58 protein-coding genes, 1 tRNA gene and 3 pseudogenes (1 of these 62 running past the window's edge) are annotated in these 57,086 nt (G+C 49.4%); 43 read left to right on the top strand and 19 right to left on the bottom strand.

Annotated elements, in window-relative coordinates; translation table 11 throughout:
- The 6 genes from CV944_RS05005 to CV944_RS04980 all read left to right on the top strand — a co-directional run.
- Positions 1-1,281: the 3' portion of an AMP-binding protein gene (locus CV944_RS05005; RefSeq protein ID WP_100663922.1), read on the top strand. 375 nt of this gene lie to the left of the window's left edge; the window shows 1,281 of its 1,656 coding nt (coding positions 376-1,656); its start codon lies beyond the left edge, outside the window; its stop codon occupies positions 1,279-1,281.
- A 59-nt stretch (positions 1,282-1,340) separates the two neighbouring features.
- The gene (locus tag CV944_RS05000) at positions 1,341-2,888 is read left to right on the top strand and encodes an acyl-CoA carboxylase subunit beta (RefSeq protein ID WP_033009713.1); all 1,548 of its coding nucleotides are present in this window, start codon (positions 1,341-1,343) and stop codon (positions 2,886-2,888) included.
- 332 nt (positions 2,889-3,220) lie between these two features.
- Positions 3,221-3,505 (top strand): autorepressor SdpR family transcription factor, encoded by a 285-nt coding sequence (locus CV944_RS04995; protein ID WP_015375228.1) that lies wholly within the window; start codon positions 3,221-3,223, stop codon positions 3,503-3,505.
- On the top strand, positions 3,492-4,139 hold the full coding sequence (locus CV944_RS04990; RefSeq protein ID WP_015375227.1) for an SdpI family protein: 648 nt from the start codon (positions 3,492-3,494) through the stop codon (positions 4,137-4,139). The genes CV944_RS04995 and CV944_RS04990 overlap by 14 nt, the downstream gene beginning before the upstream one ends.
- A gap of 24 nt (positions 4,140-4,163) precedes the next feature.
- Positions 4,164-4,946, top strand: a complete 783-nt coding sequence (locus tag CV944_RS04985) for a YhfC family intramembrane metalloprotease (protein ID WP_100663919.1) — start codon at positions 4,164-4,166, stop codon at positions 4,944-4,946.
- Complete coding sequence (locus CV944_RS04980; protein WP_100663918.1) at positions 4,943-5,311, top strand: VOC family protein; 369 nt, start codon at positions 4,943-4,945, stop codon at positions 5,309-5,311. The genes CV944_RS04985 and CV944_RS04980 overlap by 4 nt, the downstream gene beginning before the upstream one ends.
- 276 nt (positions 5,312-5,587) lie before the next feature.
- Here CV944_RS04980 and CV944_RS04975 read toward each other — a convergent pair whose 3' ends face one another.
- Entirely contained in the window at positions 5,588-5,770 is a 183-nt protein-coding gene (locus tag CV944_RS04975) for a small acid-soluble spore protein H (RefSeq protein ID WP_011231614.1), read from the bottom strand.
- A gap of 206 nt (positions 5,771-5,976) precedes the next feature.
- Here CV944_RS04975 and bioF point away from each other — a divergent pair, with 206 nt between their 5' ends.
- Entirely contained in the window at positions 5,977-7,149 is a 1,173-nt protein-coding gene (bioF, locus tag CV944_RS04970) for an 8-amino-7-oxononanoate synthase (protein WP_100663917.1), read from the top strand.
- Positions 7,150-7,228: 79 nt separating this feature from the next.
- Here bioF and CV944_RS04965 read toward each other — a convergent pair.
- From CV944_RS04965 to CV944_RS04955, 3 genes are all read right to left on the bottom strand, one after another.
- A tRNA-Pro gene (locus CV944_RS04965) sits at positions 7,229-7,302 on the bottom strand.
- Between the two features lie 155 nt (positions 7,303-7,457).
- Positions 7,458-7,679, bottom strand: coding sequence for an MBL fold metallo-hydrolase (locus CV944_RS04960; protein WP_100663916.1), 222 nt, complete (start codon positions 7,677-7,679; stop codon positions 7,458-7,460).
- Positions 7,680-8,141, bottom strand: a complete 462-nt coding sequence (locus tag CV944_RS04955) for a Uma2 family endonuclease (protein WP_100663915.1) — start codon at positions 8,139-8,141, stop codon at positions 7,680-7,682.
- Positions 8,142-8,287: 146 nt separating this feature from the next.
- Between CV944_RS04955 and CV944_RS04950 the strand changes: the two genes are divergently transcribed.
- The 5 genes from CV944_RS04950 (at position 8,288) to CV944_RS04930 (ending at position 12,689) form a co-directional block, all read left to right on the top strand.
- A complete protein-coding gene (locus CV944_RS04950) occupies positions 8,288-8,863 on the top strand; it encodes a Uma2 family endonuclease (RefSeq protein WP_100663914.1) in 576 nt (191 codons plus the stop codon).
- Between the two features lie 160 nt (positions 8,864-9,023).
- Positions 9,024-9,950, top strand: coding sequence for a glutaminase A (gene glsA, locus CV944_RS04945; RefSeq protein ID WP_100663913.1), 927 nt, complete (start codon positions 9,024-9,026; stop codon positions 9,948-9,950).
- Positions 9,951-9,963: 13 nt separating this feature from the next.
- On the top strand, positions 9,964-10,368 hold the full coding sequence (locus CV944_RS04940) for a hypothetical protein (protein WP_015375219.1): 405 nt from the start codon (positions 9,964-9,966) through the stop codon (positions 10,366-10,368).
- Between the two features lie 435 nt (positions 10,369-10,803).
- Positions 10,804-11,259: a MaoC/PaaZ C-terminal domain-containing protein gene (locus CV944_RS04935; protein WP_100663912.1), complete on the top strand. Its 456-nt coding sequence runs from the start codon at positions 10,804-10,806 to the stop codon at positions 11,257-11,259.
- A gap of 134 nt (positions 11,260-11,393) precedes the next feature.
- A complete protein-coding gene (locus CV944_RS04930; protein WP_100663911.1) occupies positions 11,394-12,689 on the top strand; it encodes an MFS transporter in 1,296 nt (431 codons plus the stop codon).
- 100 nt (positions 12,690-12,789) lie between these two features.
- Here the strand turns inward: CV944_RS04930 and CV944_RS04925 are convergent, their stop codons facing one another.
- Together CV944_RS04925 and CV944_RS04920 are read right to left on the bottom strand one after the other, a co-directional pair.
- Positions 12,790-13,227: a GNAT family N-acetyltransferase gene (locus tag CV944_RS04925; RefSeq protein WP_033009702.1), complete on the bottom strand. Its 438-nt coding sequence runs from the start codon at positions 13,225-13,227 to the stop codon at positions 12,790-12,792.
- A 204-nt stretch (positions 13,228-13,431) separates the two neighbouring features.
- On the bottom strand, positions 13,432-14,340 hold the full coding sequence (locus tag CV944_RS04920; protein ID WP_033009701.1) for an Rpn family recombination-promoting nuclease/putative transposase: 909 nt from the start codon (positions 14,338-14,340) through the stop codon (positions 13,432-13,434).
- Between the two features lie 232 nt (positions 14,341-14,572).
- On the opposite strand from CV944_RS04920, the gene CV944_RS04915 reads away from it, so the two are divergent.
- The 5 genes from CV944_RS04915 to CV944_RS04895 all read left to right on the top strand — a co-directional run bounded on the left by CV944_RS04915 (position 14,573) and on the right by CV944_RS04895 (position 19,866).
- Positions 14,573-15,586 carry a LacI family DNA-binding transcriptional regulator gene (locus tag CV944_RS04915; RefSeq protein ID WP_100663910.1) on the top strand — a complete coding sequence of 338 codons (1,014 nt, stop codon included), beginning with the start codon at positions 14,573-14,575 and terminating at the stop codon, positions 15,584-15,586.
- Positions 15,587-15,718: 132 nt separating this feature from the next.
- A complete protein-coding gene (locus tag CV944_RS04910; RefSeq protein ID WP_100663921.1) occupies positions 15,719-16,798 on the top strand; it encodes a Gfo/Idh/MocA family protein in 1,080 nt (359 codons plus the stop codon).
- 93 nt (positions 16,799-16,891) lie between these two features.
- Positions 16,892-17,641 carry a ThuA domain-containing protein gene (locus tag CV944_RS04905; RefSeq protein ID WP_061580958.1) on the top strand — a complete coding sequence of 250 codons (750 nt, stop codon included), beginning with the start codon at positions 16,892-16,894 and terminating at the stop codon, positions 17,639-17,641.
- Positions 17,638-18,792 (top strand): Gfo/Idh/MocA family protein, encoded by a 1,155-nt coding sequence (locus CV944_RS04900; protein ID WP_100663909.1) that lies wholly within the window; start codon positions 17,638-17,640, stop codon positions 18,790-18,792. The genes CV944_RS04905 and CV944_RS04900 overlap by 4 nt, the downstream gene beginning before the upstream one ends.
- A 102-nt stretch (positions 18,793-18,894) precedes the next feature.
- Positions 18,895-19,866, top strand: a complete 972-nt coding sequence (locus CV944_RS04895; protein ID WP_100663908.1) for a sugar phosphate isomerase/epimerase family protein — start codon at positions 18,895-18,897, stop codon at positions 19,864-19,866.
- 96 nt (positions 19,867-19,962) lie between these two features.
- Here CV944_RS04895 and CV944_RS04890 read toward each other — a convergent pair.
- Positions 19,963-20,296, bottom strand: a pseudogene (locus tag CV944_RS04890) (hypothetical protein).
- Positions 20,297-20,365: 69 nt separating this feature from the next.
- The gene (locus CV944_RS04885; RefSeq protein WP_198518503.1) at positions 20,366-20,824 is read right to left on the bottom strand and encodes a CBO0543 family protein; all 459 of its coding nucleotides are present in this window, start codon (positions 20,822-20,824) and stop codon (positions 20,366-20,368) included.
- 228 nt (positions 20,825-21,052) lie between these two features.
- On the opposite strand from CV944_RS04885, the gene CV944_RS04880 reads away from it, so the two are divergent.
- Positions 21,053-22,156, top strand: coding sequence for a nuclease-related domain-containing protein (locus CV944_RS04880; protein ID WP_100663907.1), 1,104 nt, complete (start codon positions 21,053-21,055; stop codon positions 22,154-22,156).
- Here CV944_RS04880 and CV944_RS04875 read toward each other — a convergent pair.
- A complete protein-coding gene (locus tag CV944_RS04875) occupies positions 22,153-24,213 on the bottom strand; it encodes a UvrD-helicase domain-containing protein (RefSeq protein ID WP_100663906.1) in 2,061 nt (686 codons plus the stop codon). The genes CV944_RS04880 and CV944_RS04875 overlap by 4 nt on opposite strands.
- A gap of 3 nt (positions 24,214-24,216) precedes the next feature.
- The gene (locus CV944_RS04870; protein ID WP_233204969.1) at positions 24,217-27,054 is read right to left on the bottom strand and encodes a PD-(D/E)XK nuclease family protein; all 2,838 of its coding nucleotides are present in this window, start codon (positions 27,052-27,054) and stop codon (positions 24,217-24,219) included.
- Between the two features lie 163 nt (positions 27,055-27,217).
- Between CV944_RS04870 and CV944_RS17415 the strand changes: the two genes are divergently transcribed.
- From CV944_RS17415 to CV944_RS04860, 3 genes are read left to right on the top strand one after another with little or no spacing between them, the layout of a single operon-like run.
- Positions 27,218-27,391, top strand: coding sequence for a DNA modification system-associated small protein (locus tag CV944_RS17415; protein WP_167337621.1), 174 nt, complete (start codon positions 27,218-27,220; stop codon positions 27,389-27,391).
- Between the two features lie 17 nt (positions 27,392-27,408).
- Entirely contained in the window at positions 27,409-29,424 is a 2,016-nt protein-coding gene (gene dndD / locus CV944_RS04865; RefSeq protein WP_100663904.1) for a DNA sulfur modification protein DndD, read from the top strand.
- Positions 29,421-29,792: a DndE family protein gene (locus CV944_RS04860; RefSeq protein WP_233204970.1), complete on the top strand. Its 372-nt coding sequence runs from the start codon at positions 29,421-29,423 to the stop codon at positions 29,790-29,792. Before dndD (CV944_RS04865) ends, CV944_RS04860 begins: the two co-directional genes overlap by 4 nt.
- Positions 29,793-29,857: 65 nt before the next feature.
- Here CV944_RS04860 and CV944_RS04855 read toward each other — a convergent pair whose 3' ends face one another.
- The 4 genes from CV944_RS04855 to dndC are packed head-to-tail and all read right to left on the bottom strand — an operon-like array spanning position 29,858 to position 34,786.
- Positions 29,858-31,006 carry a cysteine desulfurase family protein gene (locus CV944_RS04855; RefSeq protein ID WP_100663902.1) on the bottom strand — a complete coding sequence of 383 codons (1,149 nt, stop codon included), beginning with the start codon at positions 31,004-31,006 and terminating at the stop codon, positions 29,858-29,860.
- Positions 31,003-31,389 (bottom strand): DNA sulfur modification protein DndE, encoded by a 387-nt coding sequence (gene dndE / locus CV944_RS04850; RefSeq protein WP_044736683.1) that lies wholly within the window; start codon positions 31,387-31,389, stop codon positions 31,003-31,005. Before dndE ends, CV944_RS04855 begins: the two co-directional genes overlap by 4 nt.
- A gap of 3 nt (positions 31,390-31,392) precedes the next feature.
- Positions 31,393-33,414 carry a DNA sulfur modification protein DndD gene (dndD, locus tag CV944_RS04845; protein WP_100663901.1) on the bottom strand — a complete coding sequence of 674 codons (2,022 nt, stop codon included), beginning with the start codon at positions 33,412-33,414 and terminating at the stop codon, positions 31,393-31,395.
- The gene (gene dndC, locus CV944_RS04840) at positions 33,404-34,786 is read right to left on the bottom strand and encodes a DNA phosphorothioation system sulfurtransferase DndC (protein WP_015375162.1); all 1,383 of its coding nucleotides are present in this window, start codon (positions 34,784-34,786) and stop codon (positions 33,404-33,406) included. Before dndC ends, dndD (CV944_RS04845) begins: the two co-directional genes overlap by 11 nt.
- 403 nt (positions 34,787-35,189) lie before the next feature.
- Between dndC and trpB the strand changes: the two genes are divergently transcribed.
- A complete protein-coding gene (trpB, locus tag CV944_RS04835; RefSeq protein WP_100663900.1) occupies positions 35,190-36,353 on the top strand; it encodes a tryptophan synthase subunit beta in 1,164 nt (387 codons plus the stop codon).
- A gap of 109 nt (positions 36,354-36,462) precedes the next feature.
- Here the strand turns inward: trpB and CV944_RS17570 are convergent, their stop codons facing one another.
- From CV944_RS17570 to ade, 3 genes are all read right to left on the bottom strand, one after another.
- Positions 36,463-36,927, bottom strand: coding sequence for an exosporium glycoprotein BclB-related protein (locus CV944_RS17570; RefSeq protein WP_231293743.1), 465 nt, complete (start codon positions 36,925-36,927; stop codon positions 36,463-36,465).
- Positions 36,928-37,207: 280 nt separating this feature from the next.
- Positions 37,208-38,362: a glycosyltransferase gene (locus tag CV944_RS04825; protein ID WP_047818525.1), complete on the bottom strand. Its 1,155-nt coding sequence runs from the start codon at positions 38,360-38,362 to the stop codon at positions 37,208-37,210.
- Between the two features lie 212 nt (positions 38,363-38,574).
- Positions 38,575-40,308 (bottom strand): adenine deaminase, encoded by a 1,734-nt coding sequence (gene ade / locus CV944_RS04820; protein WP_100663898.1) that lies wholly within the window; start codon positions 40,306-40,308, stop codon positions 38,575-38,577.
- 169 nt (positions 40,309-40,477) lie between these two features.
- Here ade and CV944_RS04815 point away from each other — a divergent pair, with 169 nt between their 5' ends.
- The 20 genes and pseudogenes from CV944_RS04815 to CV944_RS04720 all read left to right on the top strand — a co-directional run bounded on the left by CV944_RS04815 (position 40,478) and on the right by CV944_RS04720 (position 53,959).
- Positions 40,478-41,107, top strand: coding sequence for a YhbD family protein (locus CV944_RS04815; protein WP_100663897.1), 630 nt, complete (start codon positions 40,478-40,480; stop codon positions 41,105-41,107).
- Between the two features lie 4 nt (positions 41,108-41,111).
- Entirely contained in the window at positions 41,112-41,816 is a 705-nt protein-coding gene (locus tag CV944_RS04810) for a polymer-forming cytoskeletal protein (protein ID WP_100663896.1), read from the top strand.
- A 5-nt stretch (positions 41,817-41,821) separates the two neighbouring features.
- Positions 41,822-42,544, top strand: a complete 723-nt coding sequence (locus CV944_RS04805; RefSeq protein WP_199170441.1) for a polymer-forming cytoskeletal protein — start codon at positions 41,822-41,824, stop codon at positions 42,542-42,544.
- A 15-nt stretch (positions 42,545-42,559) separates the two neighbouring features.
- Positions 42,560-43,474: pseudogene (locus CV944_RS04800) on the top strand (MFS transporter).
- Positions 43,475-43,916: 442 nt separating this feature from the next.
- On the top strand, positions 43,917-44,285 hold the full coding sequence (locus CV944_RS04795) for a YidH family protein (RefSeq protein ID WP_100659860.1): 369 nt from the start codon (positions 43,917-43,919) through the stop codon (positions 44,283-44,285).
- A 216-nt stretch (positions 44,286-44,501) separates the two neighbouring features.
- Positions 44,502-45,763: pseudogene (locus CV944_RS04790) on the top strand (glycosyl hydrolase family 18 protein).
- 274 nt (positions 45,764-46,037) lie between these two features.
- Positions 46,038-46,427 carry a DsrE/DsrF/DrsH-like family protein gene (locus CV944_RS04785; RefSeq protein WP_011231562.1) on the top strand — a complete coding sequence of 130 codons (390 nt, stop codon included), beginning with the start codon at positions 46,038-46,040 and terminating at the stop codon, positions 46,425-46,427.
- A 24-nt stretch (positions 46,428-46,451) separates the two neighbouring features.
- Positions 46,452-46,697 (top strand): glutaredoxin family protein, encoded by a 246-nt coding sequence (locus CV944_RS04780; RefSeq protein WP_013145011.1) that lies wholly within the window; start codon positions 46,452-46,454, stop codon positions 46,695-46,697.
- A gap of 46 nt (positions 46,698-46,743) precedes the next feature.
- Entirely contained in the window at positions 46,744-47,871 is a 1,128-nt protein-coding gene (locus CV944_RS04775; protein ID WP_100659859.1) for an MBL fold metallo-hydrolase, read from the top strand.
- A gap of 85 nt (positions 47,872-47,956) precedes the next feature.
- Positions 47,957-48,526, top strand: a complete 570-nt coding sequence (locus CV944_RS04770) for a class I SAM-dependent methyltransferase (protein WP_100659858.1) — start codon at positions 47,957-47,959, stop codon at positions 48,524-48,526.
- A gap of 89 nt (positions 48,527-48,615) precedes the next feature.
- Complete coding sequence (locus tag CV944_RS04765) at positions 48,616-49,008, top strand: hypothetical protein (RefSeq protein ID WP_014196118.1); 393 nt, start codon at positions 48,616-48,618, stop codon at positions 49,006-49,008.
- Complete coding sequence (locus CV944_RS04760; RefSeq protein ID WP_047818516.1) at positions 48,975-49,235, top strand: metal-sensitive transcriptional regulator; 261 nt, start codon at positions 48,975-48,977, stop codon at positions 49,233-49,235. The genes CV944_RS04765 and CV944_RS04760 overlap by 34 nt, the downstream gene beginning before the upstream one ends.
- 102 nt (positions 49,236-49,337) lie before the next feature.
- Positions 49,338-49,565 (top strand): sulfurtransferase TusA family protein, encoded by a 228-nt coding sequence (locus tag CV944_RS04755; protein WP_011231556.1) that lies wholly within the window; start codon positions 49,338-49,340, stop codon positions 49,563-49,565.
- 51 nt (positions 49,566-49,616) lie between these two features.
- Positions 49,617-50,099, top strand: a complete 483-nt coding sequence (locus CV944_RS04750) for a DsrE/DsrF/DrsH-like family protein (RefSeq protein ID WP_015375138.1) — start codon at positions 49,617-49,619, stop codon at positions 50,097-50,099.
- Between the two features lie 17 nt (positions 50,100-50,116).
- The gene (locus CV944_RS04745) at positions 50,117-50,482 is read left to right on the top strand and encodes a rhodanese-like domain-containing protein (protein ID WP_063329984.1); all 366 of its coding nucleotides are present in this window, start codon (positions 50,117-50,119) and stop codon (positions 50,480-50,482) included.
- A gap of 12 nt (positions 50,483-50,494) precedes the next feature.
- Positions 50,495-50,791: a rhodanese-like domain-containing protein gene (locus tag CV944_RS04740; RefSeq protein WP_015375136.1), complete on the top strand. Its 297-nt coding sequence runs from the start codon at positions 50,495-50,497 to the stop codon at positions 50,789-50,791.
- 21 nt (positions 50,792-50,812) lie between these two features.
- Complete coding sequence (locus CV944_RS04735) at positions 50,813-51,382, top strand: sulfurtransferase TusA family protein (RefSeq protein WP_063329983.1); 570 nt, start codon at positions 50,813-50,815, stop codon at positions 51,380-51,382.
- A gap of 50 nt (positions 51,383-51,432) precedes the next feature.
- Entirely contained in the window at positions 51,433-52,569 is a 1,137-nt protein-coding gene (locus CV944_RS04730) for an MBL fold metallo-hydrolase (RefSeq protein ID WP_100659857.1), read from the top strand.
- Between the two features lie 71 nt (positions 52,570-52,640).
- Positions 52,641-53,423, top strand: coding sequence for a sulfite exporter TauE/SafE family protein (locus CV944_RS04725; protein ID WP_020278582.1), 783 nt, complete (start codon positions 52,641-52,643; stop codon positions 53,421-53,423).
- Positions 53,424-53,572: 149 nt separating this feature from the next.
- Positions 53,573-53,959 carry a DUF302 domain-containing protein gene (locus tag CV944_RS04720; protein ID WP_033011997.1) on the top strand — a complete coding sequence of 129 codons (387 nt, stop codon included), beginning with the start codon at positions 53,573-53,575 and terminating at the stop codon, positions 53,957-53,959.
- A gap of 150 nt (positions 53,960-54,109) precedes the next feature.
- Here CV944_RS04720 and desB read toward each other — a convergent pair whose 3' ends face one another.
- Positions 54,110-55,228, bottom strand: a complete 1,119-nt coding sequence (gene desB / locus CV944_RS04715) for a Delta(10) desaturase DesB (protein WP_100659856.1) — start codon at positions 55,226-55,228, stop codon at positions 54,110-54,112.
- 280 nt (positions 55,229-55,508) lie between these two features.
- Positions 55,509-55,922, bottom strand: a complete 414-nt coding sequence (locus CV944_RS04710; protein ID WP_100659855.1) for an EamA family transporter — start codon at positions 55,920-55,922, stop codon at positions 55,509-55,511.
- A 185-nt stretch (positions 55,923-56,107) separates the two neighbouring features.
- Between CV944_RS04710 and CV944_RS04705 the strand changes: the two genes are divergently transcribed.
- Positions 56,108-56,959, top strand: a complete 852-nt coding sequence (locus CV944_RS04705) for a Cof-type HAD-IIB family hydrolase (RefSeq protein ID WP_100663895.1) — start codon at positions 56,108-56,110, stop codon at positions 56,957-56,959.
- Positions 56,960-57,086 lie beyond the last annotated feature (127 nt).

Genomic DNA, 57,086 nt, shown 5'->3' with positions numbered 1-57,086 from the left:
GCCGGAGAGGAAGGAGTGCCGCGCGTTCGACAAGCCGAACAACAAACAGCGCCTCTGTCGTTTATCGTAACGTGCCACTACGGCGATTACGCCGATCCGGCAGGGGGCATCCCGCTTTGCGCCGAGCTTGTGCAACCGAAAGAGGCGATGAGCGCCGCGGACGATTTTGCGGCCATCATCGCCGCCTATCCGCCGCTTGATGAGACCGCTTCTATTGACTTATGGAACGATGTCGGGTTGATCATTTTTACATCGGGTACGACCGGTCGGCCGAAAGGAGCGATGCTCACCTATGGCAATGCGCTATTTAAGACGGCCGCATCCGCCCAGGCGAACCGGCTGACGGAAAAACGCGAACAGCTTATGGCCCATTCCCCGCTTTGCCATATTGCCGGCATGGTGATGGGACTGAATACGCCGGTGTACACGGGACATCCATGCGTGCTGTTTACCCGCTTTGATCCGATGGCGACGATCAAAGCCATCGAAACGTACAAAGTCACGGCATGGTACAGCATCGCGCCGATGAATGCGGCCATTTTGCAAGTGCTGTCAACCACCTCTGCCGACTTGTCGAGTTTAAAACGCAACTTGGCGACGAGCTTCGGACTGCCGGTGACGAAAGACCTTGCCGAGCGGTGGGCGGAAGCGACCGGCGGCTGCCTGTTGTACGAAGCCGCCTACGGGCTGAGCGAGACGCATACGTGTGACACGTTTATGCCGGATGACCGTGTGAAATTTGGCTCGTGCGGCATCCCGACGTATGAGACGGACATTCGCATCATCGATCCGGAAACGAAACGGGAGCTTGGGCCCGGACAGTCGGGGGAAATTGTCGTGAAAAATCCAGGTGTCTTTAAAGGCTACTTTCGCCGTGATGACGCGACGAGCGAGACGCTGAAAGATGGGTGGGTGTACACTGGCGATATCGGGTATGTCGATGAAGACGGCTATTTGTATTTCCAAGGGCGGTTGAAAGAAATGATTAAAGTGTCCGGCTACAGCGTCTTTCCGGAAGACGTCGAGGCACTGTTGAACGAACATCCGGCCGTCAAGCAATGTGCGGTCATCGGCGTGCCTGACCCGATGAAAGGGGAAGTGCCGAAAGCGTTTGTCGTTCTCCATGATTCGTACAAAGGAAGGGTGGCGCCGTCTGACTTGATCGAATGGGCGAAAACGCATATGGCGGCGTTCAAATATCCGCGCTATATCGAGTTCATCGATGAACTGCCGGCGACGCCGTCAGGCAAAGTATTGCGAAAGCTGCTTCCGAGGGAATAACATCGCGGCGGGGTTTTGGCGCGGGCCGCCCCGCCTTTTTCTGGAAAAGGGGGATCACGATGAAACATTTGCGGCAATTAACAGACGAATTGATGGCGAAAAAGGCGCGCGCTGCGCTGGGCGGCGGCGAGGAAAAGATCGCCAAGCAGCACGAGAAAGGGCTGCTGACGGCTAGAGAGCGGATCGACCTGCTTGTCGATGCCGAAACGTTTATCGAGTTCGGACAGCTGAACACATCCGACCAGCCCGGCTTGGAAGAAACGACGTACGGAGACGGGCTTGTCGCCGGCATCGGCAAAGTGAATGGCCGCTCGGCGGTCATCATCGCCGGGGATAAAACGGTGCTCGCGGGAACGGAGGGGAGCGTTCATTTGCGCAAGTCGCGGCAGATGCATGCACTGGCTGTGCGCAATGGCTTGCCGATGTTTTTCCTCCATGAAGGCGGCGGGCTGCGCATGCCGGATGGAATGGGGGCGGACGGGATCAGCGACAAATTGTTTCCGCGCGAGCTGCTCACCCACCACCGGCAAGTGCCGACGATGGCGGCGATTTTGGGGGACAGCTACGGCGGTCCGACATGGACGGCGGTCAGCTGCGACTTTGTCACGCAGCTGAAGGGGACATGCATGGCGATCGCCGGGCCGCGCATGCTCGAGCTGGCAAACGGGCAGCGCGTTTCTCCAGAAGAGCTTGGGGGCGTAGACATTCATTACCAGTATACAGGGCAAATTGACGCCGATGGCGAGACAGAGGCAGAATGCATCGAGCAACTGAAACGATTTTTTTCATACATGCCGCAAAATGCGAACGAGCGGCCGCCGATGCGGAAGACGGACGATGACCCATACCGGATGGTTGAGGAAGTGTTTTCAATTTTGCCGGACAAACGTAGCCGCGTCTATGATATGCGAAACATCATCGCCTGCCTTGTTGATGAAGGGGACTATTTTGAGTACCAGAAACAATTCGGCAAGGCGCTGATCGCCGCTTTGGCGCATTTAAACGGCCATGTCGTCGGCATCATCGCCAATCAGCCCAACCAATATGCAGGAGCGCCCGGGCCGCAGGAATGCCAAAAGGCGACGGAATTCATTTGCTTGTGCGACTCGTATCATATTCCACTCATCTTTTTGCATGACACGCCGGGGTTTCGCATCAGCGTGGAGGCGGAAAAAGCGAAAATGGCGACGAAAATTATGGTGTGGAATCAGGCGCTTGCTCTATCAACCGTCCCGAAAATTTCGGTTGTCATCCGCAAAAGCATTGGCGCGGCGTACGGCAATATGTGCGGACCGGGGATGGGGGCGGATGTTGTTGTCGCCTGGCCGAGCGCGGAAATCAATTTCACCGGTCCGGAAGTCGGCGTCAACGTCGTATACGGCCGCGAGCTTGAACGCGCCGACAACCCGCATGAGCGGCGTCAGGAGCTGCTCAAGCAGTGGTCGTTTGACAGCTCGCCGTATGGGGCGGCGCGCAAACATTTGATCGACGATGTCATCCATCCGGCGGAGACGAGAAAATTCCTTTGCCAGACACTTGAATATTTGCTTACATCCAAGCGCGAAAAAAGCGAGCGGCTGCTCGCCGCTTGGCCGACGGGGTTTTAATGGAAGTTAATGGGGAATCCCCCTCTGCCAGTGGTGGAGGGGGCTGTGCTTGGCTATTTCTCTTCCATGGAGGGGGAGCAGCCGCCCATCGCATGTGAGATATGAAAAGTCGGAACATACATTGACAATTCAATGGAAATGGAATATTCTTTAATTAGAAAGATGTCTAAATATCGAATGTTTTTGTCTGTATTTAGATAATTTTCTAAATGCCTAACTATAGACCGGCATGAAAAGTCGGTTGCATGCGCCGCACGCGAAGCTGTGATAAACGAAAGATGCCCCTTTAGAGGTTTATCCAACGAAAACTCGTTTGCAAGGTGGGATCGCTATTGTCATTCAACGAAGCGTTTAAAGCGATCGCCGATCCGACGCGGCGGAAAATTTTATCCTTGTTGCGGAACGGGGAGTTGACAGCAGGGGAGATCGCTTCGCATTTTGATATGCAAAAACCGAGCGTCTCGCATCACTTGAAAATTCTCAAACAGGCTGATTTGGTGCAAGACCGGCGTGAGGGACAGCATATCTACTACTCTCTGAACACGACGGTGTTTCAAGATTTGCTGCGCTGGTTTTACGATTTTGTCGAAAGGGGAGAGAAACATGTGGAAGAGTAATCGGCTTGCGATCATGCTTACAGTTTTCGCCTATGTCATCAGTCTGGCTGCCATTCCTTATTTGCCGGATCAAGTGGCCATTCACTGGAACGCAGCGGGTGAAGCCGACGGCTTCAGCAACAAATGGTTGGGTGCCTTCCTTCCCCCCTTATTGATGACACTTCTCATCATGTTGATGGGAGTGTTGCCGAAGTTTGACCCGAAAAAAGAAAGTTACGGCCGTTTTCAAAAAAGCTATCGCATTGTCAACGCGGCGCTCGCCTTCTTTTTCTTGCTCCTGCATATCGCAACATTGGCGTACAATCTCGGAGTTCCGGTCGATGTTGGACGGCTTGTGCCGATTGGTGTCGGAGTGCTGTTCATCGTGTTGGGAAACTACATGCCGAAAATCAAACCGAATTATTTTATCGGCATCCGCACGCCGTGGACGTTGGAAAGCGAGGCCGTTTGGAACAAAACGCACCGCCTTGGCGGCAAGGTGTTTATCGCGATGGGGATTTTGTCGATGCTCACCGCGTTTTGGCGCGGAGAGATGAGGGCTGTTTTGTTTCTCGTCATCATCGTTGTCGGCAATTTGTATCTCATCGTTCAATCGTTTCTTTATGAGCAGCAAGAACAGCGCAACCGTTCATAAATAAGCGGCAGGGGGGAGAGGGACGTGGGAATGATCGGTGCGGCTGTACAGCTTGCCATTTCATTGTTTGTTCCAGTTGGTCTCGCATGGTACGGGAGAAAAAAAGGATGGCTTTCATGGAAAGCGCTCGGCGTCGGGGCTGTTGTGTTTCTCGTTTTCTCACAAGTATTGGAAAAAGCGCTGCACATCGCTGTGCTCGAACCGGGCCGGCCAGCGTTAAAAGGAACAGACAGCGTTTGGCTCTTTGTCCTGTACGCCGCGCTTGCCGCTGGCGTGTTTGAAGAACTTGGCCGCTATGTCGGGTTTCGCTGGCTGTTAAAACAAAAACGCGCATATGGCGATGGGCTGTCATTCGGCCTTGGCCATGGCGGGGCGGAAGCGGTGTTGCTCGGGGTGTTGGGCGCCGTCAACGTCATGGTGCTTTCCATCCTCATCCAGTCCGGAGCGTTCGACAAAACGATCGCCCCGTCGCTTCCGGCAGAGCAGGCGGAGCTGATCAAGGAACAAGTGCTGCACACGCCGTTGGCGATGTACGTGTTAGGGGGTCTGGAGCGGCTGTTTGCCTTGGCGGTGCACACGGCGCTGTCGCTCCTCGTTTTGCTCGGCGTGCGCCAGCGGCAGTTCCGTTATGTCCTGTACGCGATTTTGCTTCACACGGCGATGGACGTCTTGCCCGCGCTTTATCAAGCGAAAGTGGTCAAAAACATTTGGGTGGTCGAGGGAGTGCTGCTCATTTGGGCGGTTGCTGCGGTTTCGTTCATCCGCCGGATCAAACCGGCATTCGGACAGGGGGGAGAGGAACGATGATTCGTGTAAAACGGCTTGACCATGTGCAAATTTGCATTCCGTTTGGCGCCGAAGACGAAGCGCGCGCCTTTTACACCGGTGTGCTTGGTTTTCAAGAAATCGAAAAGCCGGAATCGCTGAAAGGAAACGGTGGACTTTGGTACAAAGTCGGCGATATCGAGCTCCATATCGGAGCAGAAAACCGCGACGGCTACAACAGCAAAAGCCACCCGGCGTTTGAAGTGGAAGATGTCGAAGCCGCGCGCCGCTATTTGGAATCGCAAGGCGTCGCGACGCAAGACGAAAAACCGATCCCAGGGGTGAAGCGGTTTTCGTTTCGCGATCCGTTCCGCAACCGGATCGAGCTGTTGGAAAAAATAAGGTAAAATAGTGTTTGAGGCGAGAAGGGCCGCTTTCTCCTTCGCTATCGTAAACCCGTCTCATTCGGGGCATGCTAGGGATGAAGGAGGGGAGGGCGATGAAACGGAAACCGGACAACCAACGCGCCGGGCATCCGGCCCGCGCCGCCGACACACGGACGGCAGGCCGGACAGCGATGAAGGAACAAACGGTGCAAGAGGCCTACAAAGAGCGGGAAGAGCTGACGGCCGATTCAATCAAAAAGCGGGAGAAAGGGCGATTCCTTTCTCTCGCTTTTTTCGTTACGAATGCTCTTCTAAGCTGGCGACCGGCACGCTTTGTTTTTGATTCGGGTTGTCAAGCGGGTGAATCGTGGCTACGCCTTTTTGTTGGTCGACATGCTCAATGTAAATGCGCTGGCCGTTGTACGTGACGTTTGCCATCACCGGCGACGACGCGATTTCTTGCGCCCGACGGACATCCATCTGAAACACCTCCTTATTTGCCGATAACACGCATAGTATGACATGTTTGCGATTGAACTATGCATGTGGCTGAGATCGGAAAGAATAATTTCCAAAACAATGTGCTAAATAATCAATTAACAAAACCGATCATCTTTTCCTAGCCGATTCACACGTTTTAATGTAAACTATTTTTTATAAATAGTTTACATATAAGGGGGATGGGGATGAAAACCGAACTAACCGCCCAACTGCTCGAATGGGAACAAAAAGCGCAAAAACGCCAGCTGCGCCGGGCAGAGGCGTCAGGCGCTTCGGTCATGTTGGACGGAAAGCCGATGTTGAATTTAGCGTCCAATAATTATTTAGGGTTAGCGGATGATAGGCGGCTGATTGAGGCGGGCTGTGAGGCGTTGCGGGCCTATGGAGCCGGAGCGGGCGCATCGCGGCTCATCGTTGGGAATCACCCGCTCTATGAGCGGGCGGAAGCCGCATTGAAACAATGGAAAAAGGCAGAGGCGGCTCTTATTTTCAACAGCGGCTACACGGCCAACATCGGCGTGTTGACAGCTTTAATTGGCCGCGATGATCTTGTCTTTAGCGATGAGTGGAACCATGCGAGTTTAATTGATGGCATCCGCTTGAGCAAAGCCGCCTGTTTCCGCTATCGTCATAACGACATGAATCAGCTGGAGTCATTGTTGAAGCAATCTCCGCCCGCGAAGCGGAAATGGATCGTCACCGATGCCGTCTTCAGCATGGACGGCGATATGGCGCCACTCGAGGAGCTGGTTGAGTTGAAGCGGCGTTACCGTGCCGTTTTGCTCGTTGACGAAGCGCACAGCGGCGGCGTGTTCGGACCAAACGGTGAAGGGCTGCTTCACCATTTCGGGCTTGAGAAGGAAGAGGATGTGATCGCCATCGGCACCTTCAGCAAAGCCCTCGGCAGCTTCGGCGCGTATGTAACGGGAGAGCCGTGGCTGGTCGACTATTTGATCAACAGCGCCCGCAGCTTCATTTTTACAACCGCCTTGCCGCCATCGGTCCTTGCCGCCAATGAAGCGGCTATTCATATCGTTCAATCCGAGCCGGAGCGGCGCGAGCGGCTGCACGCCCTAAGCGAAAGATTCCGCACCAAGCTGAAGCGGCTTGGGTTTGACACCGGCGGCAGCGAGACGCCGATCGTTCCCGTGATCGTCGGTCCGAACGACCGAGCCGTGGCCATGAGCGAGCAGCTGCAAGAAGCTGGCATCGCGGCCGTCGCCATCCGGCCGCCGACCGTCCCTGAGGGAACGGCGCGCATTCGCTTTTCCATCACCGCCGCGATGACGGAAGAAGACATTGATATGGCGGTTGACCGTATCGCTTGGGCAGGAAGGCAGATTGGATTGATTTCATAGGGAAAAACGGCGTCACGAGGAGGAAACGCGTGAGAGAACAAAAAACCAGCCGGACGTTTTTTCGGCTGGTTTCCTTCGATCGGGATGACAGGATTTGAACCTGCGACCCCACGCACCCCATGCGTGTGCTCTACCAAGCTGAGCTACATCCCGAAATGGTTTGTCAGACATACTTCATTATACAAGAAAAACGGGATAAGATCAATGGCTAATTTTTCAGGAAACCGGAAGAAGGATGCCGTTGTCGGCATCCCCGATGTTAACAAAAAAGAAGGCTTCGTCTGTCAGGGCTGTGCCGCCGAATGAGGTTATGCCATCGATGAAACAATTCGCTCCAATTGTTTGCGAATATCGCCGCGGCATGCTCCGCCGTGGTAACAGACGACCGTTTCGATGTCAAAATCAAGCAATTTTCGGACAGAGCGCATGGCTTCGTCCATATCGGGCGTGAAGGCCGGATTCGGCCCGTAAAGCCGCCCTTCTTCGGCGGTGAGGGCGTCGCCGGCGATCAACAGGCGGTGTTTCGGCAATTAAACACCTTGGAAAACGAGCGCGGTGTCAATCGTTCCGATAACAGAATCGAACGTTTCTCCGCAGGCGATGATCGTCTCGGCGTATCGATCATGTTCGAGTGTGCACTGATGGATCGTTTTGTTGTATGGGTCGGCGATCCAGTATTCTTCCACTCCGTAGGCGCAGTACAAATCTTTTTTCAGTGTCACATCGATTTTGTAGGTTGACGGGCTGACCACCTCGATGACGATGAGCGGCCGCCCCTTATAGCCGCCGATGATTTTTTCCGGCCGTTCGCAATAGACGGCGACATCCGGCTGGATAAACTCGTTCATCACGTTTCCGTTCTTCTCGAGTTTCACGGACAAGTTGGAAATCGGTTGACATGGGCTTTTTCCTTTGATCACGGAAACAAGATTGTCGCAAACGATTTGATGTTCCCATGACGGGGATGTGGGCATGTTGATGGCTTCTTGCACGCTCCTCACCTCTTTTTCATTTCTTTTTCATTATACTTGAAACCGGTCTCCCTTGCCTACAACGGGTTGTTGAGAAAAAGAAAACGCTAGGTTGCCAGGCGGTATTCAAGTATACTATAAAGAAAACGGGAAAGGAGGACGTTTTCATGCCGGTGCCGGAAAAAGGGCAGCCGTTTACTTATGCGCAATACATGATGTTTGACGAAGATGTACGCTATGAGGTTATTGATGGCCAAGTCTTCAACATGTTCCCCGCTCCGACGCCGAAACATCAGGCCGTGCAACGTGAATTGTTGGTGGAATTTGCGGCATATTTGCGGGGGAAAGAATGCACCGTATTTGGTGCTCCGATCGACGTTTGTTTGGCGGATCGGGATGATCCGGAACAAATTCGCGAATGGGTTGAGCCGGATCTTGTCGTTGTCTGCGACAAAAGCAAAATTCGCGAAAAACGAATTGTTGGCGTGCCGGATCTCGTTGTGGAGATTATTTCAAAATCGACGGTGCGCAAGGACAAAATTGTCAAATTTCACCGTTACGAGCGGGCAGGGGTGAAAGAATATTGGATTGTCGATCCGGTGAATGAGACGATTGATGTCTATGTGCTCGAAGAAGGGAGATTCCGCCATCAAGGAATGTACGTCCGCGATGATACGATTCCTGTCCGCATGTTTCCCGGATTTGCGATCGAATTGAAAAACGTATTTGCCGAAGAAGAATAAGAAAAACGGCTGCTGTTCAAACCGCATGCTCCCCTTGTTCGTTTGTCGCGGGCGGATCCATCAGGCGGGGGGCAAGAGGCTACCTGCGGGGGAATCGATGGCTGTTTGCCACACACTTGGGCATAGAAAAGGAAAAAACAGGCGATACTAACGATCGGTGATGCCTGTGTACAGTCAAGAGCAATTGGTCCGCTTTGTCGAAGAAGCGAAACAGTACGCCCGCTATGGAAAAGTAGCCGATTACATTCCCGCCTTGGGCAAGGCCGATCCAAATGAACTGTCAGTTGCCGTTTACACCCCGGACGGCAAGGTGGCAAGCGCCGGGGATGTGACGGTGAAAGTGACGCTGCAAAGCATTTCCAAAATTCTTGCCCTGGCCCTTGTGTTGATGGATCACGGAGAAGATGAAGTGTTCCATAAAGTCGGCATGGAGCCGACGGATTATCCGTTTCATTCCATTGCCAAATTAGAGGAAAAGCCTGCCAAGCCGCTGAATCCGATGATTAATGCCGGCGCGCTTGTCGTCACGTCGATGATTCAAGGCGGCTCGGTGTCCGAACGGCTGGAACGGCTGTTGGCGTTTGTTCGCCGATTGGCGGGCAACGAACAGATCGCGTATTCGGAGGAAGTGGCCCGCTCCGAATTTGAAACCGCGTTTTTGAACCGTTCGCTTTGCTATTTTCTCAAGCAGCATCGTATCATTGACGAAGATGTCGAAGAGCTGATGGATTTGTACACGAAGCAGTGCGCCATTGAAATGACGTGCATCGACCTGGCGCGCATCGGCTTGGTGTTCGCGCTTGACGGGCGCGACCCGCATTCGGGCGAGCCGATCATGCCGCTTGATGTCGCCCGCATTTGCAAAACGTTCATGGTCACGTGCGGCATGTACAACGCATCCGGCGAATTTGCGATTAAAATCGGCATCCCGGCGAAAAGCGGCGTCTCAGGCGGCATTCTCGCCGCCGTCCCGGGCCGGTGCGGCATCGGTATTTTCGGCCCGGCTCTCGATGATAAAGGGAACAGCGTGACCGGGGTGAAACTGCTCGAGCGGCTGTCAAAAACGTATTCATTAAGCATTTTCTAAGGAGGAAATCACGATGAAAACATTTACGGTCCAGTTTCACCGCGAAGACGACGTCGAAGCGATGAACGTCGGCAAGTTGAGCCAAGAGGATTTTGACAAGGCGACCGAAGGCGGGACGCGGCATTTGTTTGACCTTGACACCAATATCGGCTATTTCGTCTTTTTCGACGCTGAGGACAACGAAGGCAACGTATCGTATTTAATGCTTCAATATGAAGAAGACAACGAAGACCCGAGCGCGTGCTACAGCTTTGAGCTGAAAGACTTTTACGAATTTATGGCGCTTTACTTAAACGACCTTGAATTCGCCGACGAAGAAGAAATGACGGAAGACGGCGAAGAGGAATACGGACCGATCCACCACCTGGCGCATTTGCTTTATCATATCGTCGAGGAAGGGAAGACGGTGGAGGTGTGAGATGGCGATCCCGGACGGAACAGTCTGGGAGTTTTTATTGATACGACTATGAAAGATAAGTGACACTCCTTCACTTATCAACTCTACCGTTTAGAAGAGGGCTGTCTAGACATAAGTTTTTCGCTGCTAACATTGCCATGTTCTCGAGTAGAGGTGAGGGGGCTAGCCTGCTACATTATTACAGCCGTTTAGAAACATGAAATCATAAAAACCGTTCTATCCGCTGCTTCCCATTCATATGTTAGTGACAAGTATGAGGCCAAACCGTTGTGAAGACCCGAGCGGTTTTCTATGTCTCATGATTTTCGATTATAGTTTGCCGAAAATATACTGAAAATTTGTAAAATTTTTGATCGGTGAATCGTTCTTCCATTGCTTGAAAGGGGGTGGGAATGGGTTCACTCTTTTTGAACATAAAGCGAAGGGGGGATTTCATTGCGTTTTGACCGACCTTTTGAAGGATATGCCGTAGGCGAGCGTTATCGGTCGCGCGGGCGGACGATTACCGAGGCCGATATTGTGCAGTTTGCCGGCGTTTCCGGTGATTTTTATCCGCTGCATACGGACCGAGAATACGCGAGGCAGACACGGTTTGGCGAGCGGATCGCCCACGGGATGCTGACAATGTCGGTGGCGACTGGACTATGGGTGATGGAGCCAGGATGTGTGCTCGCTTTTTACGGCATCGACGCGCTCCGCTTCGTCCGCCCAGTGAAAATCAGCGATACGATTTACGTTGAATCGGAAGTAAGACAGTTGACGGAACGGGGCGAGACAGCGGGGCTTGTCACGGTGCATCAGCGGATCGTCAACCAGCGGGAAGAGACGGTCGTCGATGTCGTTGTGCATGTGCTTGTGGAGCGGGAAGGAAATGTCTCTGCAAGAGCTTAGCGGCAAATGGGAGGTTTCGAGAATCAGTTGTAAGCGGTTTCGAAGAAGAATAAAAATGATTCTTGAAAAAAATGGGCCTTATTGATCGATTTTTTCCTGCTGTCAGATCAAATGAACGGGAAGGAGTGTTGCCGATGGCGATGTCAACGATGGATGCAGCCGAATTGAAACGCCAAAAAAAGCGGGCCGCTATATCGAGTGTGGTCGGTACGACGATTGAATGGTATGATTTCTTCCTTTACGGGACGATGGCCGCGCTTGTGTTTCCACAGCTCTTTTTCCCGCAAAGCGACCCGTACGTAGCACTTATGCAGTCGTTTACAACGTTCGCCTTAGGATTTGTTGCCCGGCCGGTCGGGGCGGCGATTTTCGGCCATTTCGGCGATAAAATCGGCCGGAAGGCGACGTTGGTCGCCACGCTGCTGTTGATGGGATTGGCGACGGCGTTGATCGGTCTGATGCCGACGTATGAACAAATCGGCTTATGGGCCCCAGTCTTGGTGACCATACTCCGTCTCATTCAAGGCATCGGAGTCGGCGGAGAATGGGGCGGCGCCATTTTGATTGCGATGGAGTGGGAAGAAGGCAAACGGCGCGGACTGATGGCTTCGCTGCCGCAAATGGGCGTGCCGTTTGGGTTGTTGTCCTCTTCGCTCGTGACGACATTGATGCTCGCGACTGGCGGCGACAGCTTTTATGCGTGGGGGTGGCGTGTTCCGTTTCTGCTTAGCTTCCTGTTGATTGCCGTCGGGCTATATATCCGGCTGAAAGTGCTCGAATCACCGCTGTTCCAAGAAGCGATGAAAAAACAAGAGACGAGCAAGATGCCGGTCGGCGAGGTGCTGGTCAAGCATCCGCGCGAAATTCTATGGTCAGCGCTTGCGCGGGTGATTGAAAACGGGTCATTCTACATTTTTGTTACGTTTATCGTCAGCTATGGGACGACATTTTTGGGGATGGAAAAAAGCATTTTCGTCAATGTGACGATTATCGCTGCGGTGATCAACGCGCTTTCGATCGTCTATTCCGGCCATTTATCCGATCGGTGGGGCCGCCGCCGCGTCTACATGACGGGCACGATTTTGCTGATGCTTTGGGCGTTTCCGTATTATTGGCTTGTCAATACGAAAAGTGTCGGGCTCATCTTTTTGGCGACGGTCGTGGCGATGGTGTTCCACGGCATGCTGTATGGCCCGCAGGCGGCCATGATCGCGGAAAACTTCCCGACGCGGCTTCGCTACAGCGGCGCTTCGCTCGGCTACCAGCTGGCCTCGATCATCGCCGGCGGCCCAGCCCCGCTCATCAGCACGTGGCTGTTGCACAAATACGGCAGCGCCACCGCCATCTCCTTCTATATCGTCGTCATGGGCTTGATTTCACTCGCTGGGGCGAAAATGCTGCAAGACCGTGCGCGCCAGGCGATTGATTAGATGAATCGGACTGAACACCACTATGGGCGCCTTTGCGTTCGGGCAAAGGCGCTTCTTCTTGCCGCCTGCTAAGGATGACGGTGGGCGGGATATGTTTGCCTTACACGTTCATGCTCATGATAATGGTGTGGTGCTTGAATCCGAATGTTTCATACAGTTTCATCGCTTGATTTCCTGCATATACACGCAAACGAACCTCTGAATATCCATCTTGTTTCAAATGTTCGATGCCGGCTTCTATTAATTTCCTTGCCATTCCCTTTCCTCTAAATTCTTCTAACACAAACAATTCATATATGAATCCATATCTTTTCCCAGTAAGCAGGTCTTGACTTGCTCCGATTAAAATCCAACCTATCAGATGATTGCCTTCCGTTGCGATCAAATAATAGCTCCCTTTCTGCAATAATGGCTCAATCAGTTGTTTGACTTTTTCCTCTGACGGTTTTGCTTCGCCTAATGTGCCTTCGAATAATGCTTGTGGTGTGAATGATAAAATCGTTTTGTATTCCGAATCGTTTGGTTTTCTAATTTCCATGGAGTTCCCCTCTCCCAATGCTTCATAGATGGTTGGTTAGGCTTTTTTAGGCACTGGATCTTCGAAAGTCACGGGCTTCACAAACACGGCGGTCTCCGGGCATCTTTAGGCCATGCTGTTCGTACGACGATCGGTTGGCCGCTTGTCGCCGCCAACCGTCTTCTTTCGGTATTTTCCAGGGCCATCCACTTGCTTTTGATTTCCCTACTTTTCAAGCAATGCCCGAACATCTTCCACTGGAAGATCCACCAACTGAGCAATGTCTTTCTCCGTCATTCCTTTGCGCGCCATGTTACGGATCAGTTGCTTCATTCCCTGTTTCATTCCCTGTTTCATTCCTTGCTTGATCCCTTGTTCAATCCCGCGTTTCATCCCTTCTTCCCATCCCGCTTTCCTTCCCTTTTGCTCATAGGAAATGATCAGCTCCAACACTTTTTCTCTTTCTTTCGTTTCCATCGCCTTCACCTCTCTTTGCAGTTGTTGCTCTTCCTCCTCCGACAGCTTCACATATGTTTCAAAAAAGCCCAACAGCAGCCGCTGCCTCGCTTCATCCAGCTCCAATCGCACCAACATGCGCAAACACTCTTTTTTCAACTCGACTTTCTCACTTTCAGTATACCCCATTTTGCCAAGGAGGGCAGCTGCGATCGGATTGTCATGCCGGATGTAGTCTCTCCAATGTTTCTTGCGCAGCTCTACGGGGAAAAAGCGAAACTGCAGCACGTCGCCAAAGGGAAACTCGATTGAGAACACGGATGGTTCCTCGCGAAGGGCATCATGGCTGAAGACAGCGATCGGAACGATGCGCGTGCGGTATTTTTCAAACAGACGGCTGAAATAGATAAACATGCGCTCTGGAAACGATGGTTGCACGTAGCTTTGATTCTCCACATGAACGATGATCAGCCCATTTTCCCCTTTCAGCTTCGTCTCGATCAATAGATCGACGCGGTATTTTTCACCTGCCGTGACATCGGTAAACAGTTCTTCGGACAGAAAAGACAAATGGCTGAAATCAATGTGTTCGTGCATGTCGGGGAAAAAGAGGAGAAGAAACTCTTCGAAGAACGTTTGAATCAGCTCTTTGAACAATCGGTCATGGTCAATGGCCATTCGATCACCTCATTTTGAAACGTTACATGATAAACTGGTTCGTGAGCAGAAGAAAAAATCCTGCATGGAAACTATAAAAAATCGATTACGAGAAGGCTGGTGGAAAAACGGCTGTCACCAGCCAATCAACGGCATTTCTGAGACGGATAGGAAAAACAACGCTTGACAACCGTCCTGTCTTTCCGATACGATGGTGATGTAATCGATTACATAACTGAGAGGACTATAACGAATGGCAAGCATAAAAGACGTGGCGAAGCGGGCGAACGTATCGACGGCGACCGTGTCGCGCGTGTTGCGCAACACGGGCAATGTCACCGAAGAGACAAGGCAGCGCGTGCTTGAAGCCATTGAAGCGCTGAACTACCAGCCGAACGTGCTCGGCCGGTATTTGCGGCGGATGGAGACCGAGACGGTGCTCGTCGTCGTGCCCGATATTACGAATCCGTTTTTCTCGAAGGTGCTGCGCGGCATTGAAGCGGTCGCCCTCGAGCACGGCTATCAGGTGCTGCTTGGCGATACGCAAAACGATGTCCGGCTTGAGGAGCAGTATTTGAATTTGCTGCCGCAGCGGCAAGTCGACGGGATGATTTTTTTGACCGCCCGCATCCGCAAAGAGCTGGTGGAAGAGATGGCGCGGCAGTTTCCGATCGTCTTGGCGTGCGAGTATTTGGAAGGGGCGGACATCCCGACCGTTTCGATCGACAACATCAGCAGCGCCCGCAAGGCGACAGAACACTTGATCCGCCTCGGCCATTGCCGCATTGCCCACCTGTCCGGGCCAATGAACATCATTTTAAGCCGCGATCGGCTGCGCGGCTACCAACAGGCGCTGGCCCAGCATGAGCTTGAGGCGGACGCCGCGCTCGTGCAGGAAGGCGATTTTACCTATGAGTCCGGATATAATTTAACGTTGAAGCTGCTCGCTCTTGAGAAGCCGCCGACCGCGATTTTCGCCGCCAACGATGAGATGGCGATCGGGGCGGTTAAAGCCATTCGCCATCGCGGCGGGCGCGTTCCCGACGATGTCGCCGTTGTCGGATTTGACGACATTCACATGGCCTCGATTTTTGAACCGAGCCTTACAACCATCGCCCAGCCGATGTTTGAGATCGGGCAAAAGGCGATGGAATTGCTGCTTGCGCTCATTGAAGGAACGAGCGCGCGGCGGCGTCAGCTTGTTCTTCCCGATCGGCTCGTCATTCGCGATTCGTGTGGAGGAGAGCGCTCTGAGCAAAGGGGCTGACAGCGCTCTCTGTCCGGTGCGGGGGAACGGGCGGATTTTTTTGCACGGTGATGTAATCGATTACATCAAGCAAATGATGGGGAAGCGATGGCATATGGAAGCCGCAAACATAAAACGCAAGGGGGAAAAAGCATGGGGAACACGATTCCAATCCGCCTCGGCTTGATTGGAGCTGGAGGCATTTCCAATGAACACATCAAGGCGGCGCTAAACCTTTCCGAGCGCGTCGTCTTGCAGGCGATTTGCGACGTCAATGAACAAGCGGCCGCGGAGAAAGCGAAAACGTACGGCATCCGTGAAGTGTATCGCGACTACAAGGAACTGCTCGCCTCACCAGATGTCGATGCCGTCATCATTACCGTGCCGAATTTTTTGCACGCCCAAGTGGCGGTCGACAGCTTGCGGGCCGGAAAACACGTTCTTTGCGAAAAACCCATGGTGACGAAAGCGGAAGAGGCGGACGCCATCATCCGCGCCCGAGACGAATCAGGCAAGCAGTTTATGGTGGCGCTGAACAACCGCTTCCGCCAAGCGGCGCAATGGCTTCATGAGCGAATCCAATCTGGCGCGTTCGGTGAGATTTATTACGCGAAAACGGGTTGGGTGCGCCGCCGCGGCATTCCCGCATGGGGGGCGTGGTTTTTTGACCGCGAACGCTCCGGCGGCGGTCCGCTCATCGATTTGGGCGTCCATATGCTCGATGTGACGCTTTGGCTGCTCGGGAACCCGAACCCGGTCGCGGTGACGGGGAAAACGTACGCGAAGTTCGGCCCGCGCCGCCAAGGGGCATGGCCGGGAACGACGTTTGCGCCTGATGCCGCCTATACGGTCGAAGATTTCGCCTCGGCGTTCATCCAGCTCGAAAACGACGCGACGGTGCTGCTGGAGACGAGCTGGGCGTCGCACATTGAAGAAGAGCGGGCATATGTCGAGTTTCTTGGCACGGAAGGCGGCGTGCGCTGGGAGTGGAATATCGCCGGCAACCGCCAAGAAGTGAAATGGTTCCGAAACGAACACGGCGTTCCGGCCGATGTCACGCTCCATTTTGAGGACCAGGGCGAACGGGTGGCGCTCCTTGACCACTTTGTCACGAGCATCACGGAGGAGACGGCACCGCTTTGCACGGCGGAACAAGGGCTTATGATCGCTAAAGTGTTGGAAGCGATTTACGAGTCGTCCGAACAAGGGCGGCAAGTCCGCATTGAATGGTGAGAAGCGGTGCTGGCTTCCCGCGAGCTGTGAACCAAAAACAAGCCGTCCTTGCCTTTATGAACGCAATCCGAAAAAAACAAGGGGGATCCATGAATGACTACACCCATCCGCGTCGTCGTCTGGAACGAATTTCGCCATGAAAAGAAAGATGAACAGGTAAGAGCGATTTATCCGGAAGGAATGCATACCGTCATCGCGAACTACCTAGCCGAAGCAGGGTTTGACGCCGCGACCGCTGTCTTGGACGAACCGGAGCACGGCTTGACCGACGAGGTGCTCGACCGCTGCGACGTCCTCGTCTGGTGGGGGCATATCGCCCATGACGAAGTGAAAGATGAGGTTGTCGAACGCGTCCACCGCCGCGTGCTCGAAGGAATGGGGCTCATTGTCCTTCATTCCGGCCATTTCTCGAAAATTTTCAAAACGCTGATGGGGACGACATGCAATTTGAAATGGCGCGAAGCCGATGAAAAAGAGCGTCTCTGGGTCGTCGCCCCGGGCCATCCGATCGTGGAAGGAATCGGACCGTACATCGAGCTTGAGCAGGAAGAAATGTACGGCGAGTTTTTCGACATCCCAGAGCCGGACGAAACGATTTTCATCAGCTGGTTTGAAGGCGGAGAAGTGTTCCGCAGCGGCTGCACGTTCACGCGCGGGAAAGGGAAAATTTTCTACTTCCGCCCTGGCCATGAAACGTACCCGACGTACCATCACCCGGATGTGCTGAAAGTGATCGCCAATGCCGTCCGCTGGGCCGCGCCGGTCAACCGCGGGGAAATCGTCTTTGGCAATGTCAAGCCGCTTGAGCCGATCAAAGCGAAACAAGGAGGAGTGACGCAGTGAAACCGATCAACGTCGGCATTATCGGCACGGGCTTTTCCGCTTCTTCCCATATTGAGGCGCTCCGACGCCTGCCGTTCGTGAACATTGTCGCCATCGCCTCAAGCAGCCAAGAAAAAGCGGAGGAAGCCGCGCGCCGGTTCGGGATTCCGAAAGCATACGGCGACTACCGCGCCTTGGTGGACGACCCGGACGTCGAAGCCGTGCACAACTGCACGCGCAACGTCCTCCATTTCCCGATCAACAAGGCCGCGCTTGAGGCGGGAAAACATTTGTTGTCGGAGAAGCCGCTCGCCATGGACAGCGAACAGTCGGCGGAATTGAAGCGGCTCGCTGAACAAAGCGAAAGCCTTAGCGCGGTCTGCTTCAACTACCGCCACTACCCGCTCGTTGTCGAGGCGAAAGAGCGGCTCGCCCGTGAGGCGAAGCGCGTTCATTTCGTGTACGGCGGTTATGTGCAAGACTGGCTCTTGTATGACACCGACTACAACTGGCGGCTCGAGCCGGCGCAAAACGGCCCGTCGCGCGCCATCGCCGACATCGGTTCGCACTGGTGCGACACGGTTCAGTATGTGCTTGGCAAGAAGATCGTTGAAGTGTTCGCCGACTTGCGCACCGTCCATCCGGTTCGCTACAAGCCGAAGCAGGAAGGGAGCACGTTCACATCCGGCCGCAGCCAAGACGCCGAGCCCGTCCAGATTGACACCGAAGACGGCGGCAGCGTGCTCGTCCATTTTGACGACGGCACCCATGGGGCGTTTACGATTTCCCAAGTGAGCGCTGGCCGGAAAAACCGGCTCTATTTTGAAATCGCCGCCGATGAGATGACGCTCGCCTGGGACCAAGAGCATCCGAACCGCCTCTGGGTCGGGCGCCGCAACGGCCCGAACGAAGAAATCGTCCGCGACCCAGCACTCTTGTCGCCGCAAGCCGCCGCTTACGCCCATTATCCAGGTGGCCATGAGGAAGGCTGGCCGGACGGGCTGAAAAATTTGTTCCGTGATTTTTATGGCGCCATCATCCGGAAACAACGCGGTGAGGCGCTCGGGGAACTGCCGTTTGCGACGATCGCTGACGGCCACCATACGATGACGATCGTCGACGCCATTTTGGAAAGCCATCGCACCAAACGGTGGGTGCGGGTGGCGGAATAAGCGGCGTCAGCGCGGCCAGCACGGGCGCGAACGGCGCGCCAAAACAAAACGACACGGCGGAGCCGGCCGGCTTCACACCGCTAGAAAGGGGAGAAGAACGAGATGAAAGTAGGCGTATTTACTGTTTTGTATCAACAGCTGCCGTTTGAGGAGATGCTGGACAAAGTCGCCGCCATGGGCATTGAGGCCGTTGAGCTTGGCACCGGCAATTACCCGGGCAACGCCCATTGCGATCCTGACGCACTTTTGGACCAGCCGGAAAAAATCAAAGCTCTGAAAAAAGCCGTCGCCGACCGCGGCCTTGTCATCAGCGCCTTAAGCTGCCATGGCAATCCGCTTCATCCGGACAAAACGTTCGCGAAACAGTCGCATGACACGTGGCGGAAAACGGTCAGGCTCGCTGAGCAGCTTGAAGTCCCGGTCATCAACGCCTTCTCCGGCTGCCCGGGCGACCATCCCGGCGCCAAATACCCAAACTGGGTCACGTGCTCTTGGCCGCCGGATTACTTGGAAATTTTAAAATGGCAATGGGAAGAAGTCGTCATCCCGTACTGGCGCGAAGAAGCAGCGTTCGCCAAGGAGCACGGCATCACGCAAATCGCCTTTGAAATGCATCCGGGCTTCGTCGTCTACAACCCGGAAACGCTCCTCAAACTGCGCGAACATGTCGGCGACGCGATCGGCGCCAACTTTGACCCGAGCCACTTGCTTTGGCAAGGCATCGACCCGGTTGAGGCGATCAAACTGCTCGGCCGCGAAAAAGCGATTTTCCACGTCCATGCGAAAGACACGTACTTAGACGAAGCGAACATCCGCAAAAACGGCGTGCTCGATACGAAACATTACAGCCAAATTCTCGATCGCTCATGGGTGTTCCGCACCGTCGGCTACGGGCAAAGCGAAAAAATGTGGCGCGACATCGTCAGCGCCCTGCGCGCCGTCGGTTACGACTACGTGCTGTCAATCGAACACGAAGATATGCTCGCTTCGATCGATGAAGGGCTGTCAAAGGCCGTCGCCCTCTTGAAAAAGGTGTTGTTCAAAGAAGAACTGCCGGAGATGTGGTGGGCATAAAAAGAAGGCGGCAAGGGAAAACGATCCCTTGCCGCCCGCGGTTTCAGCGTAAGCGCGAAAAAGACCCTCCAACGCCTGCCAAGAGGCGCACCTGCTTTAGACCACTTGCGCCGTCTCGCGGCCTACGCGCCCTTTCATGAACAGCAGCCGGTGCCCGTCCACCGTCAAATCGATCATCGCGCCATCCAACACATCATCGCCTGACTTTTTTTCCGTTTGCCTGCAAGTACGCGACCCGGTACCACTTGCGCCCGTACTCAAAATACATGTACCGCCCGCGCCGGAAATCGATCCAAAACTTCACCCGCTCACCATTTACGTTCTTCCATACATACCCCCACGCCCGGTCTTGGCGGATCGGCGCCATTTTTGGACGCGCGGAATTGATGGCTTCATAATACAGGCGGTGTTTGATGTCAAACAGCACCATCCCGTTTGCCTCCTTTTGGACATGATACTATATGTATAGCGCCAAACGGGCAAAAATAGACATGCTGGCTCACTCATTTCGTCTCAGCATTCGCCCTGCGAGCAACCGAACGGCCAACGTCAACAGAAACATTGTAACGAGTGAGTATTCCCACTTCCAACCATGATATTCGATCAAATCCGTATGCCGTTCAAAGACAACCTCAAGGGCTGTCAGCACCGCCGCATACCCCGCGCATTGCGCCGCCACACCCGGCCAGCGCGCTCGGCGCGAGGTGGCATAGACGTACACACTGACAACCGGATAGAGAAGATATTCAAAAATGACGCTGTTATTTGTATAAGAAGCAAAAAAACAGACCGGATACTCGAGCAGCCCGGCCCCCGCCACGATCGAACCGAAAAAACTCGCCGCATATGCATTCAGCAAAAACGACACCCATACATCCCGCGCTGGCAAAATGAGGAAACTCAACAACAAAAGCCCCACCCCGACCGCAACAAGCGCCCAAAGAATCCATTGTTCCATGATCGCCCCCCTGAATGCGAATAATGTCGATTTTTCTTAGTATGGGATGAAAGAGGGGGGAGTATGTGGGTGTATGGGAATTTTGATTGGGTTAAGGACACAAACGCTGAATTTTGAGGAAGAGACAATGATGTTTTGTTTAAAAACAGAGAAGCGATATAATAAATGCATGAGAAAATTCAATAAAATTTCTGTGACGAATGGCATGTTTGAGAGAGGGAAAAGAAAATGGCGTATATTATTCCAGAATGTCCGACATTTAAAACAAGAGGAGAAGAGAAGCTATTTAATGCTTTAAAAGCAAACCTGGACGATTTATGGACAGTGTATTATGAACCTGTAATTAACGGGAAATATCCAGATTTTATACTTTTTCACGAATATTACGGCATTCTTATACTGGAGGTAAAGGATTATACTACCCAGACGATTCTGGAAATTAGAAAAGATTACTGGAAAATATACAGCCAGGGGAAGGAGGTCAGTATAAAAAACCCGTTTAGTCAAGCAATTGAGTATCGAAATGAGTTAATAAATCTACTAAGCAAACACAAGGAATTAGTGGAACAAGCAGGAAACTTTCAAGGGAAATTGAAGTTTCCAGTTGCTGTAGGATGTGTTTTTGTAGATTTGACAGCGTCTGATATTATCAACTTGTGCATTGATCAGGTGATTCCGCTAGGACAATTGTTCTGTATGGAAGATCTTGAGGACAGTCATGTCTTTAACGAAAAAATCAACGGCATAATGGAAAAACTCTTCACCATTAACAGTCTTTCACGAGAAGAAGCCCATATTGTAAAACAAGTTATTTATCCAGTGATTAAAGTTAATTATTCTGGACAAGTAGATAGATCATGCAAAGAGGAACAACAAACGGGAAAAGAGGAGAAGGAACGAAAAGAAATATTGAATGTCCAATTGATTTCTTTTGAACATTATGTTGATGAATTTTATTATGTTGTTGATCGAGTCCATCATCTTTGCCAAACGAGAGCAGCAAGAAACATAACGATTGCCTATCCATTAAATCGCTTCTTGAGAAGAGGAACAGTAAAGGAGTTTATTAGTGATTTATTAAAAAGCAGAGGGCTTTTGGCAAAAAGAGGGCTGACACTGAAGCTTTTTGAGTTGGAGCAGTTAAGCGACTATTGTAGGAGTACGGACTATCTCTTTATTGTCGATATTAACTCTATTCGTTCAACTGCTGTTTATGAGCGGCAGCTGAGGCCGATTATAGAGGGAAAGATCTACAACGGTCCTATCATGTTAACGGCGAATAAGCCATCATGGCTGACGAAGAAGCTAAAAAATCGATTAGCGCAACGCTAATCGATTTTTAGCCAATTTTGATAGCAAATTTTGCTTTTTGGACAGTTCGCAGAGCCAACGAGTACAAGCTTTTCCTTGGCTCGTGTTAAGGCAACGTATAACACTCGCAGTTCCTCCGAATAAATTGAATATTGATTTAAGTTTACAGCTTCCTCATAGTTTTTAGAAACAATTTTTGTGCCTGTTGAATAATATTTTTCATAACAAAATTCGAGCGTCATTTGATCACGATGATATAAAATTTCAGGATTTAGCGCCCGCTGGCTAATGCTTTGATCCAAATTTGGAAGGATCACAATCGGAAACTCGAGTCCCTTAGCCTTATGAATCGTCATCATTGTTACATACCGGTCATCGGAATCAACATCCAAAACATCTGCCTGCGGTTCATCTTTCTCCGCCTGAATCATAGCTGAGAGCCATTGGATGAACTGCCCTAACGTAATGTGTTCATTGAAACCTAAATCCCTTGCAAGCTGTTTTAATTTTACGAGATTGGCATAAGCTTGTTTTGGATATGCTTTATGGGCAAGGGTAAATTTATAAATATAGTCTAATATTTGCGCGGGTGTGAATTTTGGGATTAACGGCTTTATATTTTTATAAAGTTCGTCGAGTTTATTGTGATCATAATTAATAAAAATAGTACCCAATGCCTCAAAAGCGTATTTGCTCATTGTTGGCATGTATAGATATTGGAGCAGCTTCAGGGCATCGATGATTTCCCGGCAGTTGTAAAAATCTCCGCTTCCAATCACCTTGAAAGGAATTTTTTGCTTTGTAAATTCTTTCTCAAATGCTTTAATCTCAAAGTTCTTTCGAAATAACAAACAATAACGGCTAGGATCGTCATTGTTTAATTTTTTCTTCAGCCACTCAGCTACTTGTTTCGCCTGCGATTCCTTCGGATTGCATAGAATCCATTCCGATATTTCGCTAAAGCTTATATGGGTCCCCTCATCTTTTGGTTTCAGTGGTTCTTGGTAAAAAGTATAATTGCTGCTTTCTTTTTTCTTAATGCGGTCAAAGACGGTGTTGACAAACACTACTAGCGACGGATTGGAGCGCCAGTTTGTTGATAATGTCAGCACCATGCCGTCCTTGGCAATCCATTCTTCAATTTTCGAGTATGAGTCGGTATCAGCTCCCCGAAATTCATAGATCGATTGTTTCAAATCGCCGACGAGAAATAAGGCAGGGGCATTGTCGGATCCATCGCAAATTAATTTTACCATTTCCGCTTGGTATAGCGATGTATCTTGAAATTCATCAATAAAGATGTATCTGTACTTTTGCTGGATTTTCCGCAATAAACCATAATCGTTTTTGAGTATTTTATAGCAGTACTCAAGAAGATCATCGACGTCTAACGAGTTATATTTAAGCAAATAATGGTGTTCATGAATGCGTTTTAGCAATTCAACCAGTTCTATTTTTAATCTCCTTGCTGTCCGCTCTTCCAACGATGAATAGCGTTTTGTACGAGTCAGCACCGTTTCAATGTCCAAGCCTTTCGTACGGAGCAATTCATATGACGTGGAAAGTATATCTTTTAACTTATGGACAGGCATAATGTTTAGATGTTCTACAGGCTCGTTATTGGCTCTTTTTTCTTGAATCCAAACTTCGATGACTTCAGTAATTGCCTGTTTATGTGAATCATTTTTTATATGGAAGTTTGGATTAAACAGTACATCATCTAAATAATAAGGGCCAGCCTCACTTAAAATGTTCTTGCAAAACTTATGAATGGTCGAAATTTGGGAAGAGTTGAGCAGTTCAAGTTCATACCGAAACCGTTTCCGCTCGCTTTCTGATGAACAACTGCTCCATTTAGCATAAAGGCGATTTTTTAATCGTGCTTGCAATTCTTCTGTTGCTTTATTCGTAAACGTAATGATCGCCATCTCCGTGATGGATAAAGATGGGTCTTCCTCGATTAACCGAACAATTCGCCGAGTCAATACTTCTGTCTTCCCAGTTCCAGCCCCGGCTTTAACTAGAATTTTTCGGCTGTTTGCATTAATCACTGCTTGCTGTTCTTCTGTCAGATTCATGTCTCAGCCTACTCCCTTTTCTTTACAGGCATTTTCAAAAGCGCAGTAGCGGCAGTGCGCTCCAGCTTTTTTAGAAAAGTGGCCTGATTCGATTTGTTGTGCGTAATAGGATAATGATTGTTCTGCCGCGCGTTCTTTTCGGCAAAACCTGCTAAGCAAATCAAAGTAATCCTTTTTAACTTGATCGAGCTTTTGCTGTTCATCCCTCGTTTCATTTGCAGAGAATGATAATATCTTCCTCATATTGGTAATAGAGTAATAATGAGTGATTGTTGGATAGGAAACGCGCAATTGACGCTCGCCGACAAATGTATATCCTTTAATTTTTGATTCTTGTCTTTGTTGTGTAATGGATAATGATGCTCGGTTGTAATCTGGGTTTGATAATATTTGGTTAAGCAATCTTTGTAGATGGAAATGAACACGCATTTTTACATCTTCCCAATAACGCTGCGCCATTGGAAAAGCAGTTTTTAGTTCTTTCTCTGCATGAGCAATAATATTAGGCAAGGCATGCGTAATTGTATGCATACTTTCCTTGGAGACTTTAGGAAACTGATTTACTAATAAAACAACAGCCTTCTCATACAAAAAAGAAGCTGCATAGTTTTGAAGGTGGAAGGCGGATGAATATACGTATTCATGCTCCAAGTTTTTTTCGTAATAAAATCTCCTTGGACAGAGTTGGTAAACTGCAACATCTTCAATCGTGATGATTTTATCCTTAGACATAGGCGGCAGATTTTGTTCATAGAATGGCAAAGCCTGAGCATCGGAAAGTCTGCCGGCGTCAAATAGCAGACCTTCTTTTTCTAATAGGTTTTCAATGGATAACAGGTCGTCGTCTGTTTCCCCAATTCCGAGTGCTTTAGCTATGTCATATAAGTAATGAGACGGGGATAATTTAATTCCGTCCTCAAACCGCGAATAGCAAATAAAAACAGACTTTTTCGCTGCTTGTAGAGCAGTATAGATATAATATACTGAGCGGTCTGCATAATAACGCAACAAGGAAATTTCATTCGAAAACTTTTGTACAGTGGCGGCGTTTAAAATTTTTCGCTCAATATCCGCCGACATCGGCCATGTATAAGCAATCCGTTCTGGATACATATGCTGGTTGAATCGGGTAATAAAAACATATTCGTATTTTTGGTACTCTACGTTGTTTGGTCCGGTGACCAAAACTTTGCTCAGTCGTACTTTTCTTTGATCATTCTCTTTTTCATGCTGCTTGTCATTCAAAACCGCATAAATGCGTCTTGCAAATTCGGAACGAGTAATTGCAAGATGGTTATGAAGAGTCAATTCTTCCACAATTTCTGCAAGCCGCTCTTTGATTTCCTCCTCTATTTCATTTGTATAAGGTGATTCTTCAAAGTAACGAACAATATGGTCAAGATGTTCTGTAAACGTCATATCCGATGCGGACATTAAATCAGAACTGATCGTTGCAATGATTTCAATTATATTTTTTACGTTAATTAATGTGTCCTTGCTAATGTAATATAATGGGTGAGATGTATAATCATCATTTATTTGATCCTTCGCTGCAATTAGTTCGTCGATTTTGTTGAACCAATCAGGAAATGTTTTGCAGTCCTCGAAAAAGGCCTGCAGATCGACGATGCACTGAAATACAGCTTTATCAGGAATCTGTACTAAATCACCTTCAATGAGTTCAAGAACCATGTTTATATCTATAAAATGAGGAAGTTCTAGCACTCCGATACGGTCATCGGTATGGATTTTGAGCAAATTAAAAACGGCTCTTCCATGAGGAAGATGAATTAATGAACGTTCAGGAACTTCCATTGCAATTCCATAGATTTCGGCAAGTTCTCGAACCGTCGGGCGTAGCTCCATTGGATTCGGTGTAATTAAGGCAATTTCATGAGGTTTTGCTGCTCCCTGTTCGATCAGTTTGCCCGCACGCTCTACAATGTAGTCCAGTTCTTCCTCTTCAGAAACGAAACGCAATACTGTTACTGAACGATCGCTAATCTCATTAACTTTAGAGTGAAAAATGGATTGCGCAAGCTGCTGTACAGTACTATGAGCAATTTGTTCTGATTTGATCGATTTCCACTCTGCCATAGGTGCGAAGTTCACATAGGTTGCTTTAACTGCTTCGAACGCAGGGTTGTTCGGAAAGTCTAAGTCGATAGGAATAAAGCAAATAATTTTTTTATCCACTTGTTGAAAACGGTTGATGAGCATTTGATGTTTTGGCAATATGGGCAAGAAGGCACCATCAAGCAAAAGCATGTCAAAACTTTCAAAGTTATATTCCTGAAGAAGCCGTACACATGCCTGTCCGTAGTCAAGTACACCTTGTTGTGAAAGTTCAGCCAAATAATTTTCATACAAATCGCAAACGAGTTCCCACGATTGTGTAGCATCAAGAGCGCGAATTTCCTCTAGGGATAGGCCGCTTTGCGAAAGTGTAATGAAGCACTCAGAGATATCTTGTAATGAAGATTTCCAAGCAATATTATTAGAGAATGAATGACTTTCTAAAACACGCCCAATTAGTACCGCAGATTCTCGTTTGGACAAAACGGTATATGGTCCGGTTTTGATTAATTTCAGCAAGAAACGATCCATTTCATAAAGGAAAATGCCTCTTTGTTCTAATGTTTTAGCTACTGTTCGAAAATCAGTTCCATTATTTTGAAATAGCTCTTTGTGTTGATTTCTGTAACTTTGCAATCTCTTTCGATACAAAATAAGGGTTGGTACAATATGGAGTATTTTTTTTTGACTGTATAAACTAATCTTTTTATTAAGCCATTTGTCTACGTCGTCTGTATAAGGGGTACAAAGTATTTCCAAGTTCATCCCACCTGTATATATTTTCTAAGAGATATAGTATAATATGAAAATAGGAATTATCAACCTTTATTATAAAGCAGTTTTTGTGGCTATGGATCCCATCAATTGTATATTTTTGTGGAACAAAAGACACTAATTTAATCCAAAAGGCATAAAAGGAGGAACAGCAATGCATAAGGATGATGAAAAACTTCTGGAATCTATATGCCAAAAACATGGCGTCCATCCTTCCTATCTTAAACAGCTGTTTCTTATTGAGAAAGAATATGCGGATAGAAATATGTATACAAGAAGTGGTATCTATAAGGATATTAAGCGTAAAATTGACGAATGGACGAAATGAGGTAAGGAGAGAGGGTCATGATTTTTGAGTATATAAAATTCAAAAACTATCGCCCTTATTATGGGGAGCAGATCCTTCATTTTCGCGGCCGGAAAAAAGAGCCGCCTTCGGTATACAAGAAAAATATTATATTAATTGGAGGATTAAACGGTCACGGAAAAACGTCATTAATTAACGCGATCTTTATTTGCTTTTATGGCCGCCGCAAATTCAAGGCTAAAGAGTATGAGGAATTGCTTCGAAACGCAGTAAACAAAAAGCATCTTGCCGAGGGGGGGAACGAAGGGTCCGTTGAACTTGCTTTCACCGACCATACGGGGAGCTATGCCATTGAGGTGGTCTTTAATCACCGGGATCTTAAGGAAACTCGTCGCATCTATCAATTGAATGAAGAGATGCAGAAAGTGCGGGAAATTGCCACGACAGAGCAAGCATTTTACGAGTTTATTGACCAACGCATCCCAATGGATGTATCACAATTTTTCATCTTCGACGCAGAAAAAATTCGCGATTTAGTCGGCGAACAAGACAGCGCAGAGACGATCCGCGCCATTCAAAAAGTTGTTTCTTTGGAGCTTTACAACCAATTGTTAAAGGACTTGGATCACATATCGAGGGAGTTAGCAAGAGATCTAAAGAAACAAGTGAAAGATAGCGACATTGAAGCGATTCTTGACCGCGCTGAGGAAATAAGTGACAAACTGGATAAATACAAAGATGAAGAAACTAAGATTGACGAACAGTTAACAGTGCTGACTGATCAGGTAAGGCAGCTCGAACGCGAGCGGCGGCAGCTTATTGCGCAATCAAGCGCGACGAAACAAGAATTGAGCCGATGGATTGGCGAGTACGAAGAAAAGGTTAATCAATATCGGGCCTTTTTAAAAAAATTTAAAGAAAAAGAGCTTTATCAGTTGATCTTGCTCCCGGCAATTCGCCAACTAAAACAAAACATAAAAAAAGAACGAGAATATTTAGACGCGAAATATAAGGAAAAAATGCAATTTGCGCCATACGAACAGTTTATTGAGAAGCTTCTAGAAGTGAGCGTTTTCCCGCCACTTTTAAGAAACCAAAAAAACCAATTAAAAGCGAAAGGTAAAGACATTTGGGCCCAACTAAATAACATTCAACGGTCACTTCTTAAAGAAGATGTAAATGTTATTCATGATTTATCGAATAAGGATTATCACTTTTTATTGCAGTACCCTGAAGCGAAAGCGCAGAACATTCGCACGGTTCTCGAAGAAATGAAAAAGGCAGAGGATATGTTGAAAAAGTATAGAGCGCAATTTGATGAGGCTCCTGATGCGGTGGATACAACCGAGCTTGATGAGCAAATTAAGGAATTCCATCAGCAACTCGGGGAGTTGCGGCAAAAAAAGAAAGATGTATTTTCCATTGTTCGTAAGTTGCGTGATGAACACACAAAACTTCAACGAGAAATTACAGAAAAGCAAAAGTTAAAGGACGAGCTCGGGCCGGTCGAGAAAAAAATCCAGTTGTTAAACAAGCTCCGTAGTGCAACACAAGAGTTTATCGACCAAGTGACGTTATTGAAAGCCAAGCAGTTGAAACTTCAAGTAGAGACGATCATGGAACAAATGTTTCGGAAAAGCGAATTTGGTGAAGTAAAATTCCACCCAGAAAAATTCACGTTAACTATTTACAACAAAGAAGGCCAAGAGGTTGACTTAATGTCACGATCGGAGGGTGAGAAGCAGTTGATTGCCCTCGCGATGATTTGGGCGTTGACGAAAGTATCGGGAAGCCAGATTCCATTTGTCATTGATACGCCATTAGCGCGCTTGGACAGCATTCACCGGTCTAACCTTGTACAACATTACTTTACGAAGCTAAGCGACCAAGTCATCATTTTATCAACGGATACAGAGATCACAAGCGATTTTTATAGTGAACTTGCTCCGTTTATTGAAAAATCTTATATTTTAAACTTTGATGAGGAAGAACAATATACGAAAATTGAGGAAGGATACTTTTTTGAGAAGGTGAAAAATCCGTGGCTAGTATGAAACTATCAAAGAATGGATTCGAAATTTTACAAAGAGTGATGGCAGAGCTCGAAATGGAACGTCCTGACGTGTTAAGACTCGCGTTTGCCAAGGGATTGACGGAATCGGAACTAATTCAGGAAAGAGAAAAAGAGGAGATGGCGAATATCGAGATTCCGGTATCTGTTATCGCGAAAGGTGATGATATCGTATTGATCAAACATCTGTTGATCGATAAAGTGCAGACTCAAATTAATGATGAAGCGTTGGATAAGCTTATTATCAGCTGCATTGAACAAGGATTAGAAATTATGAATGAGGAATTAAATCAGCTGACAGGGGCGGATAGCTATTTTTTCTACTTATTAGAAAAGCATGGGATTGCATAGGGATGTATAAAAAACAGGGGATGATGAATTTTATGATCATCCCCTGTTTTGTTTTAAGTAGATGTTTAAATAGACAAGCTTTTTACAGCATGATCCAAACAGACGCAAAAACGGTCGATGTCTTCTTGACTGATGTATTTATTCAGCGAGACCCGGAAAGAACTACGGATTTGAATAGCATCAAGCCCCATTTCTTTCAAAACATATGAAGGTTCGTTAATGGAGCAAGCTGAGCCGGTTGAGATCGCAAATTGATCCTTTAAGGTACGAATGATCAACTCATTGCTTACATTAGGGATTGTAAAGTTTAATATTCCAGGAATTTTGTCGATTGGATGTCCGTTAAATTGAATGGCCGGAAACAAATCCTTTAGCTTATTTACTAAGTATGTTTCCAATTCCATCAACTTCTGATGTTGATCTTTGTAATTCAGTTTTGCCAGTTCGGCGGCTTTCCCTAGCCCGACTATATTATGGACGCTTAATGTTCCGGAACGATATCCGTTTTCCTGGTTGCCACCATGGAGAAGGGGAGTGATTTTTGTTCGCAAACCAAGCTCCTGTTTCCGGATAAAGCAAGCGCCAATTCCTTTTGGTCCATACAGTTTATGGGCAGATAACGAGAGAAAATCGACCGGTGTTTTAGAAAGATCGACCTCAATTTTCCCAACCACTTGGGTTGCGTCTGTATGAAAAAACGCATTCGGATAGTGCGATTTAACATATTGGGATAAAGCGGGGATATCATTCAAAGTCCCGGTTTCATTATTCCCCCACATGATGGATACAAGAATAGTATCCTCACGCATGGCCTTTTTTAACATTTCCAGTTGTACTTGTCCAAAAGAATCCACGTCTAAGTAGGTGACCTCAAAACCTTCTCCCTCTAAAAACTTGCATGTTTCTAAGACAGATTTATGTTCGATTTTGGATGTAACAATATGCTTCCCCTTCTCTTTGTAAAAATGGGCAACTCCTTTTAGAACAAAGTTGTTGCTTTCAGTGGCACAGCTTGTAAAAATAATTTCATCTGGATCGCAAAAGAGGAGGAAAGCGACGTGGGAGCGCGCTTCCTCTACCGCTCTTTTTGCATTTTCTGCAAGGGTATAATATTTGCTTGACGGGTTGCCGTATTCTTCGGTCAAGTATGGCCACATCGCTTTGCTGACTTCCGGATCAATCGGAGTCGTAGCGCTGTTGTCGAGATAAATCATCGTATCATCTCCAACTCAAAGTTTGCTAACCCTTTAATTAACTTTTCATAATTGCCGGCATACTTATACTCATTTTCTAACCATTTAGCCCCGCGGTCCAGATGTTTTTTGATCAAGGATGGAAAGTATTCATCATCAGTGATGGGACGGCCAAGCTGCTGAGCGATCAGGGCTTTGTAAACAAAATCGTACTCCCCGGTCAAAGTGTTGCGGTTAAACTCCAAGCCGTTGGTGTCCGAATCGAACGATTCGATTGGCTCTTTCGACAGCAGGGACAATGCAATAGCCAGACGTGCGAGGACGTTAGGCGTAAGATTTGTGCTGGATTGCAGCTGTTTTAAAATATCCATTGTCTCCTTTGACGTTTTTAGGCGAAACTGCATAGATCAAATCCTCACTTTTTGGAAGAAGTAATGGTTATTAACATGGACTCGGTTTGAACTGCGGTCATAATGTAAAGAAAATTCCCGCTGGATATAAGGTTTCATTTGATTATAGTAATATTCGTCCACTTCTGTATTCGTTGACAAGATAATGACCTGATTGGCAGCGATAGGCAAATATTTTTGAATTAAGTTTTCTTTATGCGTCCGATCGAGGCGGCCAAACAAGGTGTCCAGTACAAAAGGTATTTGCCGTTTAGACGCTTTTAATAGCGCCCAAAGCAGTGATAAAAAGAATAATTGTGTTTCCCCTGCTGATAAGGAGTGTTTAAATACAGGTTTATTGGAATAGTTTAGCATCGTGATTTCAAACGTTTGCGGGTCAATTCTAAAAGAGTTTAAAAATTGGCCTTTCCGCATCAACGAGTTAAACATTTGCAGGAAATACCGTTCTACTGTTCCTAGATATTTTTTGATCTGTTCCTCTTGATAGCGAGATAAAACGCGGCTCAGCTTTTGACACAGTTCAAAAATGTTTTCATCTTTTTGCGCTTGGCGGATTCGTTTCTGTACTTTTTCTCTCTTAGCAATCAATTCTTGATAAAATTTTTGCGCTTCAAACAGTCTGGCCGTGTTTGCCTCAGTTTCATATTTGATTTGTTCATGGAGACGGGTATGCTCGTTTAGTTTGTTGATGATCTCCTTCAGCGACTCGTCTGTAAGACTGTGCTCAATCTGCTTTTTTATCGTATAAATTTCATTTGTCAAATGTTGAATCCTTGCGAACCATTTATCAATCAGTTCTCCATCAAAATGACGCACTTGCTTGAACAAATTTCTAATCGTCTGCTTTTGTTCCGAATTCATTTGGTGAATAAATTGGAAACGCTCAAAGTTAATGCCAACCGGTTTCATTGACTGAAACAATTTCTCTTTCATCGCCTCGGTGAAAGAGGACGTTGCTTCTCTTCCATCAAGGTCCGTAATGCGGAAATGGCGCGAAAGCTCCTTAAATAACAGCGGAAGTGTTTCGTTGTTTAACTCTTCTTTCAATGTATTGTATCTCTCGACACGTTCCTCTGCATCAATTTGGGTAACCGTCTGCTGCAAAAGACTCTGCACAATGACAAAAGGAAGCAACTCCGAAGCCGTTTCTTTAATTTTTTCGGCGATCTGTTTCTTTTCTTGCTCCATAAGAAAAATTTGTTCGTTTAGTTTTTCTCGCTCGCGAGCCATCATTCCCCCTTTGACGGAGAATTCCCGTTGGAGCTCTTGGATAGTTACTTGAATATCTTTCTCCTGTTCTTTCAATTCCGCAATCCGCCTTTCGAGGCTACGGATCACATGTTCCTGATTGCGGAGATCATATTCGATTTGTGTGTACTCTTTTTGTTCCTGGGTCAGGCTGGTAAATATGTTGTCCTGTTTCAAATACTTAAGCAAGTCTTCCTTTAACGTATCAAACAAGTCTAAGTTGAACAGTGTCATAAATGCTTCTTTTACGTTCTGTTCAAATTGTGCATCGAGGACGTATTGCTGAACTCTTTCACCGTCAAAAAACAAAAAGTCAAACAGGCTTGGCGGCAGGTTGCGCCGCAAGAAGTGATAAAACTCCTCCATTTGGTTGTCGGTAAGCGGAATGCCGTTTTTGGAAATTTGCAGATGCTCCTTTACGGTCTCTCTCGTGAGCTCCCACTGCCGGATTATATAATAATTTTCCGGCTCTCCATTATTATACAGAGTAAAATCTATTTCCACCCCGGCCATTTTGTTGCCTTCGGCTCGGGAATAGATATTGATTTTATCTTTAATAAAATCGATATATTTGGCGTTTGCCGATTTATATCCTAAAAACAGCGGACCGTAAAGCGCCAATTTGATGGCAGACAGGAAGGTCGTTTTCCCTGTTCCGTTCTCCCCCCCAATCAAAATAATGTTGGCGCGCCCCTTTTTGTTTCCAAAGACAAATTCATTTCGTCCATAATAAATGCCAAAGTTTGTAATTACTAGTTGGTTAATCTGCATAGTCGTCACCTTGTTGTAGTTGATTAAAATGTAGCCATTCCTCATTCAAAATCCGGTTGATATCTTTTAAAATGCCGTATCGATGCTTATATCCATAATGTTGAAATTCAAGGTGCACAAGTTTTTGGACAAGTTCAAACTCCAATTCTTCTTCATGGCACAGCTTTTTAAGCAGCTTGATGTCCTCGCTTTCAAGAAACTTGCTTTCTTCTATGTCCCAATTCGGGCGATGTCCGTATACTTCCTCGTAAATGGCTAAAACGGAGTCTTCCCAATCCCCTTTTTCAAACCAAATTTTACGTATTTCTTTCAGTTCTTCGACAGTGATCAATTCATATTTGGGTTGATGAGGATGTTGCAACTGCTTTTCTGTTTCCAACAGCTTTCTTAAAATTTCTTTCCGATGTTCAAGGGTATATGGACCTAACCCTAACCGTTTATTGTCCTCGTCGCCAATTAAATATACTGAACCGTTCGCCCGCTTCTTTTCGCGATAATCTTCTTTGTCACGGTTTTCCATGAGCCAGTTTCGAAACTTTAGGAGCGGTGTTAACCATTCATCACCAGACTCGATAAACCCCTTTAATGATTTATCTTCTTGCACAACTGTACATACCCAGCAACCGAAGCGGCTGTTGCCGCACGAGGGCGTTGAATTGTCGATGACTAATGGACATTCCCCCTGGCTGTCTTGGTACAAGGCAAGCAAGTCGGCGTTATCAGCTCCCCAAGGATTTGGCACTTGCATTAAATATGTCCAAACATCGTCTAACGAGAAATCTTCAATCGGCGCATAAACGTAAGAATTAGGGAGTTTAGTATGACGCCGTAAAATTTTCCCTTCAATTTTATGGGTATTCATGACTTGCGCCCTAGTCGAGCTTTCCGATTTCCGCACTCCGAGTACGACAACCGTTTCACCAAACTCTGACACTTTGTTTAAGATGAAGTTGTTGGCTGGATCTATTTTTAAACGGTCTGTACACCACCTGAATTTCTGTCGAGGAGCCGGGTAACCTCGACCGATCAAGTTGACCCAGAAAGTGTTTGTAATGTTTGGCATTACTTTTTCAACATGAATAGGAAGTTCAAGCTCGTTGGCAGCTTTTTTCATTTTCAATAGCTGTGTATCGATGTGTTCAAGTATTTTAGGGTTTTCTACCATCGTATCGGATGAGATAATGTAGACAGGTTTTGTCAATTCATTTTTGCTCATTGATGACAGCGCATAAAAAATAATCTGAACAACAACAGTAGAGTCCTTGCCGCCACTAAAGCCCACAACCCAGGGGCGGTCATCCGATTTGTATACTTCCTGAACGTTTTTATACAAATCTTCTTTTTTATGATTTAAAAAATAATGAAGTCCCATTCGCTTATACTCCTTTTTTTCAAAAATACAACATAATGCAATCGACAAGAGATTTATGTAACAGGTAGTTTTTGTGTATTGATATAAACTATGTGCACATAGTACGTTGTTCGATAATCATCGGTAATGCAAAAGGGATCTATTATATTATTTTAAACTATTGATTATATAGATTCAATTTGAAGGTTTGACATTTATATATACATGCAACATGAAGTCCAAAAATCCAACAATATCGCGGCATGGGCAGCGGTCGTTGGATGAAACACCGTTTCGCCATCGTGGATAGATTCGGAAGTCTATTTATTTAAATGTTTGAAAAATATAAATTATTTATTGACTTGCTTGCCAAAACGGTTTATGCTGATGTTACGACTTTTAGAAAGCAGAGGAGAGATGAGCCATGAGTGTAGTCCAGGAAACGAAAGGCTATTTCGGCGAATTCGGCGGCAGCTTCGTTCCGGATGAATTGCAGGAAGTGCTTGATTATTTGGAGGAGCAGTTCCTGAAATATAAGGATGATCCGGAATTCAATGAGGAGTTTCGAACCTACTTGCGGGAGTATGTCGGCCGCGAGAGTCCGCTGACGTTTGCGGCGCGATTGACGGAGCGGCTCGGCGGGGCGAAGATTTATTTGAAACGTGAGGATTTGAACCATACTGGTTCGCATAAAATCAACAACGTCATCGGGCAAATTTTGTTGGCGAAGCGGATGGGCGCGAAGCGGGTGATTGCGGAAACGGGTGCAGGCCAGCACGGGGTGGCGACCGCTACCGCATGCGCCATGTTTGGCATGGACTGCACCATTTATATGGGGGAAGAAGATACGAAGCGCCAGGCGCTCAATGTGTTCCGCATGGAGCTGCTAGGGGCGAAAGTCGTGTCGGTCTCGAAAGGTCAAGGACGATTGAAGGATGCCGTGGACGAGGCGCTGAACGATCTTGTGCAAAACTATAAGACTACATTTTACTTGCTTGGTTCGGCGGTTGGTCCGCATCCGTACCCGTCGATGGTGAAACATTTTCAGTCGGTTATTAGCGAAGAGAGCAAGCGGCAGATTGTAGAGAAGGAAGGACGTCTTCCGGATGCGGTAGTGGCCTGCGTCGGCGGGGGAAGCAACGCCATCGGGGCGTTCGCCCATTATTTGGATGAACCGAGCGTGCGGCTCATCGGTGTCGAGCCGGAGAAGGCAGCGACGCTAACGAAGGGCGTTCCGGCCGTGTTGCATGGATTCAAGTGTTTGGTGCTCCTTGATGAAAATGGAAACCCGCAGCCGACATACTCGATTGCCGCCGGGCTTGATTACCCGGGCATTGGTCCAGAGCATAGCCATTTGAAAGTGTCCGGGCGGGCTGAGTATTACACGGTCACGAATGAGGAAGTGCTTGAGGCGTTCCAACTGTTGTCCAAAACGGAAGGAATCATCCCAGCGCTGGAGAGCGCCCATGCGGTGGCGTACGCTATCAAGCTCGCGCCGACGTTAAGCAAAGACCGAATCATCATTGTGAATTTGTCGGGGCGCGGGGATAAAGATGTCGAGCAAGTGTTTTCCATGTTGCAATCGTGAAGAAAGCAGGCGGTTGTTCACGACGGTGTTCGCGTGAAGCCGCCTGCTTATTGTTTTCGATCTCCCGTTTCCCGATTGGTGATGTTCTGTCCTTTTTCACCATCGTTGGCTAACTAATCGCCACTCCTGCGCTCGCATATCCCGTGACGGAAGCGGCGATTGAAAGGCCGGAAGTGGTGATGAAAAACGCCATGAGCAGCCGGTCGCCAGTATTGACAGGCACGTTTAATCCTGTGATGATGCCGCTGGCGTTTTGGGCTAGGGAGATGGGAAAGGTGATTGATGGCGTTAATGTAATGAGCGTGCCTGGAATAGGCGAAAATACGTTGCTGGATGGAGAAGTGGCGATATACAATTGAGCGCGGATCGTAGCTGTTCCTAAAAGCGCTGTGCCTGTTGTAGCGGAAAAATTGGCTGCGACAGCAGTAATGATTCCTGAACGCGGGATGGTAAAGGAAAAATTCGATGTGCCGCCAAGGTTTATCGTTCCTCCCACTAAACTGATGCTTGAAGCAGCGTTTCCAAATCCGATCAAACTTGTGGTGTCGGCCAACCCGGCTATAGTGGCGGTCAAGACAACCGTTGTTCCTGAAGCGAATGGAATGATGGCTCCTGCTCCAGCCGATCCCGTCGGCCCTGTGGGTCCTTGAGGTCCTGTGGGTCCAGTCGGCCCTGTAGGTCCTTGAGGTCCTGTGGGTCCTTGAGGTCCAGTCGGTCCTGTAGGCCCTGTGGGTCCCGTGGGTCCTGTTGGTCCGGTATAGATTTTTACAATCGGCGGCCATGTTCCGCATAAAGGGGAAAGACATTTTACACGAATAGGATGTCGGTCAGACAAGCGGCATAACCTCCCTTCATCACGATTCATCGGTTTGGTGGAACGTGCTTTCGGCGGCGAGAATGGATTGCAGCAAGCATTCGTTGTGCAAAACCGCGGGATGATGAGGAACGTATTGTTTGGCTTTTTCGTTATGTTGGTATGCTAACTCGTACTCGCCCATGTAAAAGTAACATACACAAAGCTGCAAGTGGGGAAGCCAAGTCCAACAAGCATGATGAACAAATCCCCAGCTGTCGGAAGGCATTGTGAGCTGAGTGGCTAAATGGTACCAAAAGGCGGCAAGACGATATTGCTTGCGCTGAAGAAAGTAATAGCCCAGCCGGCAGCAGCATTCAGCCCGAGGGGTATCGTATTCGAAAGATTGGTACACATATCGAAATGCCTGTTCTTCATCACCAAGTGCGTAAAAACAGTCTGCCAACTTTCCGCAGGCGGCGATGCAATCTTCCACCCACCCTTGTTTGGTCTGCAAAAACTGTTCATAATACTGAATGGCCCGCTCGTATTGTTGATGGTCGAACAGTTCGTTGGCGAAGTAAAAGAGATCTCTTGGCGAAAATTCTGCTCCTTGTGCCAACTGCCTTTCATAAATTTGCAAATTTCGATCTGAAGCGCAGCGGTTCGGTTGATGAATAATGGTAATATCGCTGTTGAGAATCGTTCCCCATACTTCTAGATATTCATGAACCATCCCATGCCATCGGAAGCCGCTGGATCGTTTGACGAGACGATTTCGGCGGACGCTAGAGATCGTCTTTCCATATTCATCTTGGGCAAGGCTGTAAATCATGGTGACGGAGTCGATGTCAGAAGAAAGGGTGCGCTTCAATGTGAGGAATTTGGTCTGCTCTTCTGCCGGCAAGATGTCGTCTGCGTCCAGCCAAAAAATATAGTCCATGGTGGCGTGGGAAAAGGAGAAGTTTCGCGCCGCCGAGAAATCATCGCTCCAAGGAAAGTCGATGACTCGTGCGGTGTAGGAGCGGGCGATTTCTTTCGTGCGATCCGTTGATCCTGTATCCACAATCACGATTTCGTCTACGAGATGTTGGACGCTGTCCAAACAGCGGGCAAGGACGTCTTCTTCATTTTTGACGATCATGCAAAGACTGATGGTGATCAATTTCCTTGCACCTTCCTTTCGGCCATGTTGCTGTTTCACTATATGCATCATGCGGGAACGTGCTTATGCCAATGCCGCACATGGCGCTGTGAAAATCGAGGAAAAAGGGCGGAGTGAAGAAAATCCCTTCATCCCCGCAATCAATGGGGGATGAAGGGACTGATTTGCTTCGCGGTTGACCTTAGTTGTGAATGAGCGCCCTGCTGTAAGGCGGTGCTCCCGTAATCCTCTTGCTTTGAAACGCCAGCCTCAATCGGGAGGGGTTACACCGCTTCAACAGGAATAAATTCCCATTTATTTACATCAAATAATCCTTGGTCGGTCAGCTTGAGCTCTGGGATGACCGGCAAGGCGAGGAAGGACAATGTGATGAATGGGTTGAACGAGCCATTGGCGCCGATGGCTTTAAGGGCTTTGTCAATCTGCTTCAATCCGCTTAGCACCTCGGTATAGTCTTTTCTTGTCATTAGACCGCCGATCTCAAGCGGCAGGCTGGCAAGCACCGCTCCGTCTTTGATGACCGCCAAGCCGCCGTGCTGCTGGCGGAGTTGTTCGATGGCGGCGGCGAGGTCGCGATCGTTTGTTCCGGCGGCGATGATATGGTGTGAGTCGTGCGCGATCGAAGAAGCGATGGCGCCTGCCTTGAATCCGAAGCCGCGGACGATGCCAAGGCCGATGCCGAGGCCGCGATGGCGTTCGACGACAACAAGCTTCAGCAAATCCCGCTCGATCGACGGGCAGAAAGCCCCTTCCTGGACATCAACGTCCGTGATGAGGTGGTTCGTATGCAAATGGTTCGGGATGATCTCGATGACATGGGCTTTCGTTCCTCTTTTCATCGGGATGCGAAGATCGGTTTCGTCCACTGCTTGGCAACGGATGGAGTGAAGCAATGGCTGTTCAAGGCTTTCTGCCGATCGTTCGGCCGGAAACACCGTCTGTCCATGTTGGGCCACTAGTCTTCCCGCTTTGAAGACGTGGGTGATGTTCAATGTTTCCAAATCGTCAACGAACAAAAAGTCGGCGTCATATCCTGGAGCGACAGCGCCTTTTGTCGGCAAACGGTAGCACTCTGCGGCGTTCAGCGTGGCCATTTGGATGGCCAGAAGCGGGTCGAGGCCGGCCTGAATGGCGAGCCGCACGTTATGATCGACGCTGCCTTCAAACCATAAGTCATCAAGATGTTTGTCATCCGTGCAAAAGAGAAAGCGGCGCGCGTTGTGCTCATGGATGGCGGGGAGAAGTTTTTTGAGGTCTTTGGCGACTGAGCCTTGGCGAATGAGCACGTACATGCCGCGGCGAACGCGTTCCAGCGCTTCGTCGGGAGTGACGCATTCATGGTCCGTATGGATGCGGGCGCTTCGGTAGACGTTGACGGCATCAGCGTCAAGCCCCGCCAAATGGCCGTCGATCAGGCGGTTGGCGTTGGCAGCGAGCGCCAGTTTGTCAAGCATCGATGGATGTTGTTCCCGTAATGATGGATAGTCCATCACTTCCGCCAATCCGAGAACGCGTTCATCGTTGAAAAACGGTGCCAGTTCCGCGGCGGATAAGACGGCTCCGGCACGTTCAAACGAGGCGGCTGGCACGCACGACGGCAGCATCATATACACATCGAGCGGCGTCCGTTTCGCATCGTCGAGCATAAATTGTATGCCGCGGACGCCAGCGACATTGGCGATTTCGTGCGGATCGGCAATGACGGTCGTCACGCCGTGCGGAAGAACGACGCGGGCGAATTCGCTCGGGGGCACCATCGACGATTCGATATGCACGTGTCCGTCAATCAGCCCCGGGCATATATAACGCCCTTCGGCATCGATCGTTTTCCTTCCCTCATAGCGGCCGATGCCGACGATCATCCCTTCCGCAATGGCGAGATCCCCTTCGATGATTTCGCGCGTGAACACGTTGACGATTTTCCCATTTTGGATGACGAGATCGGCTTTTGTTTGTTTGGCGGCGGCGGCGATTTGGTTGTGCAATGTCGAATGCATGCAGTGATTCTCCTCTCTTCATGATGTGAATCGCGATGCCAGTGGAAATTGGCTTTATTGTAATGGGCTTGATGGAAGATGTCAATCGCTTTGGCGCTGATTTTGACATACCCTCTTTATAACGTAACAGTGTTATGTTGCATTTATGATTGTGAGGGGGGATGCCACGATGGAACCAGAACTCATCTCAAAAAAAGAGCTGCTCGAGCTGACTGGCATTTCGTACGGCCAGCTGTACCGCTGGAAGCGGAAAAAGCTCATTCCGGAAGAATGGTTTATTCGCAAATCGACATTCACCGGGCAAGAGACGTTTTTTCCGAAAGAGAAAATCTTGGCCCGCATTGAGAAAATCAAAGAGCTGAAAGATGAGCTGTCGCTCGATGAACTGGCGGGTGTGTTTGCGCCGAGTCCGGCGGCGGTTGTTTTGACGAAAGAGGAAATTGTAAAACGTCACATTGTTTCGGATTTGGTGATGCAATGGTTGGATGATGAATGGGGAGGCCGCCAAGATGTGTCCTTTGCCGAGCTCCTGTCCCTTTACATCGTTGACCGGCTTCTTCGTTCCGGTGAGATCAGCATAGAAGAAGGAAAAAACATATGGATGATGTTTAAGAGCCATTATCCAAAATTGCAAGGGAAGTTATGCGAGCTTGTCGTTTTGCGCAAAATGGGGGTCACGGTTTCCTTTCTTGTGGAAGGGACAGCAACTTTGCATGTGGAAGAAGGGGCGAAGCTCATTGCGCGGCTGCACGTGCCAACGTATATTGAAGAGTTGAAACTGGCCATTTCGGAGGGATAAAAGGATGGAGCGTCGAGATTTGGTCATTGCCGGGACGGGTCATGCGTCCGGCGGGCTGTACAATTTGGTGAAATTGTCGGGAAATGGGAAGCTGTACGGTGACATCGGCTGCCTCGAGCTGCAGGTGCAAGGAAACGCGGCCGTGGAAGGGAGCGTGAAAGCCAACACGGTTCATATTGCCGGGAAAGGAAATGTGGCAGGCGGGGTGGGGTGTGAGTGGATGAAAGTGAGCGGGAGCATAAGAATTGAAGAAAATGTGCAATGCCAAGAGGCGACCGTTCGCGGCCGCGGGGAGGCGAAAGGTTCATGGGCGGCGGAGGTGGTTCGCGTCCATGGTGAGCTCAATATCGGTGGCGATTGCTCGGCTGAGCGGATGGAGGTGGAAGGGCATTTTGCGGTCGGCGGGCTGCTGAACGCGGACTATCTCGAAGTGAAGCTGTTGGGCCCGAGCCGCGTAAAGGAGATCGGCGGAGAGACGATCGTCGTCAAGCGGCAAGGAAGTTCGCTGTTCAAAAAATGGTTTTTTCCAGCGGAGTTGACCGCCGATGTCATTGAAGGGGATTCCGTCCATCTCGAACATACGAGCGCGAAAATGGTGCGCGGCAATCGCGTCGTGATCGGGCCAGGGTGCGAGATCGAGCGAGTCGAATACCGAGAAAAGTTGGAATGCGATGAAGAGGCGAAAATCGGCACGATCGAGAAAGGGTGAAAACGATGGCGGAACGAAACTTGACGGTTCATGGATCGGCGCTTTCTGGAGGCGGTGTGTTCCATCACGTCACGATTCGCGGCGATGCGACGATTCGGGGCGACATCGAGTGCGACCGCTTGAAAGTGTTTGGCGCAGCCGACATGAAAGGAGCAGTTGCGGCCCGCACGTTTCGCCTATTTGGCCAAGCGAACGTGGACGGTTCCGTACAGGCGGAGAAAATGGGGGTGTTCGGGGAAGTGGACATCCGGGGACACGCCCGCCTTGGGCATCTTCAGCTGCGCGGGATGGCGCAAGTCGAGGGGGGCATCGAAGCCGATGTCATCCGCGGTTACGGCGAGCTGTCGGTGTCGGGAAGCTGCGAGGCGGAGAGTGTTGCGTTGACCGGAGTTGTGCACATTGGACAGACGTTGAATGCGGAGCAGGTGGAACTGTCGCTCTGTTTTGCCGACAGCTCGGTCAAGGAAATCGGGGGGCGGACGATTTCCATCACCCGCAGCAAAAAATGGAGCGCGATTCATTGGTTGAGCCGTTTTTCTTCTTCGCCCGCCGTATTGGCAGCGGATGTGATTGAAGGAGATGAGATTTATGTGGAGTATACACGAGCCGCGGTCGTCAGGGGGGATCGGGTGACAATCGGTCCGGGCTGCGACATTGGGCTTGTTGAATATCATACAGCCTTTGCCCAAGACAAGAAGGCTGCGGTGAACGAAAAAAGACAGAGATAGAGGGAAATGGAACGGATGGAGAGGAAGGAAACGAAGACGGGATTGGTCGTGATCGCGCTGTTGCTCGGCATTTTTGTCGCTTCCATGGACAATACGATTGTGGCGACCGCCATGGCGACGATCGTCGCGGATCTCGGGGGGCTCAAGCAGTTTGTTTGGGTGACGTCAGCGTATATGGTGGCCGAGATGGCCGGGATGCCGATTTTTGGGAAACTGTCCGATATGACGGGAGGAAGCGATTTTTCTTATTTGGCATCATAGTGTTTTTGCTTGGTTCGATTTTGTGCGGCATGGCGCAAACGATCGTCCAGCTCAGCATCTTCCGTGCCATTCAAGGCATCGGCGGCGAGGCGCTGGTGCCGATTGCGTTTACGATTATGCTACCGCAACGTGATGTTCGGGTTTATGCTCTTGTTTGCGGCCGGGATCGGGCTGTTTGGCACGATTGATGAACAGACCACGCGTCTTGTCGTGACGTTGTACATGATCATTGTCGGATTAGGGATGGGCGCTTCGTTTTCCGTCCTCGGCATGGCGGCGATCCATCATTTTTCCGAAGCGGAGCGGGGCGCGGCCAGCTCGACGAATTCATTTGTCCGGTCGCTCGGCATGACCGTCGGCATTACGGTGTTTGGCATCATTCAGCGCAACTTGTTTACGGATCAATTGGCTGAGCAGTTTCACGGCATGGCGCAAGGCGCGTTTGGAAGCAGTGTTCACGACCCGCGGGCGATGTTGTCGCCAGAAGCGCGGGCGCACATCCCGGCACCGGTGCTCGATCGGTTGACGGAAGCACTGGCTTCTTCGATCGCCGATACGTTTTTATGGGCGCTCATTCCCGCGGCGCTCACGATCGTTTGCGTGCTTTTGATGTCCAATGATCGGCTCGCCTCGTGGACGGGTGCGCGGGAACGAGCAAGTGAGAAATAAAAGGGGCATGATTGGAAGAAAAATAGAGTCTATGCAGCGGACGGTGCTCATCATGCGGTTAGGGTGCGCCGTCCGCTTGTGGTTTATGCCGGGCTTTTGGCGAGATGTTGCAATTTCACTTCTTCCCGATGGAATTGCTTAAACAGCGTTATTACATCTGCTGTACGTTGAAAGTGATAACGAATCGGGCGCCTCGCCAATAGCGGCAAGGTGTTTTTTGTGTGCAGATTGACAATAGAATAAACTGAGGGCTAATATACCTGTGTGGGTAGTCAGATCGCATTGGTTTCGATCATTCTAAGCATGAAAATCCGCTATTGGTTGTCAGTGTTGTTGCATCAGTGGATGTGATCTAAAAAATAGTGGAACCGATGAGTGATGATTGGATCATCGATCATAAAAGAGACGATCCGGCAAGTTCGTGAAAAGGGGGAAAAGGTGGATGAAGGAAGAAAGACCAAAACCGACAGAGGACTCCAAATATATTCAGCAGCACTTAGCCAATGAACGGACGTTTCTCGCCTGGATTCGCACCTCGATTGCCATTATTGGAATTGCTTTTTTAATGATCAATTTGCATGAAAAATCAACGAGCAACGCATTGTCCACGGCCATTGTCCAATTGATCGGAGCATTGGCGGTGGTCATTTCCATCTGCACGATTGTGTTTTCCACCATTAGTTATGTCATGAAGACCAAACAAATTAATGAACAAACGTTCCGGCCGTCGCGCCCGCTTATTTGGCTTTTGGCTTCTCTGTTGCTGCTGATCACCGGATTGTTTGGATATTATTTTTTTACCTTGCTTTAATAGCGGCTTTTTGGCCGCTTTTTATTATCCTGAACCGAGAAGACACCCGCTTCCACGTGTGAGCATTGGTGTGCGTGGAGGACTTGCGCGTTAGGAACATGCAAAAGAATCGCAAACTAGCCATGTCAAGACAAGGTGCGGTTGCGGTCGATAAGCATATATATATTTATCATGATGCCAGCGCCGAAGCTTTATTGATTCAACGGGGGGATGGTCATGTTTATCCACATTGTTCAACCTGGAGATACGCTTTTTTCAATCAGCAGGCGATACGATTATCCGCTGGAAAGTCTGCGCCTTGTCAATGGCTTAGTTGAAACGAATATTGTTCCTGGTCAAGCTTTGCTTGTTCCTAGCTATACGTATACAGTGCAGCCAGGAGACACGCTAAGCGCCATTGCACAGAAAGCATTTGTGACGGTCGAACAGTTGCGGGCAGCCAATCCGGCGGTGGATCCGTACAGGATGTATCCGGGAATGAAAATTTATATTCCTGATATTTCCTGGTATCAAGCTATAACGTTAGCCTATTACATTCTCCGCGAACCGAACTTAGATCGGACGTTCGTGCGAGATTTTGCCCCGTATTCATCGTACATTGCCCTGTTCGAATATCACTTTGCCCCTAATGGCGACATTGTCACTACGCGGGATGACGCCGCAGCGATTGAAACAGCATGGCAAAACCGCGTCACACCCATTGCGGTCGTGACGAACCTAACATCAGAAGGATTTAGTGCGAGACTGGCAAGCCAAGTGCTGAACAATCCGGAAGCAAGGGCGAACTTGGTTGAGAACATCTTTTATTTAGTATCACGGAAAGGCTATGGTGGCGTCAATATTGACTTCGAGCAGGTTCGCGGAGAGGATCGTGATTTGTTTACGGGTTTTTTGCGCCAGTTGCGCGATCGGTTAAAACCGGCTGGGTATGTTTTGACGATCGCCGTTCCAGCGAAAACGAGCGAGGAGATCCCTTGGCTCAGGGGCTACGATTACGGCGGCATTGGTGCTGTCGTCGACTATATGTTTATTATGGCGTACGATTGGCACCATTTAACAAGTGAACCTGGTCCAGTCGCTCCTATTAGTGAGGTGAGATCGACGCTTCAGTTTGCCGTCGAGCGCGTCCCCCGAAAAAAAATCTTGCTCGGACTCCCTTTATATGGATACGATTGGATCATTCCGTACCAGCCTGGGACATTGGCGGAGGCCCTCTCCAACCAAGAGGCGGTTTTAACCGCCATGCGTTACCAATCGCCGATTCAATATTCGTTTCAATATGAATCCCCTTTTTTCGATATACGGATGAACTTGGAAACATTCATGAGGTATGGTTTGAAGATGTCAGAAGCATAGGACAGAAAATGAAATTGGCCCGCCAATTTCAGATTGCGGGCATCGGTGCATGGGAGTTGGGGCTGCGATTTGCGCCAGGCCCATGGTTGGTGCGAAAGTTTTTTACTGTTCGGAAAGTATAAGAAACACCCATTTCCGTTGGTTGTCTAGTCAGCGGGGAAATCGGGAAAATGGATGCTTCTCGCTTCGTTTGAAGTGGGAAGCGTTTTTTGGAAGCTGGCTGAAAAGTCGTTGCATTGGATTTTGCGTTTTTTTGTTGACAAAAAAACAATGATGCGATAGTATGATTATTGCAATACATATACACGTATATGTATAATACAGCGTGTATATGTGTATAAAATATTATGAGGGTATCGAAATAGAATAGCGACATACGTGAAGGAGGTTGTTGTCATGAAAGTGGCGATTATTGCAGCAAACGGCGGGTTGTTTGATGCGTACAAGGTGTTCAACATCGCGACGGCCGCTGCGGCGGCAGACGCGGAGGTCGGGGTGTTCTTTACGTTTGAGGGGTTGAATCTCATCCATAAAGAAGCGCACAAACAATTGCCGATTCCGGAAGGGAAGGAACATTTTCAACAAGGGTTCCAAAAAGCGAACGTTCCATCGATTGCCGAATTGCTTCAAATGGCGCAAGAGATGGGGGTAAAGCTGATCGCTTGCCAAATGACGATGGATGTCATGGGGCTTGACAAAGACCAATTCGTCGATGGCATTGAAGTAGCGGGGGCGGCGACGTTCCTGCAGTTTGCGAAAGACGCTGATATTACATTGGCTTTCTAAGAAGGAGAGAGGGGGAAAGAGAAGATGGCACAAGTCACTGTCTATACTACAACGACATGCCCGTATTGTGTCATGGCGAAAAACTTTTTGCGCGCCCAAGGGATTCCGTTTAAGGAAGTGAATGTCGAGCTCGATCCGGAAGCGGCGCGGAGGCTGGTGGAAACGACGGGACAAATGGGCGTGCCGCAGATCGAGATTAACGGCCGCTGGGTGCTCGGGTATGATCCGGATGCCATTATGGCATTGTGGAATCAGGCGAATCATCGTTGAGAATAACGGACCATTGACAAAACCATAAGATCAGGAGGGGATATCGTTGGCAAAAACGATTTCGGTCAAAGAGATCGCCAATAAGATCATTCGCGGTGAGGAGCTGTTCATTGTCGATGCTCGCAACCCCGAAGATTTTGCTGACTGGCGGATTGAAGGGAGACATGTCGAGGTCGTCAATATTCCGTATTTTGAAGTGTTGGATGGCATTGAACCATATTTGGACCGTTTGCCAAAAGAGAAAAGCAAAACGATTTATGCCGTTTGCGCGAAGGGCGGTTCGTCAGAGTTTGTGGCCGAACAGTTGGAAGCAGCGGGCTATACGGACGTTTATTCGATCGAAGGCGGGATGAAGGCATGGAGCGAGCATTTGGAACCCGTAAAAATCGGTGAGCTGAAAAGCGGAGGGACGATTTACCAATTCGTCCGCCTTGGCAAAGGGTGTCTCTCGTATCTTGTCGAATCGAACGGTGAGGGGGCGTTGATCGATACGAACCGCATGACTGACGCTTACGTCCGTTTTGCGAACGAACACGGCATTACAATCAAGCATGTGCTCGATACGCACTTGCATGCCGACCATATTTCTGGCGGGCGTAAGTTGGCGGAAGAACTGGGTGCGACGTATTACTTGCCGCCGAAAGACGCAGAAGAGGTGACGTTTACCTACACACCGATTCAAGATGGCGACCGCATCCACGTTGGCCATGTCGTGATTGAAGCGTTGTATTCACCGGGACATACGATCGGCAGTACATCGTTTATTGTGGACGATCAATATTTGTTAACCGGTGATATTTTATTCATCGACTCGATCGGGCGCCCGGATCTTGCTGGGAAAGCGCAAGACTGGGTCGATGATCTGCGGGAGACGCTTTACCGACGTTACAAACAGCTTGCAGATGATTTGATTGTATTGCCGGCGCACTATATGGGGCCGAATGAAATGAATAAGGATGGCAGTGTGGCGGAACGGTTGGGGGTTCTTTATGAAAAGAATCATGGTTTAAATATTTCCAGCGATGAAGAATTCCGCCGAACGGTCACGGAGAACTTGCCGCCGCAACCGAATGCTTACAAGGAAATTCGGCAAACCAACATGGGGAAATTGCATCCTACGGAAGAGGAACAACGGGAGATGGAAATCGGTCCAAACCGTTGCGCCGTTCGGTAGGGAAAAGCCGGCGTTTTCCAATGCCGGCTTTTTTCCTCTCTTTGCGAGTATAATGAAATGGAAGTGAGGAATAGGAGGGAAAAGGATGACAGGGCATCGTTTTCATTACGAACATGCTGAACGATTATTGGATCCGAAGCGCAAGGAATGGATCGACCCGCAACGGGTCATTTCGATGTTGTCCGTGAAACCGGATGACACGGTCGTCGATCTTGGCGCCGGGAATGGTTATTTCACGATTCCTCTCGCGCAGGCGACAAACGGAAAAGTGTATGCGGTCGATGTGCAGCCAGAAATGATTGAATTGCTAAAACAGCGAGCCGCGAAACTAGCGGTCACCAACATCGAATATCGGGTGGCGGATGTCGCTTCGACCGCCTTGCCTTCGCATTCGGTGGACAAAGGGATCATGGCATTTGTCTTTCATGAGGTGGAACAAAAAGAAGCCGCCCTTGACGAAATTCGCCGCGTGATGAAGCCAAACGGGCAGTTTCTGTTGATCGAATGGGAGACGATGGAAAGCGAAATGGGGCCGCCGCTCCATGAGCGGATTCCGTCGGAGGAACTGTTTTCCTATGTGAAACAAAAGGCGGGCAACGTGGAACTTGTCCGTTTTCACCCGGCTGTCTATGGTCTTTTGATTCGCTGGGAATAACGAACGGGTGGGGAAAATCTTTCTTGTTGCTATCATACCATATAGGGTATATAATGATCGTGCATAAGGTGAATAGAGGGGGTGAATCGTTGATCGTCATCAGTTTGTTATTCTTTCTCATTCTTTTGGGCGCAGCGTTGTATCGACGCTACTATCCTGTAAAACATATCCCATGCCTTCCGGTAGAAGAGGTACCGGACGGCTTGCTTCTTCTTGACTTGCGCGATTATAATGAAAGCAACGGCTCCATATTTGGCCAAGCGTTGCATATTCCGGTGGCGTATTTGAAACGGCATGTTCGGCATATCCCGCGAAAGCCGCTTCATATCATTGCCCAGGATGCCATCGAAAAAAACGTCGGCATCCGGCTGTTGCGCTGTTATGGCTATGAGGTGAAAAGCTATTCGGTCACGGCTTGTGATTGTCAAGAAAGGGGGCGAACGAGCCGATGGAATATAACAAAGAGATCAAAAACCGCTTAAAACGGATTGAAGGACAAATTAAAGGCGTCCTTGGCATGATGGAACAAGGCAAAGACTGCAAGAGCGTCGTTTCCCAGCTGTCGGCGGCGCGCAATGCCATTGACCGCGCCATTGCGGTGATCGTCAGTACCAATTTGGAACATTGCCTGCGGGAAAACATGGAAAAAGGAGAAAGCACAGACCATCTTGTCAAAGAAGCCATCGAACTGTTGGTTAAAAGCCGTTAATGCGTTGCTCAACAAAAAGGTGTTGACAACGTTCTTTTTCTCATGGTAATATACCCATAGGGGTAATGGTAATAAAAATCTGTTGTGAAGGAGGTCATCATCATGAACGTAGCGAAAGTATTGGATGCGAAAGGATTGGCTTGCCCGATGCCGGTGGTGAGAGCGAAAAAAGCGATGGACGAATTGCAATCAGGTCAAGTGCTCGAGGTGCACACAACCGATAAAGGGGCGAAAAACGATTTGCCGGCATGGGCGAAAGCGAGCGGCCATACGGTGCTTGATATGAAAGAAGACAATGGTGTGTTGATGTTCTGGATTCAAAAAGGATAATGTGTGCACATTTTTATACCCATACAGGTATGAAGGGAAGGAGGCAGCCAGATGACACAGCCGAAGAAAAAGACGACGATCATTTTGTTCAGCGGCGACTATGACAAGGCGATGGCGGCTTACATCATCGCCAACGGCGCCGCTGCCTACGACCATGACGTGACGATCTTTCATACGTTCTGGGGGCTGAACGCCTTGCGGAAAGAGGCGTCGGTTCCAGTGCAAAAAGGGTTTCTTGAAAAGATGTTCGCGAAGATGATGCCGCGCGGCGCGGACCGCATGGGGCTGTCGCGCATGAATTTTGCCGGCATCGGCCCGAAGTTGATCAAAAAGGTTATCAAAAAACATAACGCCATGCCGCTTCCGCAGTTGATCGAGATGGCGAAAGAGCAAGGCGTGAAACTCGTCGCTTGCCAAATGACAGTCGATTTGCTTGGGCTGAAGCCGGAGGAATTGATCGATGGCGTTGAGTTTGCTGGCGTCGCCGCGTATTTGGCTGATGCGTCGGAAGGAAATGTGAACTTATTCATTTAATCAAATGAGGGAATCCTATGTCGCAAATGATCCTCAACATCATCCTGTTTGTTTTGCTTGTCTGGTTTCTCACCAGCCGCTTCATCCCGCCGAAAGGGGTGCGGATGATCACAACAGCGGAATTGAAACGCCGGTTGAAAGAACCTGGGGTGCAATATATTGATGTGCGCACCCCTTTGGAGTTTCAGTCTTACCATCTGCCAGGGTTTCGGAACATCCCGCTGCACGAATTGACAGCCCGTGCTCACGAACTATCGAAAGAGAAAGAAGTGATTGTCATTTGCCAAAGCGGGATGCGAAGCCAAAAAGCAAGCCGACTGTTAAAGAAAATGGGATTTCAGCACGTGACGAACGTCAAAGGCGGCCTAAACGCCTGGCAGTAGAGGAGGATGATGATGAAAACGATCACGCCAAAAGAGGTAGAAGAGCGGCTTCGCGCGGGAGAATCGCTTCATATCATCGATGTGCGCGAGCCGGAGGAAGTCGCTGCGGGCAAAATTCCAGGAGCGGTCAATATTCCGCTCGGTTTGATCGAGTTTCGCATGCATGAATTGGACAAAAATGAGGAATACATTCTCGTCTGCCGTTCCGGCGGCCGCAGCGGCCGTGCGGCGGAGTTTCTTGACAGCCGCGGTTACCGCGTCGTCAACATGACAGGGGGCATGCTGGCCTGGGAAGGGCCTGTCGAATAAGCCGTAAGGAGGGATTCGTTCATGATTAAAGTTGATATGACCGTTGATGCGAAAGGACTGTCCTGCCCGATGCCGATCGTTCGAACGAAAAAGGCGATCAATGAATTGCAGCCGGGGCAAGTGCTGGAAGTGCAGGCGACGGATAAGGGATCCAAAGCCGATATCAAAGCATGGGCGGAAAGCACAGGGCATCAATATGTAGGAACAATTGAAGAAAATGGGGTTTTGAAACATTATATCCGCAAGGCAGCGGAAAATGAAACACGCAAAGAAACGTCATTCCCTCATGTCGTATCGAATGAACAATTGCAAGAAAAACTTCACGATCCTGATTCGTTTGTCTTGGATGTCCGCGAACCGGCGGAGTATGCGTTTGGCCATATTCCGGGCGCCGTTTCAATTCCGCTTGGGGAGCTTGAAAATCGGATGGCCGAACTTCCGAAAGACAAAACGATTTATGTCGTGTGCCGCACAGGGACACGGAGCGATTTGGCTGCGCAAAAGCTGGCCGAAAAAGGATTTGACCGTGTGCGAAACGTCGTTCCCGGCATGTCGCAATGGAACGGGCCGCTTGATTCCGCTCAATCGTAATGGAGCGGCCTTTTTCAACAATCAAAATATACATTAGGGGGTATGTTAATATGGTGAAAGAAATGACCGTGCAACAAATGACGGAAAAGGTGTTCAACAAAGAATCGCTGTTCATCTTGGACGTCCGCAACGAAAGCGATTTTCGCGATTGGAAAATCGAAGGGGAAAACTTTGACTATTTGAACGTGCCGTATTTTGAATTGATTGATGGGGTTGACTCGATTGTCGACCGTCTTCCGAAAGACAAAGACATCGTCGTCGTGTGCGCGAAGGGCGGATCGGCGGCGTTTGTCGCTGAACAGCTAGAAGAAGCCGGATTTCACAATGTCTACACGCTCGCAGGCGGAATGCAAGCGTGGAGTGAGCATCTCCATCAAGCGAAAGTATACGAAGATGATCAGTTGAAAATTTACCAATTCATCCGCGTCGGCAAAGGATGCCTGTCGTATATGGTCATCTCCGGAAGCGAAGCGCTTGTCGTCGATCCGTTGCGGTTTGTCGATGTGTATGAACAAGTGGCCAAACAAGAAGGGGTGAAGATCACGCATATCGTGGACTCGCACTTGCATGCCGACCATCTTTCCGGAGGCAAGGCGCTGGCCGAACGAACGGGGGCAACGTACTACTTGATGAAAAGCGAGGGAGCGGTGTTTGATTTCGAGCCGCTCGAGCAGCATGACACGATCGACTTTGCCAACGTTCATTTGGAAGTGTTGGCCGTGAAAACGCCAGGCCATACACCAGGCAGCGTCTCGTTCTTTGTCAACGGCAAATGGCTGTTCTCGGGTGACACGATCTTCGTCGGCGGTCTCGGGCGGCCGGACCTCGGCGGCAAAGTGGCGGAATGGGCGGCGGATTTGTATGACACCGTGTACGAAAAAGTCGCGGCCATGGCGGATGATGTGATCGTCTTGCCGGCGCACTACGCGAACTTAGACGAAGAAATCAACGCGGAGGGGTATGTCGGCGATACGTTGGGCCGCATCCGCGCCCGCAATGAGATGATGCAAAACAAACCGAAAGACGAATTTATCGATCTTGTCATCCAAAGCGCCAAGACGGAAACCCCGCCGAACTTTGAAGACATTGTCGCCATCAACCGCGGGCTCAAAACCGTGGATATCGAAACAGAGCGGGAGCTTGAGATCGGCCCGAACCGCTGCGCGCTGCATCATGCCCATGCCTAAAGAAGTGGCACAGATTGACAGGGGGCGGGGGCGTGCCCCGTCCCTTTTGAAACGAAAAGGGAGGATGATCGATGGATGTTTCGCTCGCGTTTCTCATTGTCATCTTTTTCATCGGTTTTGTCGGTTCGTTTATTTCTGGGATGGTGGGGATCGGCGGATCGATTATTAAATATCCGATGCTTCTGTATCTTCCGCCGTTGTTTGGGCTGGCGGCGTTCAGCGCCCATGAAGTGTCGGGGATCAGTGCGGTGCAAGTGTTTTTCGCCACGATCGGCGGCGTGTGGGCGTATCGAAAAAGCGGCTATTTGAACAAATCGCTCATTCTCTATATGGGCGCAAGCATTCTTGTTGGCAGTTTTGTCGGCGGTTACGGCTCGAAGCTGATGAGCGAGGGAACGATTAACGTCGTTTACGGCGTCTTGGCGGCATTAGCCGCGATCATGATGTTTGTGCCGAAAAAAGGGATCGATGACATTCCGCTTGACCAAGTGACGTTCAACAAAGGGGTGGCGGCCGCCTTGGCGTTCCTCATCGGCGTCGGGTCCGGCATCGTCGGGGCGGCGGGGGCGTTTTTGCTTGTGCCAGTCATGCTCGTGGTCCTGAAAATCCCGACGCGAATGACGATCGCCACGTCTTTGGCCATTACGTTCATTTCCTCCATTGGCTCTACGTTCGGGAAAATCGCCACCGGCCAAGTCGATTACATCCCGGCGCTCATCATGGTCGTCGCGAGCTTGCTTGCCTCTCCGCTAGGGGCGAAAGCGGGGCAAAAACTAAACACGAAAGTGCTGCAAGTCATCCTTGCTGTGTTGATTTTGGCGACGGCGGTGAAAATTTGGGTGGATATTTTATGATCGAAGCGCTTGAAAGGCGACGGGTCACGGGAAAAGACATGTGAACGCTGGAACTGATCATGTGTCGCCGTCCGTTTTCTGCGTGATGGTGAGCGATCGATTTGGGCATGCTAAACAACGGGAAAACATAACGAAGGGAAGAAGGAGCGATGTTCCATTACACGGTTGACGTGCCAACAGGCATGGACGAAACGATCGAGCGTTTGGAAGAGAACTTGAAACAAGAAGGATTTGGCGTGCTCTGGCGGTTCAGCGTGACCGAAAAGCTGCAAGAAAAGGGGCTTGATTTTTCCACACCGATGGTCATTTTCGAAGTGTGCAACCCGCAAGAAGCGGCGCGGGTGTTAAATGAAAACTTGTTGGTCGGTTACTTTTTGCCGTGTAAACTCGTTGTCTATCAAGAGAACGGCACAACGAAAATCGGCATGCCGAAGCCGACAATGCTTGTTGGCATGGTGAACGAGCCGGCGTTGAAGGAAATCGCGGAAGATATTGAGAAAAGGTTGGTCGCTTGCATTGACCAATGCCGTCTGTGAAAAGGAAAAAGGTGTCCCACATGACGGGGCACCTTTTGGTTGTGCACATATAAACGGAAACGCAGGTTTGCTGAAAGAAAAGCGCTCTTTTCCCCTCTTCGCCGCTATTTGATCCACATAGGAGGCGGACGGCCGCAAAGCCCATCCTTTCTACAAATTCCCTTGCCCCGCTGCTTTTTTTGTTTTTGCCCGTTTTTTGGCTGCGCGCGGCTGTTTTTCCGTTTCCAGCTCGCGATGCACAATCCGGTCGGGGTTGAGCCCATTGCCAAGCGTGCCGTACACATGGCCTTGCTTCGGCTCGATGAGCTCGTTGTGCTCGTAGTAGACGCGCGGCGTTTTCCAAAGGGCGGCCAACGCTTTTCCCATCGGCATTTCGTGGTAGCGGTCGGGCCACATTTGTTTGATGTGTTTTTTCACGAGCGGGTAGTACTTCGAGCTCATCGCAGGAAAGAGATGATGTTCAGTATGGTGCGAAAAGTGGAAGTGGAGGATATCCACCCACTTTGGCACGGTGACCGACAAACTGTTCGCCAACGGATCGTTGACCGGCACTAACGGATTGAGACGATGGTTGGTTGCGATATAGCTCATGACGATCGTGTTGGCGACGAGCAGCGGAAGCAAAAAGGCGAACAGCCATTTTTCCCAGCCGACAAGCCATAACAGCCCGAGCCATGTCGCCCAAGGCAAGAAAAATTGAAACAGGACAACCGCGCGGTTCTTCCGGCGAAAGTCTTTGAAAAAGTAAAACAGCATCCGCACCGAATGAAGGGTAAACATCACCGACAAGGAGCTAAACGAGAAAAACGCGCGAATCGGAAACGGGATGCGGTATACCCAAGAGAGCAGGCGGCTTTTCGCTAATTTCTCCATGCTTGGCCACGCGTCCGGGTCTTTTTCTTCATGCTGGGTATGCACATGGTGGCTGGCGTTATGCCATTTTCTCCACAACTTCGGACCGGTGCAAAGCGGCCAAAAGGCGATCGCTCCGAGAAGATCGCGCAGCCATGGTGTACGGACGACGGTGCCGTGCAAAATTTCATGTCCTAAAAATCCTAACGCAGCAAAACTGAAACCAAGCACAACCGAGATGAGGAGGTTCCATACAGGATGGAGGTGGAAAAGGGACACAGCGAGGATGCCGGCGATGACGAGCCCTACATAAGCCAGACCTCCAAACAAGCGGGACTTCACGGGTTGAAACGCTTTTTTCGGCAAATACGGGGCCATTTTCGCCGCGTACCAGCCGAACGGGTGAAAATCATTCATTCAGTGATCTCCTTTCAAACTACTCTCCGTTTGACAAGCAGCGGTGAAGCCATTCACACACTCTTGGTCGCAACGAAGACCTTATTTCATAAGGTGATCCCCAAAGCTGTCCTCTATGTCGAAATGATGCGGAGGGCGGAGAAAAGCTCTAGGTCACTATGAAATTTATCATAACATCTTTTGGATTGTCCTGTCTATAGGCTTGATGGAAAACTGCCAAAATTGAGTATGGCGGCAATATTTCGAGAAGAACAGGCTAAACGATTGAGAAGGCGGCTGGCTAAAACATCATGATCAATGTCCCGATGGTAATGAGCAACACCCCGATCACCACTTTCGCGGACAGCGGTTCGCCGAGAAACATCGCCGCAAACAAAATCGTCAGCACCAAGCTCGACTTGTCAATGGCGGTGACGCGCGAGACATCGCCGATTTGGAGTGCTTTGTAGAAACAAAGCCACGACAATCCGGTCGCCGCCCCGGACAAACATAAAAACCACCAGCTTTTCGCAGAAATGGCTTTCATACCGTGATGGGCGCCGGTCATCCACACGATGGCCCAGGCAAGGACAAGCACAACCGCGGTGCGAATGGCGGTCGCCAAGTTCGAATTGACGTTTTCAATGCCGATTTTTGCCAGCACCGATGTCAGCGCCGCAAACACCGCCGCCAGCAAGGCGTAAACGATCCACATGGGCATCCCTTCGCTTTCGTTGAGAATTTTTCTCATCTATTATACTATGAAAAGCGGGAAGATTTCACGTTTTTGCCATCGTTTTGGTATAATAGGGGAGCGCCTACGAGGACGGCTCTAGTGGAAAGCGAGCCCTTGGTTTACGGGCCGCGGTGTGGAGAACAGCGAAAGAGAGGGATGGATCGATGCTTATTGCCTTAGATATGGATGGAACGCTATTGAACGGGGAGGGAAAAATCAGCGAACCAAACCGAAAAGCGATCGCAGCCGCACAAGCGCAAGGCCATATCGTCGCCATCGTCACCGGGCGGGCGCGCAAAGACGCGCTCGCCCCGCTTCGCGAGGCGGGCATTATCTGCCCGATCGCCAGCTTAAACGGCGCGGTCGTTTCGCTCGAAGACGGCACGGTCATCAGCGAGGCGCCGCTCGAGCGGACAATCGTCCGTCCGACGCTGGAGTGGGTGCGCGAACAGTCGGATTTGTATTGCGAGACGTACACGGGCGATGCGGTCTATGTCGGCTTGCACAACCGCGCCCAATGGGAAGCGCTCGCTTCCGAGATGGCCGCTGCGGCCCCGGATGTGAAATGGCTGGTGAACAAGCAGTTCCAGCAAGCGCGGGTGACGTACGTCGATGACATCCGCACGGTGTGGGACGACCCGCAGACGGTGATGTATAAGCTGCTGATTTTCGCCCTCGACCGCGAGCGGCTGCGTGATGCAGCGTCGCGATTCGCCGCGCTCCGTGGCGTCACGGTCACCTCGTCGCACCCGCACAATATTGAGATGAACAATGAACGGGCGACGAAAGGGGAAGCGCTCAAACAGCTTGCCTCCCATTACGGCATCGATTTGCGCGATACGGTCGTCTTTGGCGACAGCCATAACGATTTGTCGATGTTTGAGGTGGCGGGCTGCCGCGTCGCCATGGCCAACGCCGCCCCCGAATTGAAAGCGAATTGTGATTTCGTCACCCTCTCCCATGAAGAAGACGGCGTGGCGGCGGGACTTGAGCGGGTGCTTGCGAAACGGGTGTAGCAGCACCCGTTTTTTATCTTAATTAGGTGAGAAGACTCCCACTTCAACGAAGCGAAGCGGAGTAAGTGGGAGATGAATCGCCTTAACTATATTTTGCTGAAAATAGGATAGATTCAGTAAAATATAG

The organism is Geobacillus sp. WSUCF-018B (assembly GCF_002809985.1).
Classification (GTDB): domain Bacteria; phylum Bacillota; class Bacilli; order Bacillales; family Anoxybacillaceae; genus Geobacillus; species Geobacillus thermophilus.
The sequence above is the reverse complement of the archived record's forward strand: the minus strand, read 5'-3'. Positions and strand labels throughout refer to the sequence as shown.

Bases quoted from the DNA above. Each gene is read 5' to 3' on its own strand.
- CV944_RS05000 (WP_033009713.1), top strand. From the start codon at position 1,341: ATGAAACATTTGCGGCAATTAACAGACGAATTGATGGCGAAAAAGGCG.
- CV944_RS04990 (WP_015375227.1), top strand. From the start codon at position 3,492: ATGTGGAAGAGTAATCGGCTTGCGATCATGCTTACAGTTTTCGCCTAT.
- CV944_RS04980 (WP_100663918.1), top strand. From the start codon at position 4,943: ATGATTCGTGTAAAACGGCTTGACCATGTGCAAATTTGCATTCCGTTT.
- CV944_RS04975 (WP_011231614.1), bottom strand. From the start codon at position 5,770: ATGGATGTCCGTCGGGCGCAAGAAATCGCGTCGTCGCCGGTGATGGCA.
- bioF (WP_100663917.1), top strand. From the start codon at position 5,977: ATGAAAACCGAACTAACCGCCCAACTGCTCGAATGGGAACAAAAAGCG.
- CV944_RS04950 (WP_100663914.1), top strand. From the start codon at position 8,288: ATGCCGGTGCCGGAAAAAGGGCAGCCGTTTACTTATGCGCAATACATG.
- glsA (WP_100663913.1), top strand. From the start codon at position 9,024: ATGCCTGTGTACAGTCAAGAGCAATTGGTCCGCTTTGTCGAAGAAGCG.
- CV944_RS04940 (WP_015375219.1), top strand. From the start codon at position 9,964: ATGAAAACATTTACGGTCCAGTTTCACCGCGAAGACGACGTCGAAGCG.
- CV944_RS04930 (WP_100663911.1), top strand. From the start codon at position 11,394: ATGGCGATGTCAACGATGGATGCAGCCGAATTGAAACGCCAAAAAAAG.
- CV944_RS04925 (WP_033009702.1), bottom strand. From the start codon at position 13,227: ATGGAAATTAGAAAACCAAACGATTCGGAATACAAAACGATTTTATCA.
- CV944_RS04920 (WP_033009701.1), bottom strand. From the start codon at position 14,340: ATGGCCATTGACCATGACCGATTGTTCAAAGAGCTGATTCAAACGTTC.
- CV944_RS04915 (WP_100663910.1), top strand. From the start codon at position 14,573: ATGGCAAGCATAAAAGACGTGGCGAAGCGGGCGAACGTATCGACGGCG.
- CV944_RS04910 (WP_100663921.1), top strand. From the start codon at position 15,719: ATGGGGAACACGATTCCAATCCGCCTCGGCTTGATTGGAGCTGGAGGC.
- CV944_RS04905 (WP_061580958.1), top strand. From the start codon at position 16,892: ATGACTACACCCATCCGCGTCGTCGTCTGGAACGAATTTCGCCATGAA.
- CV944_RS04895 (WP_100663908.1), top strand. From the start codon at position 18,895: ATGAAAGTAGGCGTATTTACTGTTTTGTATCAACAGCTGCCGTTTGAG.
- CV944_RS04885 (WP_198518503.1), bottom strand. From the start codon at position 20,824: ATGGAACAATGGATTCTTTGGGCGCTTGTTGCGGTCGGGGTGGGGCTT.
- CV944_RS04880 (WP_100663907.1), top strand. From the start codon at position 21,053: ATGGCGTATATTATTCCAGAATGTCCGACATTTAAAACAAGAGGAGAA.
- CV944_RS04875 (WP_100663906.1), bottom strand. From the start codon at position 24,213: ATGAATCTGACAGAAGAACAGCAAGCAGTGATTAATGCAAACAGCCGA.
- CV944_RS04870 (WP_233204969.1), bottom strand. From the start codon at position 27,054: ATGAACTTGGAAATACTTTGTACCCCTTATACAGACGACGTAGACAAA.
- CV944_RS17415 (WP_167337621.1), top strand. From the start codon at position 27,218: ATGCATAAGGATGATGAAAAACTTCTGGAATCTATATGCCAAAAACAT.
- dndD (WP_100663904.1), top strand. From the start codon at position 27,409: ATGATTTTTGAGTATATAAAATTCAAAAACTATCGCCCTTATTATGGG.
- CV944_RS04860 (WP_233204970.1), top strand. From the start codon at position 29,421: ATGAAACTATCAAAGAATGGATTCGAAATTTTACAAAGAGTGATGGCA.
- CV944_RS04855 (WP_100663902.1), bottom strand. From the start codon at position 31,006: ATGATTTATCTCGACAACAGCGCTACGACTCCGATTGATCCGGAAGTC.
- dndE (WP_044736683.1), bottom strand. From the start codon at position 31,389: ATGCAGTTTCGCCTAAAAACGTCAAAGGAGACAATGGATATTTTAAAA.
- dndD (WP_100663901.1), bottom strand. From the start codon at position 33,414: ATGCAGATTAACCAACTAGTAATTACAAACTTTGGCATTTATTATGGA.
- dndC (WP_015375162.1), bottom strand. From the start codon at position 34,786: ATGGGACTTCATTATTTTTTAAATCATAAAAAAGAAGATTTGTATAAA.
- trpB (WP_100663900.1), top strand. From the start codon at position 35,190: ATGAGTGTAGTCCAGGAAACGAAAGGCTATTTCGGCGAATTCGGCGGC.
- CV944_RS04825 (WP_047818525.1), bottom strand. From the start codon at position 38,362: ATGATGCATATAGTGAAACAGCAACATGGCCGAAAGGAAGGTGCAAGG.
- ade (WP_100663898.1), bottom strand. From the start codon at position 40,308: ATGCATTCGACATTGCACAACCAAATCGCCGCCGCCGCCAAACAAACA.
- CV944_RS04815 (WP_100663897.1), top strand. From the start codon at position 40,478: ATGGAACCAGAACTCATCTCAAAAAAAGAGCTGCTCGAGCTGACTGGC.
- CV944_RS04810 (WP_100663896.1), top strand. From the start codon at position 41,112: ATGGAGCGTCGAGATTTGGTCATTGCCGGGACGGGTCATGCGTCCGGC.
- CV944_RS04805 (WP_199170441.1), top strand. From the start codon at position 41,822: ATGGCGGAACGAAACTTGACGGTTCATGGATCGGCGCTTTCTGGAGGC.
- CV944_RS04795 (WP_100659860.1), top strand. From the start codon at position 43,917: ATGAAGGAAGAAAGACCAAAACCGACAGAGGACTCCAAATATATTCAG.
- CV944_RS04785 (WP_011231562.1), top strand. From the start codon at position 46,038: ATGAAAGTGGCGATTATTGCAGCAAACGGCGGGTTGTTTGATGCGTAC.
- CV944_RS04780 (WP_013145011.1), top strand. From the start codon at position 46,452: ATGGCACAAGTCACTGTCTATACTACAACGACATGCCCGTATTGTGTC.
- CV944_RS04770 (WP_100659858.1), top strand. From the start codon at position 47,957: ATGACAGGGCATCGTTTTCATTACGAACATGCTGAACGATTATTGGAT.
- CV944_RS04760 (WP_047818516.1), top strand. From the start codon at position 48,975: ATGGAATATAACAAAGAGATCAAAAACCGCTTAAAACGGATTGAAGGA.
- CV944_RS04755 (WP_011231556.1), top strand. From the start codon at position 49,338: ATGAACGTAGCGAAAGTATTGGATGCGAAAGGATTGGCTTGCCCGATG.
- CV944_RS04750 (WP_015375138.1), top strand. From the start codon at position 49,617: ATGACACAGCCGAAGAAAAAGACGACGATCATTTTGTTCAGCGGCGAC.
- CV944_RS04745 (WP_063329984.1), top strand. From the start codon at position 50,117: ATGTCGCAAATGATCCTCAACATCATCCTGTTTGTTTTGCTTGTCTGG.
- CV944_RS04740 (WP_015375136.1), top strand. From the start codon at position 50,495: ATGAAAACGATCACGCCAAAAGAGGTAGAAGAGCGGCTTCGCGCGGGA.
- CV944_RS04735 (WP_063329983.1), top strand. From the start codon at position 50,813: ATGATTAAAGTTGATATGACCGTTGATGCGAAAGGACTGTCCTGCCCG.
- CV944_RS04730 (WP_100659857.1), top strand. From the start codon at position 51,433: ATGGTGAAAGAAATGACCGTGCAACAAATGACGGAAAAGGTGTTCAAC.
- CV944_RS04725 (WP_020278582.1), top strand. From the start codon at position 52,641: ATGGATGTTTCGCTCGCGTTTCTCATTGTCATCTTTTTCATCGGTTTT.
- CV944_RS04720 (WP_033011997.1), top strand. From the start codon at position 53,573: ATGTTCCATTACACGGTTGACGTGCCAACAGGCATGGACGAAACGATC.
- desB (WP_100659856.1), bottom strand. From the start codon at position 55,228: ATGAATGATTTTCACCCGTTCGGCTGGTACGCGGCGAAAATGGCCCCG.
- CV944_RS04710 (WP_100659855.1), bottom strand. From the start codon at position 55,922: ATGTGGATCGTTTACGCCTTGCTGGCGGCGGTGTTTGCGGCGCTGACA.
- CV944_RS04705 (WP_100663895.1), top strand. From the start codon at position 56,108: ATGCTTATTGCCTTAGATATGGATGGAACGCTATTGAACGGGGAGGGA.